This is a genomic window from Micromonospora yasonensis (genome assembly GCF_026013475.1).
Taxonomy (GTDB): domain Bacteria; phylum Actinomycetota; class Actinomycetes; order Mycobacteriales; family Micromonosporaceae; genus Micromonospora; species Micromonospora yasonensis.
The window spans coordinates 1-49141 of the sequence record NZ_JAPDPH010000028.1 but is presented as its reverse complement, the minus strand read 5'-3'; the positions used below and the strand labels follow the sequence as shown (position 1 = coordinate 49141).

Below are 49141 nucleotides of genomic sequence, written 5' to 3'. Positions count from 1 at the left end.
TGACCATCACCCACCACCCGGACGTGCGCCGTTCGCTGCTCATGCAGAAGTCGTACGCCGAGGGCCTGCGGGCGCTGGTCTGCTACACCGCCAGTTGGCAGGACAAGGTCGCCGTCGCCGAGGCGGCCGGCGACGAGAAGGCCACCAAGCTGGCCAAGCGGGTGAACGATCTGCTCCTTCCGCTGGTCAAGGGCGTCGGCTCGGAGCGGGCGTACGAGCTGCTCGGCCACGAGTCGCTGCAGACCTTCGGCGGCTCCGGATTCCTCCAGGACTATCCCGTCGAGCAGTACGTCCGGGACGCCAAGATCGACACCCTGTACGAGGGCACCACGGCGATCCAGAGCTTGGACCTGATCTTCCGGAAGATCGTCCGGGACAACGGCAAGGCCCTGATGGCGGTCGCCGGCGAGATCCAGGAGTTCATCACCTCCGAGGCCGGCAACGGCCAGCTCAAGGAGGAGCGGCAGGCGCTCGGCAAGGCGCTGGCCGAGATCCAGAACATCCTCGGCGTGCTGACCGGCTGGCTGGGCGAGGCCCAGGCCGGCGACGCCCGCGCCCTCTACAAGGTAGGCCTGAGCAGCCGGCGGTTCCTGCTGGCGGTCGGTGACCTGGTGGTCGGCTGGCTGCTGCAGAAGCAGGCGGACGTGGCGCTGAAGGCCCTGGCAGGCGAGGTCTCCACCGCCGACAAGGCGTTCTACACCGGCAAGGTGGCCGCGGCCCGGTTCTTCGCCCGCGAGGTGCTGCCGCGGATCGGCGCCGACCGACGGATCATCGAGGGCGCCGACGTCGAGATCATGGACCTTCCGGAGGAGGCCTTCTGACCTCTTGTGGGGTGATCCGACCGGTTCGAGACTGACCGGGAGCGGCCGGCGAGCAACAACTCGCCGGCCGCTCCGTCGTTACCCCGGACCGCGTACCGTGCGTGGGTTGCGGCAGGTGGCGGTGCCCCGGCGGTCCGATAGCGCAATGTGCCGCAACTGGGGGTGGAGTCCGGGGAATTGGCGGGACGGGCCGGGTAGGTCGGCGGCGTGACGGGTAACCGTCGCGGACCACGACAGGGCACGCCCAACGGCCAACGCACGAGGGAGTGCAGCGCACATGGGCATTGGCAGCGCCATCTTTCTCATCGCGCTCGGCGCGATCATGACCTTTGCGATCCGGGCCAACGTCTGGTGGATCGACCTGCGCGCGGTCGGCTGGGTGTTCATCCTGGCCGGGCTGGCCGTCCTGCTCACCACGCTCTGGTTCTGGCAGGACCGGCGCAAGCGGGCACGTACGCTGATCGTGGAGGAGAACCGGCTCTCCCACCCGACCGCGATGATGCCCCCACCGCCCGACCCGCCGCCGCCCACCGCCCCGCCGTCCTGACGGCGGGGTGACCGAGACGGCGTGTCAAAAAGGGGCCCCTCCGCTACCGCAGGCGTTAACCGGGGGCCCCTCCTTGTACCTCAGCCCCGCGCGGTGTGCCGGGCGGTGATCGGAGCTCCGCCGGGGGCCAGCGCCGCCCACCGGGTGGTCGGGCGGTGCACCACCAGGTCGGTGGTCCGCAGTCCGTCCGGATCCGCCCGCTGCGGATCCAACAGCGCCGAGAGCAGCGAGATGCCCGGATTGTGGGCGACCAGCAGTACCGTGCCGGTGTCCGGCGCGACCGCCCGGACCAGCTTCAGCAACTCCTCCGGCTGCGCCTCGTACGCGGTCGGCTCGTAGCGCACCACCGGTGTCGGCCCCGTCGGTCCCCCCTCCGGCGGGGATCCCGTCATGCCCATCGCCAGCCCGTGCCAGGTCTGCCGCGCGCGGCGCGCGGTGGAGCAGAGCACCACGTCCGGAAGGAGGGCGTGCCGGGCCAGCCACGCGCCGGCCGCGGCGGCATCGGCGCGCCCCCGGGCGGTCAACGGGCGCTCGGCGTCCGGGCCCTCGCCCCGGAGCTGTTCGGTCTTGGCGTGCCGAAGCAGCACCAGCGTCCGCTCCTGGTTCCTGCCGTCCGTCATGCCGACAGCTTGCCTGATTGGCGATCCGAGCGCCTGGGTAAGTCGATGGATGCCGCTACCTCAGCCATGGCCGTGGCGGGTAGGAAACGCCAGCAGAACGCCAAGGAGGCGACGTCATGGGCATCGGTGCCAGTATTTTCCTGATCGCGCTGGGCGCGATCTTCGCGTTCGCCATCGACGCCAACCTGGGTTGGCTCGACCTCAACGTCGTGGGCTGGGTGCTCATGCTCGTCGGCGTCGTCGGACTGTTCCTCACCATGTACTTCTGGAACAGCCGTCGCCGTACGGTCGTCGCGACCCCGGTGCGCGAGCGGGTCGTCACCCAGCCGACGGTGCCGGTGCAGGACGACCGGGTCGTGCGCGAGGAGTACCGCGAGGTGCGCCGTCCGGGTTACCCGGCCTGATCCACCCCGAACCGACGTCGAGGGCCCCGCAACGGCGCGGGGCCCTCGAACGCGTTCCCGCCGGTCAGGCGAAGAGTGCGAAGTAGATCGCGATGTGGTGACAGATCGCCGCGAGCAGGGTGCAGGCGTGGAAGAACTCGTGGTGCCCGAAGACGTTCGGCCACGGGTTCGGCTTGCGCAGCGCGTAGAAGACCGCGCCGACGCTGTAGATGGCACCGCCGACGATCAGCAGCACCAGGGCGGTGACCCCGCCGGCGTGCAGGATCTGGGGCAGCATCGCCACCGCCACCCAGCCGAGCGCCAGGTACAGCGGTGCGGAGACCCAGCGCGGCGCATGCGGCCAGATCAGCTTCAGCGCCACCCCGGCCAGCGCCCCGCCCCAGACCAGGCCGAGCATCAGTTCGGCCGGCCGGGCCTCGAGCAGCAGCGCGCAGAACGGTGTGTACGTGCCGGCGATGAACACGAAGATCATCGAATGGTCCATCCGGCGCATGATCTGGTAGCCCCGCTCGGACCAGACCCGCCGGTGGTAGAGGGCGCTGGTGCCGAAGAGACCGCACACGGTCAGGCTGTAGATCAGGCAGCTGACCAGGGGCGCCCAGCCGGGGCGGGCGGCCGCGATCGAGCAGAGCACGATGCCGCAGACGAGCGCGACGAAGAAGGCGTAGGCGTGCAGCCAGCCGCGCATCCGGGGTTTACCGATGTCGACCGGCTTCAGCCGAAGCGGAGCGGAGGTGGTCACGCCAATAGGTTACGGCACCGTAGGTTACTTACAGGTAGTGCGCAGTGTCACGCCCACCGACCGGTCGAACGACCCTGGCCGGCGCCTCGATCCGCCACTATGGCGGGATGCGGATCCGACCCGTCGGCGCGCACGCCCTGCTGCTCGACTGCGACGACCCCGATCAGGTCCAGGCCTGGCGTGCCGAACTCTGGCGCCGCCGGGACGCCGGCGAGCTGAGCGCCGTCGAGATCGTCCCGGCCGCGGCCACCGTGCTGCTCGACGGCGTACCGGACCCGCAGGCGGCCGCGGCCCGGATCGTCGGCTGGACCCCGCGAAGCGGCACCGACCCGGCCGCCACCGCCGAGGTCGAGGTGCCCACCGTGTACGACGGGGACGACCTGCCCGCCGTCGCCGGGCACTGGGGTGTCGACGTGCCGGCGGTGGTCGACCGGCTGCGGCGCACCGAGTTCCGGGTGGCGTTCTGCGGGTTCGCGCCCGGGTTCGCGTACCTGACCGGGCTGCCCGCCGAGCTGGCGGTCCCCCGGCTCGCCACCCCGCGTACCCGGGTGCCGGCCGGGTCGGTCGCCCTGGCCGGCCCGTACGCCGGGATCTACCCGAGCGCCTCGCCCGGCGGCTGGCTGTTGGTCGGGCGCACCGACCTGGTCCTCTTCGACGTGCACGCCGACCCGCCGGCCCGGCTGGCCCCCGGCACCCGGGTCCGGCTGGTGACCCCATGATCGAGGTGGTCCGGGCCGGTGCCCTCACCACCGTGCAGGACCAGGGCCGACCCGGGTACGCCCACCTCGGCGTCCCCCGCTCCGGCGCGCTCGATCCGGCCGCGCTGCGCCTGGCCAACCGGCTCGTCGGCAACCCGGAGACCGCCGCCGGCCTGGAGATCACCCTGACCGGCTGCGACCTGCGCTTCCCCCGGTCCGTCACGGTGGCGCTCACCGGCGCCGAGGTGGACGTCCGGATCGAGCGGCCGCCGGTCGCCCACGCCAACACCATCGACCCGCCGATCGACCCGCCGATCGACCCGGCACCGCCCAGCGGCGGCCGGCCGGTCGAGCACCGGCCGGGGGACGTGGGGCGACCGCTCTCCCTGCCGGCTGGGGCGGTGCTGCGGATCGGGCCGGCCAGCGCCGGGCTGCGGAACTGGCTGGCGGTGTCCGGCGGGATCGCGGTCGAGCCGGTGCTCGGCAGCCGTGCCACCGACACCCTCGCCGGCCTCGGGCCGCCCCCGCTCCGCGACGGCGACCGGCTGCCGCTCGGCGTACCCGTCGGCCACCCCGCCCCGGTGGACCTCACCGTCACCCCGCCCGTCCCCGCCGAGCTGCGGCTGGCCCTCCGGCTCGGCCCCCGGCACGACTGGTTCGGCGACACCGCCCTCGACCTGATGCTCCACACCCCGTACGCGATCAGCCCGCTGAGCAACCGGGTAGGCGCGCGACTGGTCGGCGCGGCCCTGCCCCGCGCGGTGGCCAGTGAGCTGCCCAGCGAGGGCCTCGTCCTCGGTGCGGTGCAGGTGCCGCCGGACGGCCAACCGTTGATCTTCCTGGCCGACCATCCGACCACCGGCGGATACCCCGTCATCGGCGTGGTGGACGACGTGACCCCGCTCGCGCAGGCCCGGCCAGGGACTACGGTGACGTTCCATGGACCTCAACGCTGACCTCGGCGAGGGATTCGGCATCTGGCGGCTCGGCGACGACGAGGCGCTGCTGGAGCTGGTCACCTCCGCCAACGTCGCCTGCGGTTTCCACGGCGGCGACCCGTCCACCATGCACCGGGTATGCGCGGCGGCCGCCGGGCGGGGGGTCGCCGTCGGCGCCCAGGTCGGCTACCGGGACCTCGCCGGCTTCGGCCGGCGGCACATCGCGTACGACTTCGCCGAGCTCCGCGACGAGACGATCTACCAGATCGGTGCGCTCGACGCGTTCTGCCGGCTGTTCCGCACCCGGGTCCGCTACGTCAAGCCGCACGGCGCGCTCTACCACGCCGCCGCCTGCGACGAGGCCCAGGCCGCCGCGCTGGTCGCCGCCGTCAGCGGCTACGACCACGAGCTGCCGCTGCTCTGCCCGCCCGGTTCGGTGCTCGCCCAGCTGGCCGTCGGCGCCGGACTGCGGGTGGTGGCCGAGGGCTTCGCCGACCGGAACTACCTGCCCAACGGGCAGCTGGTGCCGCGTACCGCCGGCAACGCGCTGGTCCCCGACCCGGACGAGGTGGCCAACCGGGCCGTGCGGATGGCCACCGAGCGGACCGTCGTTGCGGTCGACGGCAGCGTCGTCCCGTGCCAGGTCGAGTCGATCTGCCTGCACGGCGACAGCCCCGGCGCGGTACGCGCCGCCGAGCTGGTCCGGGCCGCCCTCATCGACGCCGGCGTGAGCCTGACTCCGTTCGGCTGAAAGGAGGGGCCCCTTCTTAACGCCTGCGGTAGAGGAAGGGCCCCCTTTTAACACCTGGGTGCGCTCAGCCCTCGTCCATGCCGCGGAGGATCAGGGGGAGGCGGGTGGCGCCGCCGGAGACCACGCGGATCGGGACGCCCCAGTCCTGCCTGGTCAGGTGGCAGGCGGCGTGTTCGACGTCGGCGTCGCAGGTGGCCGCCTGGGCGGTCACCTGAAGCACGCCCTGCGGCACCGTGCCGTCGATCACCAGGCGGCGGGACAGGTCGGTGGTCGTCCCCGCCCCCTCGACCAGCAGCTCCGGCGGGGAGGCCGAGACCACCAGCCGGGTCGACGGCCCGTACGTCTCGTCCAGCTTCTGGCCCGGCGCGGGCGTGAAGATCACGTCCAGGGTCAGCTCGCCCGCCGCCACGTCGGTCGGCTTCCGTTCCAGCTTGTGCCGGGGGCCGTCCACGGTGCGCGCGCCGGCCGCGGTGAGCGCGCCCGGGGCCAGCCGGGTGAGCCGGTGCGCGGCCGATTCGACCACCAGCACCTCGCCCTCGGCGGTGAGCACCAGGTCGCTCGGCTCGGCCAACCCGTCCGCCACCGTGCCGACCTGGTCGCTCGCCGGGTCGAAGCGGCGCACCGCGCCGTTGTACGTGTCGGCGATCAGCACCGAACCGTCGGGCAGCGCGCACACCCCCAGCGGATGCTGCAACAGCGCCCGCTCGGCGGGCCCGTCCACGTGCCCGAAGTCGAAGAGGCCCTGGCCCACCGCCGTGTGCATCGCCCCGTCCTCGACGTACCGCAGGGCGCTGGTCTCGCTGTCAGCGATCCAGAGCCGGCTGCCGTCGGCCGAGACGGAGAGGCCGGAGGGCTGGGCCATCCAGACGTCCGGCAGCGGCCCGTCGCGCAGCGCCTCGACCGTGGTCCCGGCGTACACGCCGGCGGTCCGCTTGATCGGGTCGAACCACCAGAGCTGGTGGATGCCCGCCATGGCGACCACGACTCTGTCGTCGTACCAGGCGACGTCCCAGGGGGAGGAGAGGTCGGCGGAGGTCGCGTCGTGCGCGTGGTCGTCGACCGTCGACCGCCACTGCCGGCCGGTGCCGGCGACCGTGACCACCTCGCCGGTGTCGAGCCGCACGCCGCGCAGCAGGTGGTTGACCGTGTCCGCGACCACCACGTCGTACCCGGCGACCTCGGCCACGTGCGCGGGGAGCAGGCAGAGCCCCTGGGGTTCGGAGAAGGCGGCGCTTTCGGCCGGGCCGTCGGCGTGGCCCCGGGTGCCCGACCCGATCCGCCGGACCACCTTCTCGCCGTCCGGAGCCAGCTCGACCAGGGAGTGCCGGGCCGAGTCGGAGACCAGCAGGTGCCCACCGTCGAGCACCACGGCCTTGCCGGGGAAACGCAGCGCGGTCTCCGGCTCGGCGGGCGGGACGTACGGGCCCTCGCCCCGGTGCAGGGTGCCCTTCGCCTCGTGCGTGGCGATCAGCTCGTCGATCAGCTTGGCCAGCCCTTCGGCGTGCCCCTCGCCGGCCATGGTGGCGACCACGTAGCCCTCGGGGTCGACCACCGCCAGGGTCGGCCAGGCCTTCGCCGCGTACTGCTGCCACATGTCCAGCTCGGGGTCGTCGAGCACCGGGTGGTGCACCCCGTACCGCTCGACGGCCGCCGCCAGGGCGTCCGCGTCCTTCTCGTGCTCGAACTTGGGCGAGTGCACGCCGATCACGACCAGCACGTCCCCGTAGCGCTCTTCCAGGGGGCGTAGCTCGTCGAGCACGTGCAGGCAGTTGATGCAGCAGAAGGTCCAGAAGTCCAGCAGGACGATCTTGCCGCGCAGATCGGCCAGGGTGACCGCCCTGCCGCCGGTGTTCAGCCAGGCCCGACCCCGCAGTTCAGGGGCGCGTACGCGTGCGCTCATGACCCCATCGTGCCGCACCCCGGCGGCCGACTACCCGGGACGGGGCGATGGAGAGGCGTACGCGACACAAGCAGATACACGGAAAGAGTGGCTGTCCAGCGCTGGACAGCCACTCTTTCGTGGCAGAAGCCCCTCGGCCGGGGCGGTTACTTGCCGGCCGGCTTGAGGCAGAGCACCGGGTTCGACTCGTTCTTGAGCGTCACGGTGGGCTGCGTCGGGTCGGCGCACTTGTCCTTGTTGTCCACCCTCGACACGACCGTGAACGCGCCCGGCTCGCCGCAGTCGGCGGGCGCCGCGGTCTCGCCGGACTGCTTGATGCAGGAGCCGACGGCCGGGTTGAACGGCTGCGGCTTGCCGTCGTCGCCGCCGAGCTTGCCGAGCAGGGCGAGCAGGCCGAGCGGGATGGCGAGGATCGCCACCGCCGCGACCAGCACCGCGGCCAGCACCCGGCCGTTGCGCACCTTGGGGGTGGGCGCCTCGGTCTTCGGCTCCGCCTCCGGCTTGAACGCGTCGAAGCGGCCCTGGTCCGGGTCGCCGCCCGGACCCTGCTGCCACGGCGGCGGGGCCTGCTGGGGCGGCGGCGGGAACGCGGGCGGGAAGCCACCCGGTCCCGGCTCACCCGGCCCCTGACGAGGTCCGGCGACGGCGGCGCGACCGCCGGGCGGTCCGCCGAACGGGTCGTGCTGCGCGCCCGGTCCGCCGAACGGGTCGTGCTGCGCGCCCGGTCCGCCGAACGGGTCGGGGTGCCCGCCGGGTCCGCCGAACGGGTCGGGGTGCCCGCCGGGTCCGCCGAACGGGTCGTGCTGCCCGCCGGGTCCGCCGAACGGGTCGTGCTGCCCGCCGGGTCCGCCGAACTGGTCGTGCTGCGTACCCGCTCCGGCGAATGGTCCGGGGCCGCCGAACGGGTCGCGCTGGCCGCCGGGGCCGCCGAAGGGGTCACCGGGGGCGCCGAACGGGTCGCCGGCAGGCTCGTCACTGTGCGGGTGCACCCCGTTGGCCGGGCGGTTGTTGCCGACCGGGTCCATGAAGGACGGCACGCCGGGCGGGAAGGGCGGCGGACCGGCGGGCGACGACGGCGGGGCCGACGGCACCGGGGGGACCTCAGCGAAGCCGTTCGGTCGCTCCGGCTCGTCCATCCGGGAGTACGGGCCGTGCTCGTCGAAGCGCGGCCCCTGCTCCGGGAAGCCGTTCGGGGCGTCCTGCCCCGGGCCCTCCTCGGCCTCGGGGCGGATCGGGCGGCCGTACACGCGGGGCTGCGGGGCCGGCGCGCCGGTCTCGTGCAGCGGCTGATCAAGCGGCGGCGCCGCCCGGCTGGCCATCGGCACCGACGCGCTGGCCGAGACGGCTCCGGACTCCGGGGAAATACGCGGCGCGGGCACCGCCGGCCCGGCCGGCGACTGCGGCTCCTCGTGGGACGGCCCGGGCGCTCCCCAGGCGGCCCGCTCCGGCTCGTACCCCTGCGGGTCGGCCGACTCGGCGGCCGGGCCGAACTGGCCCGACGGCGCGTAGTCGGCGGGCGGTGAGGCGGCCAGGGCGGCCCCCGGTACCCGGTGCTCCTGCGGCGGCAGCGGTACGGCGTTCGCCGGCGAGATGCCGGGGCCCGGAGCCGCCTGGTAGAGCGGTGCCTCCTCGGCGCGGTTCGGCTCCCAGCCGTTCGACGGCGACTCGGCCGGCTCGGTCTCGGCGGCCTGGCCCCACGCCGCGCCGGGCGCCCACGGCTCGGCATCGGGGATGGCCTGGCGCTGCGGCGTCCATTGGGCCGGGTTGTCCTGATTGCCGCCCCAGGCGGGCGGGGTGTCCGGGGCGGGCACGGCGGCGCTGGCCCGGGCCGATGCCGCCGGCCCGTCGCCAGAGGTCGGGGCGCCGGCCCAGCCGGGCTGCGCCGGCTCGTCCTGCGGGCCAGCCGCGGCCTCACCCCACGCGGGGCGCTGCTCGTCCGAGGTGCCCCAGGCGGGCTGCGAGGCGTCGGCGGCCCGGCCAGCGGCCCAGCCGCCGGAGCCATCCGGGTCCTCGTCCCGCGGGCCGGCCGGGTCGGCCTCCCAACCACCGGAGCGGGCGGAGCCGTCGTGCGCACCGGCGTCCCAGCCACCCGACCGGGCGGGGTCGTCCGGCGTGGTCCAGGCGTTGTCGCCCTGTCCCGGTACGGGCACCTTGGCGGCCGCGCGGTCGGTCGGCTCGGCCGGCGCGGCGCCCCAGGCCGGCTGCTCGTCCTGCTGCGAGGCACTCCAGCCGCCGGACCGGTTCGGGTCGTCGTGCTGCTGGGCGGCGGCCCCCATGGACCAACCGCCCGAGCGGTCGGGCGGCGGCGCGGCGGCCGGCCAGTCCCCGGCGTGGCCCGGGTTGTCGTCCTGCTGTGGATCTGGGGCGTTCCAGCCGCCGGAGCGGCTCGGGTCGTCCTGCTGATGCCCGGCGGGGGTGGCCCACGCCTCGTGCGGCGTGGTGGCGGGGGCGGGCACCTGGGCGGAACCACGGGCGGCCGACTCGCCGGCCTGGGCCCAGGCGGGCTGCTCGCCCTGCGGGGCCGGGGCGGCGGCCCAGGCTGGCGCGTCCTGCGCGGCCGGGGCGCCCCAGGCGGGGGGTGCCGACTCGCCGGACGGGGCTGCCGGGGTGGCCCAGGCCGGGGGGTTCTGCTCGGGTGCGGCCCAGGCGGGCTGGGCGGCACCGCCCCACGCGCCCGGCTCGGCGGACGCCGGTACCTGGGCGGAGCCCCGGTTGGTGGGCTGCCCGCCCTGGGGTGCCCAGGCGGGCGGCTGGTCGTCCTGAGCCGCCCAGGCGGGGGCCGGTTGGGCGGGCCGACCAGCCGGCGGGGGCGGGGCCCAGCCGAGGTCGGGAGCGCCGGAGTACCCGTTGTCCTGCTGGGTCGGGCGGTCGCCGTACGGCGCCGGTCCGCCGGCGCCCGGCGACACCTCGCCCGGCTCCTGGCCAGGGCGGTGCGGGGCCTCGGACGTCATGGGTGCGCCTCCTCCATCACATGTCGGCCACCGATGCCGATCGGGACCGTTCGGCATGTCGCCGGCGGTGCCGGCGGGTACCGGCCGTGCGGGCTCCCCGCACCGTATCGGGTGGCCGCCTGGAGGCGCCCGGGGGAGCACCAGCCGTCACTCGCGGTCACCGGACGCTGGCGACTGGTTTTCTCTCGTCGCGATCGGTCCGGGGGTCGGCGGGTGGCGACCGAGCCCAACCGTACCGGGCGGTGCGGCGAGGTGGAATCCCGGTGTCAATCGCCGTGAAACGCCGAAGACCCGCCCGGGTGACCGGGCGGGTCTTCGAACTGGAGGAGGTGAGAAAAGTAGAGGGCGTCAGCTCATGTGACGCTGGGCGATGGCGAGGAGCTCCTCGCGGACCGCGGGGGAGTTGGCGGAACGCAGGGCGTGCTCGATGGCGCGGGCACGGCGGTTGGCGTCGCGGCGGCTACGGATTCGCTCGATCATGCTCATCTTGGGTCTCTCCTCCTGGCTATTCGGTTGTCAGCCCCTTGATGTCTTCTATTGAACCGCAGAACGCCGCCAACTTCCATCGATTATTAGGTGAGTTGAACCACGCACCTAAGGATCGTAGGTTGGATGGCTTGTCGGGCCGAAGATTTCGTCGCCCATTGGAAACGGCCGGTGTGCCGGGCGTTCACCCGTGGCACACCGGCCGTCGCCGGAGCGGTGGAATCGTCAGGTCCAGGCGAGCAGCGCCGCCTCCGGATCGGCGAGGAAGTCCCCGACGTCGCGGAGGAACTTCGAGCCCAGCTCACCGTCGATGATCCGGTGGTCGAAGGAGAGCCCCAGGGTGGTGACCAGGCGTGGCTTCACCTTGCCCTTGTGCACCCACGGCATCTCCCGGACCGCGCCGAAGGCGAGGATCGCCGACTCGCCCGGGGGCAGGATCGGCGTACCGGTGTCGACGCCGAAGACGCCGACGTTGGTGATGGTCAGCGTGCCGCCGGACATGTCGGCCGGGGAGGTCTTCCCCGCCTTGGCCGTCTGGACCAGCGCGGTCATCGCGTCCGCCAGCTCGCGCAGCGAGAGCCGGCCGGCGTCCTTGATGTTCGGCACGATCAGGCCGCGCTCGGTGGCCGCCGCGATGCCCAGGTTGACGTACTCCTTGACCACGATCTCGTCGCCGGCCCAGGTCGAGTTGACCATCGGGTGCCGCTTGACCGCGAGGAGCACCGCCTTGGCGACCAGCAGCAGCGGCGAGACGCGAACCTCACGCCACTCGCGCCGCTCGCGGAGCCGGTCCAGGGCCTTCATCGCCCGGGTCACGTCCACGGTCAGGAACTCCGTGACGTGCGGGGCGGTGAACGCCGAGCGGGACATGTTCTCGGCGGTGAGCTTGCGTACCCCCTTGACCGGGATGCGCTGCTCGCGGTCCGCGCCGAAGCTCGCGGCCGCCGTGGCCGGCGCCGTGACCGTCAGCGGCTCGGCCGCCGCCGGCGTCCCGCTCGCCGCCCGCTGTACGTCCTCCCGGGTGATCGAGCCCAGCGGGCCCGAACCGGTCAGCCCGGCGAGGTCGACGCCGAGGTCCTTGGCGAGCTTGCGGACCGGCGGCTTGGCCAGCACCGGACCGTCGGCCCGGCCGTCGCCGTTCACCGCCGGTGCGGGCGACACCGGCGCGACGGGCGCGGGAGCTGGCGTGGCCTGGGCCGGCACGGCGGCGGCCTGGGTCGGCACCACGCCCTTGCGCGGCCGGCGCTTGGCCGCGGTGGTCCGCGGGCCGTAGCCGACCAGCACGGCGGTCCGCCCGCCGGGGGCGACCCCGCCGATCAGGCCCGGCTCGACCATGCCCTCCTCGGGCGCGATCTCCACGGCGGCCAGCGAGGCGGCCGACGGGGCGGGCAGGGCGTCCGTCGCCTGCTCGATCGGGCCGGCACCCGGATCGGTGTCGATCGCGATGATCGGCGTGCCCACCTCGACGGTGGCCCCCTCCGGGTGGAAGATCGCCTGCACCTGGCCGGCCCACTTCGCCGGGATCTCGACCGCCGCCTTGGCGGTCTCCACCTCGACGATCGGCTGGTTCAGCTCGATGACGTCGCCCACCTTGACCAGCCAGGCGAGGATCTCGCCCTCGGTCAGGCCCTCACCCAGGTCGGGGAGGTTGAACTCCTTGATCCGCGACATGCCGCTCACCAGCCGAAGGTGCGGTCGACGGCGTCGAGCACCCGGTCGAGGTCGGGCAGGTACTCCTCCTCCACCCGGGCGGCCGGGTAGGGGGTGTCGAAGCCGGTCACTCGCAGCACCGGGGACTCCAGGGAGTAGAAGCACTCCTCGGTGATCCGGGCCGCGATCTCCGAGCCGAGGCCCAGGTTGCCCGGGGCCTCGTGGACGACCACGCAACGGCCGGTGCGCCGCACCGACTCGTACGCGGCGGTCAGGTCCAGTGGGGAGAGCGAGCGCAGGTCGATGACCTCCAGCTCCCGGCCGTCCTCGGCGGCGGCGGTGGCGGCGTCCAGCGCGGTGCGCACCATCGGGCCGTACGCCAGCACGGTGGCGTCGGTGCCCGGCCGGGCGATCCGCGAGGAGTGCAGCGGGTACGCGTCGACGAGCGGGCCGTCCAGCTCGACCGGACCCTTCTCCCAGTAGCGCCGCTTCGGCTCCAGGAACACGATCGGGTCGTCCGAGGCGATCGCCTGCTGGATCATGGTGTACCCGTCCTGCGGGTTCGCGCAGGTCACCACCTTGAGGCCGGCGGTGTGCGCGAAGTACGCCTCGGGCGACTCGGAGTGGTGCTCCACCGCGCCGATGCCGCCGCCGTACGGGATTCGGATGACCATCGGGATCCGGACCTTGCCCTGCGAGCGGTAGTGCATCTTCGCCACCTGCGACACGATCTGGTCGTACGCGGGGTAGACGAAGCCGTCGAACTGGATCTCGCAGACCGGCCGGAAGCCGCGGATGGCCAGGCCGACCGCGGTGCCGATGATGCCGGACTCGGCGAGCGGGGTGTCGATCACCCGCTGGTCGCCGAAGTCCTTCTGCAGGCCGTCGGTGATCCGGAAGACGCCGCCGAGCTTGCCGACGTCCTCGCCCATGATGACGACCTTGGGGTCGTTCTCCAGGGCCTTGCGCAGACCGGTGTTGAGGGCCTTGCCGAGGGTGAGCGTCTCCGTGGCCATCAGTGCGCGCTCCCCTCGAACGACTCCAGGTACTTGCTGAACTGGGTCCGCTGCTCGTCGAGCTCGGGGGACCCGTTGGGGTAGACGTGGTCGAACATGGTCACCGGCTCCGGGTCGGGCATGGCGAGCACCCGCTCGCGCAGGTGCACCGACTCGGCCCGGGCCTGCTCGTCGACCTCGGCGAAGAACGACTCGTCGACGATCTGCTGCTTGGTCAGGAAGGCCTTCATCCGGGCGATCGGGTCCTTGGCCTGCCAGGCCTCGACCTCGCTGGCGATGCGGTAGCGGGTCGGGTCGTCGGAGGTGGTGTGCGCCCCCATCCGGTAGGTGTACGCCTCGATCAGGCTCGGGCCCTGGCCGTGCCGCGCGTTGTCCAGCGCGTGCCGGGTCACCGCGTACGAGGCGAGTACGTCGTTGCCGTCCACCCGGACGCCGGGGAAGCCGAAGCCGCCCGCCCGCCGGTACAGCGGGACGCGGGTCTGCCGCTCCAGCGGCTCCGAGATGGCGTACTGGTTGTTCTGGCAGAAGAAGACCAGGGGGGCGTTGAAGACACTGGCCCAGACGAAGGACTCGTTGACGTCACCCTGGCTGGTGGCGCCGTCACCGAAGTAGGCGATCACCGCCTCGCCGTCGTCGCCGCCGGTCTTGCCGTCCATCGCGACGCCCATAGCGTACCCGGTCGCGTGCAGGGTCTGCGCCCCGATCACGATCGTGTACATGTTGAACTTGAACTCGTTCGGGTCCCAGCCGCCCTGGTCGACGCCGCGGAACAGGCCGAGCGGCATGATCGGGTCGATGCCCCGGCAGTAGAGGACGCCGTGCTCCCGGTAGGTCGGGAAGGCCATGTCCTGCGGGCGCAGCGCCCGGCCGGAGCCGACCTGCGCCGCCTCCTGCCCCAGCAGGCTGGCCCAGAGGCCCAGCTCACCCTGGCGCTGCAGCGCCGTGGCCTCGGCGTCGAGCTTGCGCACCAGCACGAGGTCGCGGTAGAGCCCGCGGTACTCCTCGTCGGTGAAGTCCACGCGGTACTCGGTCCCGTCCGGGCCGAGCGCGCTCTCGATCCGCTCGCCCTCGGGTGTGAGCAACTGTACGAGTTCCGGCTCGCCGGCTGCGGCGGCACGCTTGGAACGGGGTGCGGCCCGCCTACTGCGGGCGGCGGCCCCGGGGTCGCCCTTTGCCATCGGTCTCTCCCTGTCTGGTCTGCGCCGGCGCCGGGGGGTGACCCGTGCCGCGCACATCATGCGCCCGATCCGGCTGGTGCCGGGTCGGTCCCTGGCGGCCGCGCCTAGCCCCGGTGAGGGTTGCCGCGCGGCGTGAGCCGGATCATTGGGGGGACCCGGCCCGGGAGCGCCGGCGCCGTTCCGCACCCAGCCGCGGGGTACGCGGAGGTAGCGGCTGCACTGCCGTCGTGCCTGAATGATTGCAGAGGAGGTGAGCGGTCCCACAGTATGGCCTCCCCTGCCGGTGACGTTCGGTCTGGTTCACGACGGATGGGGGTTTTGTCGGCTCAAGGCACGCACATCGACGGACAAAACGTGTGTCGACACGCTGTGGTGGCTGGTGAACTGAGGGTCACTGGTCCAAGCTGACTGATGTCCCGCTGGGTGTTAAACGGCCTTTGTCCGCTTCGCTGCTTGGTACCTTCCGTCGGGTTTGCCAGCGTGTCGACGTACGAGGAGTGTGCCGGTGTCCGAGCCAGCAGATGATCCGGGTACGCCGCTGCTCGGCCGCCACCGTACGGTCCCCGGCGCCGCCTACCGGCGAGTGGTCGGGGCGCACCGCGCGCCCGGCACCGGTGCGCCCAGCCGGGGCTATCTGTTCACCGTCGCGCTGCTCGCCGGCACCGCGTCCATGCCGATCCTCGCGGCGTTCAGCGCCGGCTCGGCCACGGTCGGCAACAGCGCCCTACCGGACAGCGGCACTCCGTTCATCCCGACCCCCTCGGTCGGGCCGGTGGTGGTCGCGCTGCCCAGCGCGAGTCAGCCCGCCGTCCTGTCCACCCGGACACCTACGCCCGGCTCGACCGCCACCAGCCTGCCCGTGGCGGCGCCGCCGCTGGTACCGGCCGCGCCAGCGCTGCCGGACGACTCCGATCTCGGGCCGGCGGGGCGGCCCCGGCCCGCCGTACCCCCATCGCGGCCCACTCCCGGGCCCACCCGGACCCCACCGGTCCCCTCGCCCTCGCCGTCGGCCACCCCGAGCCCGACGCCCACCGCCACGGCCGAACCGACCAGCACGTTCTCCGGCCCGGTCGGCGACCCGTCGGCCACCGCGAATCCGTCGCCCAGCGGGAGCCCGGAACCCACCGCCACCGGCTCGTCCGACGCCTCCCCGTCGCCGACCAGCGCGTCCCCGACGGAGTCGCCCACGCCGACCGCCGGCCCGACCGTCGACCCCGACCCCAGCCCCAGCGCGGCGGAACTGCGCCACCGGCCGGGTACGCCGTACCCGCTCCCCGGCCACCGCATCCCACGGCCCGTCCCGGCTCCCGCGCCGCGTCCTCGGCCGCCGGCCGCGCCGGTGGCCGTGCCCAGCCCGTCCCCGCAGATCGCGCCGGTCCCCGCCGCCCCGACGGAGTCCCCGGGTACGGACACCGACGCCCGGGCCTGAGTGGATCGCGGCCGGGGCGGGAGCCCGCCCGGTCAGGCCGGGTCGTCGGTGAGTCGGTGCCGGTTGGCCTCGATCCAGGCGTCCAGGGCGGCCGGATCGTCGGGGTCGACGCCGTCCGCCATGAGCTGGGCGACGGCCGCCGTGGCCGGGCTGCGCCGCTCGCCGGTGCTGTAGAGGCGGGCGAACTCCGGAACCATCTCCTCGATCGCCTCGTCCGTCCGGCGGGCCGCCGCAACCGGAAGCCCCCGCTGGCGGGACGCGTACGCCGTCCAGCCGCGCAGCACCCGAGGCAGCATCGCCGCGTCGTCCATGTCCAGCACGGCCCGTCGGTGCACCCAGTCCAGCAGCAACAGTTCGGCGACCGTCGGGCTCCACCGCATCGGGTCGGCGTCCGGAAAGCTGGCCGCGTGGTCGAGCAGCAGGCCCAGGCAGAAGTGCAGCGAGGGCAGCTCCGCGTCGGTCGCCGCGTCCAAGCCGAACCGGGCGGCCTCGGGGGAGCCGAGGAAGCCCCGGACCAGCCGGGTCCGTTCCGCCTCGGTGGCCGGCGTGGCCACCTCGGCGTCCGGCGCCCCGGCCGGGCCGGGCAGCACCGCCAGCCGCGCGCCGACCAGCGCCCGGTCGGTGGCCAGCGAGCCCTGGCCGGGCAGCTCGCCGAGCTGGTCGGTGATCGCCAGGTGGCGGCTCACCTCCGCGTGCATCCGGGCCGCGTCCTCGGTACGGAACCAGGTGAACTCGTCCTCGGTGCAGATCTCGCGGGCCTGCTCGACGATCCGGCCGGCGGGACCGCCGACGAAGACGTCCTTGGTGATGCCGATGTTGTGGTCGACCAGCGCGACCATGGCGTGCTCCGGCCCACCCTCGACGTCGTCGTACGCGAAGGTGGCCAGGTAGGAGGTCTGGTCGCCGTACACGTCCCCGTACGCCCAGGTGCCGGTGAGGTGCACCCGGCCGAGCTGGGCCGCCCAGTCCGGGGCGTACGCGCCGGGGCGGACCCGGGCGGCGCCCTCGGCGTCCGGGACCAGCGCGGCGAAGACGGCGCGGATGGTGGTCGCGGCCGCGCTGCGGCGGCGGGCGGTGGCGGCGAGGAATCCGGTGACGAACTCTCGGACGGCGGTCTCCCGGTCGGTCTCCGCGACGGCGTAGACGCTGCCCAGCAGGGCGGCGCCGAGCATCTCCGCGTCGAGGGCGGAGTCGAGCCTCGTCACGTCGCGGGCGGCGTGCAGTACCGCCTCGTAGGGGGTCTGTGGCGTGGCCATGCCCCGACCCTACGCCCCTGGGCCGGCCGGAACACCGGTCAGCGCCGGGCGGCCTCGCGCAGCGCCTCCCGGGCCTCGGCGTAGCGGGCCAGCACCGCCCAGACCGGGTTCAGCACGTACTGCTCGCCGACGCTGCCCACCGAGGTCAGCAGCCGCTGCTCGGCCCGCTGCCGGGCGCGGCGCGCCGCCCAGCGGATCAGCGGCCGGGTCAGCGCGGCCACCAGCAGCCCGGCCAGCAGGCCGCCGAGCAGCAGCACCGTCGGCCAGGGCACCTCGCCGAGCCGCGGGTGATTCAGCGCGGGCAGGCCGAGCGCGCGCAGCGCGTAGCCGAGCGCGAGCCAGGCCAGCCCGGCCGCCGCCGCGAGGGTGACCAGCCACTGGAGCCCGCCGACCACCCGCCACCAGGCCGGCCGGCTGGCCATGCCCAGGTCGGTGGCGGCGACCGCGTGGTCCAGCGCGTCCGGCAGGTCGGTCAGCCGGGACCGGGCCGCGGTGGTCACCGTGGTCGGCCAGGGTGCTGGCAGGTCGGCGGCGGAGCGGTCGGCCACCGCACGGATGGCCAGGTTGAGGGCCGAGCGCTGGGCGGCGGTCGGATCGGGTACGGAGGTCGCCGCGACCAGGCTCTCCGCCGGCGCGTCGGGATCCCCGCCGGGCAGGTGCAGCCGGCGCAGCGGGTCCGGCCGGAGCTTGCGCCAGCCCCGCACCAGCGGCCAGCCGGTCGAGCCCCCGGCCCGGTGCCGGTACGCCGCCTCGACCGCCTCGGCCACGGTCGGCACTCCGGCCGTCCTGGCCAGTGCCGAGGTCAGCTCCTGCGCCGACGCGTCGCCCGGCCCGGTGCGCGGCGGCTCCGGGCCGACCAGCGGCTCCAGCCCGTCCACCACGATGTCCACGTCCCCGGTCAGCCGGCGCAGGGCAGCCTGCCGCCCGGCGACCGTACGCTCCAGCTCGACGCGGAGGTCGTCCAGCCCGGCCGGGTCCACCGCCACGGTGGGCAGCAGCGGCACCCCCGCCAGCCCGTCGGCGTCCAGCAGCCGGCGCAGGTCGCCGAGGACCTTGGGCAGCTCGGTCGGGGGCAGCCGGTCGACCTGGTTGAGCACCACCACCGTCACGTCCTTGTGCCGGTGGAACTCGCGCAGGTAGCTGGTGTGGATCACGCGGTCGGCGTACTTCTGCGGGTCGACCACCCAGACCACCAGATCGACCAGGCCGAGCAGCCGGTCCACCTCCAGCCGGTGGGTCCGCTGCACCGAGTCGAAGTCGGGCAGGTCCAGCAGGACCAGTCCGTGCAGGCCGGACTCGTCGTCGCCGTCGAGGGCGCTCTCCCGGACGAACCGGTGCCGCGGCAGCACCCCGATCCAGTCGAGCAGCCGGGACGCGCCGTCCAGCGGCCCCCAGACGCAGGCGTGCGCCACCCCAGTGGTGGGCCGGCGGACGCCCACCGGCGACAGGTCCAGCCGGGCGAGGGCGTTGAACAGGCTCGACTTGCCGCTGCCGGTCGCCCCGGCCAGCGCGACGACGGTGTGGTGCCCGGAGAGGGCGAGCCGGGTCCCGGCCCGTTCGACCACGGTGTGCGCGGGCACCAGTTCGGCGTCCGGCACCAGGCCGTCGGTGGCGGTGAGGAAGCGCTGGACCGCCTGGAGGCGGGCGATCAGGGCGTCGGGGTCCGGCCGCTGCTCGCCCCGGAACGCCTCCCGCAGCCGGCCGACGACGTTGCTCATCGGTCACCGTCCTGGCCGGCGGCGGGCAGCGGCGGACCGTCCGGGTCGGTGAGGCCGCTGCGGTGCCGGGCCTTCTCCACGTCGGCGGCCGCCCGCCGCAGCGTCCCACCGGTCTCGGCGGCCGGGCGGGCGGCGCCGGTCCGGGCGAGGAATCGCTCGGCCTCCTCGGCCAGCAGCCGGTTCACCCGGTCGATCAGGTCCAGCCGGGCCTTGCCGGCCAGGTTCCGTACCGCCTGGTCGCCGAAGATCGCCTGGAGGACCGTCTGCCCGGCGACCGCGGTGCCGGCCCCGGTGGCCACCTCCAGCCCGGTCGGGATGAAGGCGGTGGAGGCGAACACCCCGATCATGACGGCCAAGCCGGTCGCGTTGACCGCGTACGCGGCGGTGCGGGCCACGAAGCGGCGGTCGCCGCCCTCGGCCCGGACCAGCTCCAGCACCCCGCGCTGCCAGTCGCGGACCAGCCGTTCGGCGCGTTCGGCGAGGTCGGCCGAGGCGTGGGCCAGCTCCGGCTCGAGCAGCGCCGCCCCGGCCGGGTGCGCCCTCCACCCGGTGTACGCGTTCTCCGCCGCCTCGGCGGCCACCCCGCGCAGCAGGGTGACGAGCTGGGACTCGATCGCGGTACGCAGTTCGGCGGCGGGGGCGGGACGGCCGGTGACCGCGGCGACCACCCGGTCCCGCAGCCGGCCGACCCGGGCCTCCAGCGACCGGAAGAACTCGCCGGTGCCGACGAACTCCTGCCAGCGGGCCAGCACCTCACCGCGGAGCAGCCGACCGTCCTTGAGCCCCTGGTCGACCGTCCGCTCCGCCCCCCGGTACGCCGCCCGGACCCGCTCGTCCAGCGTGTCGGCGGCGGCCACCTGCTCGTCGGCGGCGTCGGCCAGCGCGTCCATGGTGGGGTGCAGGGCGGCGATCGCGCCGGCCAGGGTCTGCCGCACCACAGCCGAGCGGGCCTCCGCGTCCGCCGCAAGCCGGGCGAACCAGGCGCTCAGCGGGGCGGTGACCTTGTCGGGGAGCAGCCCCTGCCCGTCGACCCAGGTCTCCGGCAGGACGAAGAGCGGAGCCGCGCCCAGACCCTGCTCGGCGAGCATCTCCGACAGGTGGGCGGCGATCTCGTCGGCCGCCTCCGGGGGCACCCGGTCGAGGACCATGGCGATCGCCGTGCCCCGAGCCCGGGCGCTGCGCAGCAGCTCCCACGGCACGGCGTCGGCGTACCGGGCGGCGGTGGTGACGAAGAGCCAGAGATCGGCCGCGGCCAGCAGCTGCCCGGCGAGCGCCCGGTTGGCGTCGACCACGGAGTCGATGTCCGGCGCGTCGAGGAAGGCCAGCCCGGCCGGGAGCGCCGGGGCGGTGACCAGCTGCAGGGTGCCGGGCTGTTCGCTCGGCTCGGTGGTACGGGTGAGGCCGGGCAGCAGCTCCCCCTGCCGGAACCAGGCCGAGTCGGCCGGGTTGCAGACCAGGACCGGGGAGCGGGTGGTGGGACGCAGCACCCCGGCGGCGCTCACCCGCGCCTGGACCAGGCTGTTGACGAGTGTCGACTTGCCGGCACCGGTGGAGCCGCCGACGACCACCAGCAGCGGGGCGTCGAGCCGGGCGAGCCGGGGCAGCAGGTAGTCGTCGAGCTGGTGGGTGAGCCCGGCGGCGGTCCGCCGGGCCGGCTCGGCCGAGGGCAGGACCAACGGGAATCGGGCCGCCTCGATCGCGGCCCGCAGGCCGGCGAGCGCGGCGGGCAGGTCCTCCCCGCCGGCAGCGGGCAGGTCGTCCCCGGTGGCGGGTCCGGTGCGGGCTGCGACGGCGGGCGCGCCGGAACGGGTGGCGGAATCGCCATGCGTCGTCACGGCTAAAGCCTGCCCGACCGACGCAAGGTAAGACAACCGGACGGTAATAACGGTCGGGTTGCGTCGGGTCGACTCAACCTCGACTTGCGGTTTGCCGGCGGCATGGCACTATTGAGTCAAGTTCACTCAACTTGTGGTGCGGTCGCTGCGGGCGACCCGCCGGGCAGGCCTGTTGACCTGCTCACCCGTTACGAAGCGAGGAAGCGAACATGGCACGTGCGGTCGGCATCGACCTCGGCACGACGAACTCCTGCGTCAGCGTTCTCGAGGGCGGTGAGCCCACCGTCATCGCCAACGCTGAGGGCTCGCGGACGACCCCCTCGATCGTCGCGTTCGCCCGCAACGGCGAGGTGCTCGTCGGTGAGGTCGCCAAGCGCCAGGCGGTGACCAACCCCGACCGGACCATCCGCTCGGTCAAGCGGGAGGTCGGCACCAACTGGACCGTCGACATCGACGGCAAGAAGTACACCCCGCAGGAGATCTCGGCCCGCACGCTGATGAAGCTCAAGCGGGACGCCGAGGCGTACCTGGGCGAGCAGATCACCGACGCGGTGATCACCGTCCCGGCCTACTTCAACGACGGCCAGCGCCAGGCCACCAAGGAAGCCGGTGAGATCGCCGGCTTCAACGTGCTGCGGATCGTCAACGAGCCGACCGCGGCCGCCCTGGCGTACGGCCTCGACAAGGGCTCCAAGGAGCAGACCGTCCTGGTCTTCGACCTGGGTGGCGGCACCTTCGACGTCTCCCTGCTGGAGCTTGCCGAGGGTGTCATCGAGGTCAAGTCCACCAGCGGTGACAACCACCTCGGTGGTGACGACTGGGACCAGCGGATCATCGACCACCTGGTGAAGACCTTCCGTGGCGAGCACGGCATCGACCTGGCCCAGGACAAGATGGCCATGCAGCGGCTCAAGGAGGCGGCCGAGAAGGCCAAGATCGAGCTGTCCGCCGCCACCACCAGCAACATCAACCTGCCGTACATCACCGCCGGCTCGGCCGGCCCGCTGCACCTCGACGTGACGCTGAGCCGCGCCGAGTTCCAGCGCATGACGCAGGACCTGCTGGACCGCTGCAAGGGCCCGTTCGAGCAGGCCGTGAAGGACGCCGGGATCAAGATCTCCGATGTCGACCACGTCATCCTGGTCGGCGGCTCGACCCGGATGCCGGCCGTGACCGACCTGGTCAAGCAGCTCACGGGTCGCGACCCGAACAAGGGCGTGAACCCGGACGAGGTCGTCGCCGTCGGCGCCGCCCTGCAGGCCGGTGTGCTCAAGGGTGAGGTCAAGGACGTCCTGCTGCTCGACGTGACCCCGCTGAGCCTGGGCATCGAGACCAAGGGCGGGATCTTCACCAAGCTCATCGAGCGGAACACCACCATCCCGACCAAGCGCTCCGAGGTCTTCACCACGGCGGACGACAACCAGCCGTCGGTGCTGATCCAGGTGTTCCAGGGCGAGCGGGAGATCGCGGCCTACAACAAGAAGCTCGGCACCTTCGAGCTGACCGGCCTCCCGCCGGCGCCGCGCGGCGTGCCGCAGATCGAGGTCACCTTCGACATCGACGCCAACGGCATCGTCAACGTGCACGCCAAGGACCTGGGCACCGGCAAGGAACAGAAGATGACGATCACCGGCGGCTCGTCGCTGCCGAAGGACGACATCGAGCGGATGCGCCGGGACGCCGAGGAGCACGCCGACGAGGACAAGCGGCGCCGCGACGAGGCGGAGACCCGCAACGTGGCCGAGGCGCTCCAGTGGCAGACCGAGAAGTTCCTCGCCGAGAGCGGCGACAAGCTGCCCAGCGAGAACCGCGACCAGCTGAACGAGGCCCTCGGTGAGCTGCGCAGCGCCCTCGGCGGCCAGGACATCGACAAGATCAAGGCCGCGCACGAGAAGCTGGCCCAGGTCTCCCAGCAGGCCGGCTCGCTGCTCTACTCGCAGCAGCAGGGCGAGCCCGGTGCGCCGGGCGCGGCCGGGCCGGGCGCGGGTGCGACCGGCGGCGCCGGTGGCGCGCAGGCCGGCGGCGCCGACGACGTGGTCGACGCGGAGATCGTGGACGAGGACAAGAAGTGACGTTCGGTCCCCGACACGTTCTCGACGGCAGAGGGATGAGGTAGCCGCATGACGGAGAAGCCACGAGCCGCCGACCCGGGTTCCACCGGGCCGGCGCCGGGTGGCTCCGCGACCGCCGGGCAGGGCGCCGGCGACGAGCCGCGGGTCGTCATCCGTGACAAACGCAAGATCGGCAAGACCACCGAGAAGTCCACGGCCGACGCCGCGGCGGCGGACGCCGCCGCGGATGCGCCGGCCGAGGGACTGGTCGAGGAGGCCGAGGTAGTGGTCGACGAGATCGAGGCCGAGGCCCCGGTGTCCGGCCCGCCCGTGGTCGACGCGCCGGCCGAGCCGACCGAGGAGGCCGAAGAGGTCGAGGAGGTCGTCAAGCCGGGCGGTCCGCTCGGTGCCGAGATGGAGGCGCTCCGGGCCGAGCTGGACGAGCGGACCCGGGACCTCCAGCGGGTGTCGGCGGAGTACGCCAACTACCGCAAGCGGGTCGACCGGGACCGCAACCTGGTCCAGGAGCAGGCCACCGGCTCGGTGCTGACCGCGCTGCTGCCGATCCTCGACGACCTGGACCGGGCCCGCGAGCACGGCGACCTGGTGGGGCCGTTCGGCTCGGTGGCCGACCAGCTCACCACCGCGCTCGGCAAGTTCGGCCTGACCGCGTTCGGCGAGCAGGGCGACCCGTTCGATCCGACCCGGCACGAGGCGGTCGCCCACCAGACCTCCGCCGAGGTGACCGAACCGACCTGCGTGCAGGTCATGCGCCGGGGTTACCAGCTCGGCGAACGGCTGCTGCGGCCCGCCCTGGTCGCGGTCGCCGACCCGGAGTAGTGCCGACCCGTGACGTCCCGCCCGCCCGCACCGGGCGGGCGGGACGACCGGGGTACGTCCCGTGGAAGGGGGTGGACCGGTGAGTTCCAAGGACTGGATCGAGAAGGACTACTACGCCGCGCTGGGCGTGGAGAAGTCCGCCTCCTCAGACGAGATCAAGAAGTCGTACCGGAAGCTGGCCCGGGAGTCGCACCCGGACCACAACCCCGGTGACCCGAAGGCCGAGGAGCGGTTCAAGGCCGTCTCCGAGGCGTACGCCGTGCTCGGCGACGAGAAGAAGCGCCGCGAGTACGACGAGATGCGGTCGCTCTTCGGCTCCGGCGCGTTCCGCCGTAGTGCCCGCACTGGTGGCCAGCCGGGTGGCATGCCGTTCGACGTCTCCGACCTGTTCGGCGGGGCGGCCGGCGGCGAGGCCCGGTTCGGTGGTGCCGGCGGTGGCCTGGGCGACCTGTTCAGCTCGCTGTTCACCGGCGGTGGCGCCGGGGGCGCGACCCGGCCGCGCGGCCCGGCGAAGGGCCGGGACGTGGAGGCCGAGGTGGCGCTCGACTTCGAGGACGCGGTACGCGGGGTGACTCTCCCGCTGACCCTGCGCGCACCCGGGATCTGCGACACCTGCCACGGCAACGGGGCGAAGCCCGGCACCTCGCCGGTGGCCTGCCCGGTCTGCCATGGCGCCGGGGTGACCACCCGCAACCAGGGGTCGTTCAGCTTCTCCGAGCCGTGCCGCAACTGCCAGGGCGTCGGCACGATCGTCGAGGAGAAGTGCCCGGAGTGCCACGGCACCGGCGGCGTGACCAAGACCCGGACGCTGAACGTCCGCTTCCCCGCCGGGGTGGCCGACGGCCAGCGCATCCGGCTGGCCGGCCGGGGTGAACCGGGTGAACGGGGCGGCCCGGCGGGTGACCTGTTCGTCCAGGTGAAGGTCCGCCCGGACGAGCTGTTCGGGCGCACCGGGGACGATCTGACCCTGATCGTGCCGATCACGTTCGCGGAGGCGGTGCTCGGTACCGACCTGCGCGTACCGACCCTGGACGGCACGGTGACCCTGCGGGTGCCACCGGGTACCCCGAGTGGTCGGGTCCTGCGGGCCCGGGGCAAGGGTGTCGTACGCAAGGACGGCCGCGCCGGTGACCTGCTGGTCACCCTCGACGTGGTGATCCCGGCGAAGGTGTCGGACGAGGCGCGGGCGGCGCTCGAGACGTTCGCGGAGCAGACCCCGCCGGCCGCGCGGGAACATCTCGACGCGCGGGTGCGTCGGTTCAGTTGACCGGTGGGAAGGCAGCGGAGGTGAGCGGGGATGTCGGAGGAGTTCGTCGGCTCGGGTGACCCTGCCTACGAGGCCAAGGTGCTGATGATCTCGGTGGCGGCGCGGATGGCGGGCATGCACCCGCAGACCCTGCGCCAGTACGACCGGCTTGGCCTGGTGCAGGCCGGCCGGGCCTCCGGTGGTGGTCGCCGGTACAGCGTCCGCGACGTGGTGCTGCTCCGCGAGGTGCAGCGACTCAGCCAGGACGACGGGATCAACCTGGCCGGGGTCAAGCGGATCATCGGACTGGAACGGCTGCTGGAGGAGGCTCAGCAGCGGGTGGCCCGGCTGGAGGCGGAGCTGGACGCCGCGTACCGCCGGATCGCCGAGCTGGAGTCGCTCGGCGGCTTCCCGCGCGGTGACCTCGTCCCCACGAACCGCACCTCCACGGCGCTCGTCGTGTGGCGCCCCCGCCGTACCCCCGACCGCTGACCCGCGCCCCGCAATTGCGACCTTGGACAGTTGCCGCTCGTCACGAACGGCAACTGTCCAAGATTCTTTTTGTGTCCGCGCGGGCTCGCGGTTCGGCAAAGCGGGGCGCGGGAGAGGCGGGGTCGGTTAGTCTATGAATCAGGTCCAACCAACTTAATCCGGACGCCGAGTTGGCAGGGGGAGCCATGGCGGAATCGGCGAAGAAGGTGGCACAACAGGCGGAGGACCGGCTGGAGAAGGCGGCCGAGAGCGTCCGCGAGCGGTTCGATCGGCTCACCAAGACCGCCTTCACCGACAAGATCAGAGACGGGCGCTTCGCCGATCAGGTGGACCACGGCGTCGACCGGGCCAGAGCCGATGAACGGCGCAAGAAGCAGGGCGGATCGACCTGACGATCCGCCGACGTACGGGCCGGGACCCACGGGGGGTCCCGGCCCGTTCGCCATCAAAGGCGGCGGTTCTCGCGTACCAGGCCGCCCTCGCACCAGTCGCGGTAGGCGAAGAGGTCCGGCCGGGCGAGCAGCACCCGGCTGTTGTGCGCCCAGTTGCGCATCAGTTCGTCACCGGCCCGTTCGGCCTGCTCCACGAGCTTGCGGAAGCGGCGCTTCGGGTGGGCCCGGAAGTTGGTCCGGATGCCGTCGGCGGCGTAGATGTAGAGGCAGTGCAGGGCGAACCGGCGGGCCGGGCAGGCCGGATCCATGGCCAGTTCGAAGAGCGTCTGCACCAGGTGGTCACCGGCGACCAGCAGGTCCCAGTCCGGCGGCATTGAGGTCAGCGGTACGGAGTCGGGGTGGTACGCCCACGCCCGTAGCTCCGCCGGCGACGGGTCGACGGGATTGGCGAAGCCGTGGAACGCCTCGTTCTGCACGCTCACCGGCCGACCTTCCGCTTCCGCTTGCGGGGGCACCAGCCACCCGCGGACCTGGCTGCTGGGGCGACACGGTAACGCGGTTACGCAGGTCAGCGGTAGACCTTCCCGGAATCAATTCGGCGACCGTTGGCCGGGCCGGGCCAACCGTACGGTCGACCCGGCCCGGAGACGGTCACTCGCCGACCCGCACCGGAACCGGCGGCCGGGCGGCGCTGCGCCGGCGCAGCCAGCGCTTGAACCAGGGCGTATCGGGCAGCCGGGCCAGCATCGGCCCGGTCACCACGGTGATCAGCACGTACGCCGTGGCGAGCGCGGCCAGCTTCGGTTCGACCGGGTACGCGGCGGCGACGGCGAGGCCAGCGATGACGATCGAGAACTCCCCGCGCGGGGTGAGCGCGAAGCCGGCCCGCCAGCGACCCGGCTCGGCGATGCCCGCCCGGCGGGCGGCCAACCAGCCGGTGAGCAGCTTCGTCCCCATGGTGACCACGGCCAGCACCAGCGCCGGCAGCAGCACCGGCGGCATGTCGAGCGGGTCGGTGACCAGCCCGAAGAAGACGAAGAACACCGCGGCGAAGAGGTCCCGCAGCGGGGAGAGCAGCTCGGTCGCGTGGTGTGCCACCGGCCCGGAGAGGGCGATGCCGACCAGGAACGCGCCGACCGCGGCGGAGACCTGGAGCTTGGCCGCGGCGCCGGCGACCAGCAGGGTCAGGCCGAGTACGCCGAGCAGCAGCGCCTCCGGGTCCTTCGCCGACAGGGCCGCGGAGATCAGATGCCCGTACCGGATGGCGACGGCCAGCACGGCGACCACGGTGAGCACCGCGACGGCGAGCGCGATGCCGCCCTTGACCAGGCCGACCCCGGCGAGCAGCGCGGTGACCAGCGGCAGGTAGAGGGCCATCGCCAGGTCCTCGATGACCAGCACCGAGAGGATCACCGGGGTCTCCCGGTTACCGACCCGACCGAGGTCGCCGAGCACCTTGGCGATCACGCCGGAGGAGGAGACCCAGGTGACCCCGGCGAGCACCACGGCGGCCACCCAGCCCCAGCCGAGCAGTAGGGCGAAGGCGAAGCCGGGCAGCGCGTTGAGCACCGCGTCGATCAGCCCGGCCGGGGCCGCCGAGCGGAGGTTGCCCACCAGTTCGTCGGCGCTGTATTCCAGGCCGAGCATGACCAGCAGCAGGATCACGCCGATCTCGGCGCCGACCGCGAAGAACTCCTCGCTGGCGTTCAGGCGTAGCAGGCCGCCGTGGCCGAAGGCCAGCCCGGCGAGCAGGTAGAGGGGGATGGGCGAGACACCGAAGCGACGGCTGAGCCGGCCGAGCAGACCGAGCAGGAGCAGAAGCGCACCGACCTCGACGAGCAGAGTTGTGGTTTCGTGCATCCGCGCCTCAGCCGTCCGGGGTTTCGGCGAGGATCGCGGTCACTCCGTCGAGGCCCTGCCGGGTGCCGACCACGACCACCACGTCACCGGCGGCGAAGCGGAAGGTGGGATCGGGCGAGACGATCACCTCGCCGTCCCGCAGCACGGCCACGATGGACGCGCTGGTGCGGGTCCGTGCCTTGGTGTCACCCAGCCGCTTGTTGACGTACTTCGAGCCGGCCGGGATCGCGATCTGCTCGGTGAGCAGCCCGGCGGCCTGCTCGCGCAGCCCGGCGAGCTGGCCGAGCATGAGCGAGGCGCCGAGGATGTCGGCCAGCGCCTCCGCCTCGTCGTCGGTCAGCGGTATGTCGTGCTGACAGGAGTCGGGATCGTCCGGGTCGTAGAGGACAAGGTCCCGGCGGCCATTGCGGTGGGAGACCACGCCGAGCCGGCGCCCGGATTCCGTCACCAGGTCGTGACGTACACCGATCCCCGGGAGGGCAGTCTGTTCGACACGTACTCGCATCCAGGTGAGGCTACCTGCGCTGGAGGCATGGTGGGCTGGCGAACCAGTCACAAGGTGATCATCGTGTTGCTCGTGCCCGCCCTGGCCGGCTGCTCGATCGGGGACGTCCGCCGGCCGCCGCCGGACCGGGCGTCCGCGTCGCCCCGGCCGGTCGCCAGCCTGCCGGCGCCGCGGCCGGTCGCCGACGTCGATGAGGTACGCCACGTCGGGGTCGCCGTCGCTGAGCGGTACGGTCCGCCGTACGTCGAGTTCGTCGACGCCGAGCGGGCGTACGCCCTCTTCGCCACCTGCGACGGCCGGCCGCCGGGGCGGGAGTGCCCGGCGCTGCTCTTCGCCTCCCGGGACGGTGGCCGCTCCTGGCGTTCCCTGCCGCATCCCCGTCCGGTGGCCGATAACCAGCAGCTCTACGCGCCGAACGGCCTGCTGGTCCTGGGCGCCGAGCCGTTCGGCTGGTACGCCTCGACGGACGCCGGCGCCACCTTCACCCACCACCCGGGAGTCGCCCCGCCACCCGGGCTGACCGGGCCGGACGGCCGATTCCAGGTGACCGACCAGGACGGCGGGCGGGTGGTCCGGTGGGACGGCCGACGGCTGCGCCCGCTGCCCGCCCAGCCCGGCCTGTCCCGGGTGCAGGACGTGGCCGAGGCCGGTGACCTGCTGGTGGCGGCCGGTGCGGACGACGCCGGCCGACCGTACGCGGCGGTCTCGGCCGATCAGGGACGCAGCTGGCAGCGGACGGCGGTGCCGGCGCCGGACGGCGCGGTGGGCGTGCTCCGCCCGGTGCGCGCGCCGGACGGCGAGCCGTGGCTGGTCGGGGAGCGGCCCGACCGGACCGGCTTTCCGGCCCTCTGGCGGTGGCGGGGCCGATGGGAGCCGGTCCGCGCCGACGGCCACCCGGACCGGGTCGCGTCGGCGGTGCCGGTCGGCGACGGCCGGGTAGCGGTCACCGGCCCCGACGGGGCGGGCATCGTGGTCGACGGCCGGTACGAGCGGGTGGACTGGCCGGTCGGCCCCGAGCACCACCTGCGCCTGCTCGGCGACGGGACCCTGCTGGCCCGCGCGCCGGACGAGATCGTGCTGAACGTCGGGCCGGTCGGGAACCGGCGCTGGATCAGGCTGGTGCTGACCGGGGACTGACGGCCGGCGCGCCGGGTGGCTCCGCCGGCCCGGCAGGCTGGACCACCGCGTGTGGTGGTGGCGCTCTTTCGAGCTGAACCGCTTGCGCTATCAACCCCGGAACATCGAGATCAGGAGGCCGGGTCCCGGGGAGTGACGTAGATGCCCTTCCCTTGGTGGCCCTCGACCAAGCCTTCCGCTTGGAGGATCAACAGCGCCGAGCGGACCGGCTCCGCGGAGACTCCGTAGTGCGCGATCAGCTCACGCAGGGACGGGAGCTTGCCGCCGGGGGCGTATTCGCCCGAGGTGATCTTGTCTCTGATGTCCTGTGCGATTCGCTGGCGGTCGGAAATTCGGGGCATGGCGGCAACTCCTGGTAGGCCCCAAGATCTTCCCATGTCCGAGACCGGTCAGCCAACACTTCGCGTGCTTAGCATGGTCACTCCTTGTCATTGCATGCTTTGCATTGTATGTTTCCCGTGCGGATGCCTTCGGCGGAAAGCCTGGTAGGCAAACCGGCCTCCCGGTTGGCAACCGTCGCCGGCACGACTGGTCACGCGCGGGACCAGTCGTGCCGCCCGCGCAGGCCGTCGCAGAGACCCAGAAGAAGGGACCGAATAATCGTGCGCAACTCGCTGCGTTCGTTGTTGAGGCGGCGTAACGCCGGCCCAGCGACAAGACCGGGGCCGCCGGCCGGCGCATACCGCTCGACGTCGTACCTTCCGCTGCGGCCTTCGCAGGTGCGGAGTCGGACCTTCGCCACCCGCCGTCGTGGCCTGGACCCGGTCGAGGTCGCCGCCTTCCTCGACCGGGTGGCCGCCGACCTCGCCGCCGCGCAGGCCGAGGTGGCCCGCAGCCGGGAGGAGACGGCTCGGATCAAGGACGCCCTCCGCACGTGGCAGTCCCGCCAAGCTCCCACCATGCGCGACCTGGCCCGGCGTCCGTGACCGGCCGGTACGTCATCCACCTGCCGGTGCGAGCGGCCGACCTGGCTCGGGCGAAGATGCTCGGCCGGACGGCCGGCCGGTCGCTGGCCTTCCTTGCCGTCGTCGACCTCGGCGGGATCACTGTCTCTACCGAGGACAATCAATGCGTACGCCACTGGGTGTTCTGCGACCGCAAGCTCGACGGCGGCCGGCGTTGCGTCCTGCGGGCCGATCATGAAACCCCGTGCGCCGCCCGCGTGCCTGGGCGGCCGGGTCGGTGATGTCGTAAACGACTCAGCTCGAAAGGGCGCGCAAGGTTGGTCCTCGCCGCTGCGGGTCCCGTGAGCGATAGTGACGCCCTGCCCCGCCGCGCACGGCTCCAGCATCGCCGAGCCGACCCTGGCCGGGTGGGTGGCGCGGTCTCCGTCGCGCTGAAGAACTGCAGACGGTTCAGCTCCAAAGAAGCTGTGTGCCTACCGCCCCGCCGCCCCGCCCCGCGCTGACGCCGACCGGTCGAACGCTCAGCGGAGCCCGGCGAAGAACTGCCGGATGTCGCCGACCAGAACGTCGGTCGCCTCGTGCGCGGCGTAGTGGCCGGCGACGTCCCCGCGCCTCTCGGGCCCGGCGTCGAAGGCGTGCCAGCTGACGATGTTGCCGTGGTCCCGGTCGGCGAACCGACGGATCGACTGGAAGTCGCCGGGGAACATCGCCAGCGCGGTTGGCACCGTGGTTGGCCCGGTCGGCTGCTCGGTGGCGTGCGCGTCCTCCCAGTAGAACCGCATCGCCGAGGCGGCCGTGCCGGTGAACCAGTAGATCGCGACGTTGGCCAGGACGAAGTCCGGATCGAGGCTCTCGTCCAGGAGCTGCCCGTTCCAGGCGAGCAGGCCGACCGGCGAGTCGGCCAGCGCGAACGCGAGGGTCTGCGGCTGCTGGCTCTGCACCTGGTTGAAGGAGAACTTGTTCTCGATGAACCACTGGAGGTGCCGCAACGCGGCCTGGTCGGCCGCGGAGAGCTCCTGGAACTCGGCCGGGTCGCCGGTCGGGAACGAGAAGAGCTGGGTGACGTGCACGCCGAGCACGTGGTCCGCGTCGAGGCGGCCCAGTTCGGGCGAGATCATCGAACCGGCGTCGTTGCCGACGGCGCCGTACCGGTCGTACCCGAGGCGGGCCATCAGCGCGGCCCAGGCGCGGGCGGTGCGGTAGCGGTTCCAGCCGGCGCTGCGGGTCGGACCGGAGAAACCGAAGCCGGGCAGCGACGGGATCACCAGGTGGAACGCCGGTGCGTCCGGATCGGTCGGCTCGGTGAGCGGGGTGATCACGTCCAGGTACTCGACCACCGAGCCGGGCCAGCCGTGGGTGAGCACCAGCGGGGTGGCGTCCGGCCGGGACGACCGGACGTGCAGGAAGTGGATCTCCTCGCCGTCGATCTCGGTGACGAACTGCGGGTGGGCGTTCAGTCGTGCCTCGACCGTCCGCCAGTCGAACTTCTCCAACCAGTACGTCGCCAGCTCACGGACCCGATCGGTCGCCATGCCGTAGGCGTCGCCGACGCCGGGCAGCTCGCCGGGCCAGTTGGTCCGGCGCAGCCGGTCGGCGAGGTCGTCCAGGGCGATCTGCGGGATCTCGACGCGGTACGGGCGGATGGCGGTGTCCGTCATGACTGCTCCTTCAGAGCGGAATGCTTCGTTCCGCTTCACAGTATCAGACCGGAACGATCCGTTCCAGTGCTAGGCTCGGGGCATGCCGAACCCGACCGACACCCCGCCGCTCGCCGGCCGGCGAGCCCAGGCGGCCCGCAACGACACGGTGATCCTGGAGGCCGCCCGCGCCGTCTTCCTCGACGACCCGAAGGCGCCCATCGCCGCCGTCGCCGAGCGGGCCGGCGTCGGCATCAGTGCCCTCTACCGGCGGTACGCCAGCAAGGAGGACCTGCTGCGCAAGCTCTGCCACGACGGGCTGCGCCGGTTCATCACGGCGGCCGAGGAGGCCACCGCTGAGCCGGACGACTGGGCCGCGTTCGCCGGTTTCCTGGAGCGCGTCGTCGACGCCGACGTGCACTCCCTCACCGTGCACCTCGCCGGCACCTTCGCCCCGACCGAGGAGATGGGCCGCGCCGCCATACGCGCGAACGAGCTGGTCGACGGGCTGGTCGAGCGGGCGCGGGATGCCGGGCGGCTCCGGCCGGACGTGGTGACGCAGGACGTCGGGTTGCTGCTGGAGGGGTGCGCCGCGATCCGCGTACCCGATCCGGAGCGGACCCGGCAGCTGCGCCGCCGCCACCTGGCGCTGCTGCTGGCCGGCCTCGCTCAGACCGAGCCGCCGCTGCCCGGGCCGCCGCCGGCCGCAGGCGAGTTCGACTGGCGCTGGAAACGCTCGGGGTGAGCCAGGTCACACCTCTGGAGTTGAGCGGAATAGACTCAACTCTGGTTGTGTCGTTCCCAGTGGACACGCCGATCCGGGGGAGCCCATGAACACGGAACGCCTCACCACCAAGAGCCGCGAGACCATCACCGGTGCCGTCGCGCTGGCGAACCAGCGCGGCCACGCCACCGTGGAGCCCTGGCACCTGCTGCTGTCGCTGCTGGACACCGAGGGTTCGACCGCCGCCGGCCTGCTGCGCGCCGTCGGGGCCGACCCCGCCGAGCTGCGCCGGGTCGCCCAGCGCTCGGTCGACGCCCTGCCCGCCGCGCGCGGCTCCAGCATCGCCGAGCCGACCCTGGCCCGCGAGTTCGTCAACGCCATCGGCGCCGCCGAGCAGATCGCCCGCCCGCTCGGCGACGAGTACACCTCCACCGAGCACCTGCTGGCCGGGCTGGCCCGGGTGGGTGGCGCGGTCTCCGTCGCGCTGAAGAACGCCGGGGCCACCGAGGAGAACCTGGTCGCCGCCTTCCCGACCGTACGGGGTGGGGACCGGCGGGTCACCACCGCCGACCCGGAGCAGACCTACCAGGCCCTCGCCAAGTACGGCGTGGACCTGACCGCCAGCGCCCGCGAGGGAAAGATCGACCCGGTCATCGGGCGCGACTCGGAGATCCGCCGGGTGATCCAGGTGCTGTCCCGGCGGACCAAGAACAACCCCGTGCTGATCGGTGAGCCCGGCGTCGGCAAGACCGCCATCGTCGAGGGCCTCGCCCAGCGCATCGTCGCCGGCGACGTGCCCGAGTCGCTGCGGGACAAGAAGCTGGTCTCGCTCGACCTCGGTGCGATGGTGGCCGGCGCGCAGTACCGCGGCCAGTTCGAGGAGCGGCTGAAGTCCGTGCTGGAGGAGATCAAGAACTCCAACGGGCAGGTCATCACCTTCCTCGACGAGCTGCACACCGTCGTCGGCGCCGGCAAGGGCGAGGGCTCGATGGACGCCGGCAACATGCTCAAGCCGATGCTGGCCCGCGGTGAGCTGCGGATGGTCGGCGCCACCACGCTGGACGAGTACCGCGAGCACATCGAGAAGGACCCGGCGCTGGAGCGCCGCTTCCAGCCGGTGCTGGTCGGCGAACCGACCATCGAGGACACCATCGGCATTCTGCGTGGCCTCAAGGAGCGCTACGAGGTGCACCACGGCGTACGGATCACCGACGCCGCGCTGGTCGCCGCCGCCGCCCTGTCGGACCGTTACATCACCGACCGCTTCCTGCCCGACAAGGCGATCGACCTGGTCGACGAGTCCGCGTCCCGGCTCCGGATGGAGATCGACTCCCGCCCGGTGGAGGTGGACGAGATCGAGCGGGCGGTGCGCCGGCTGGAGATCGAGGAGATGGCGCTGGCCAAGGAGCCGGACGCCGCCTCGGCCGAGCGGCTGGAGCGGCTGCGCAAGGAGCTGGCCGACAAGCGGGAGCAGCTCACCGTGCTCTCCGAGCGCTGGCAGCTGGAGAAGAGCCACATCACCAAGCTCTCCACCGCCAAGGAGGAGCTGGAGCGGCTCGGTGGTGAGGCCGAGCGGGCCGAGCGCGACGGCGAGCTGGAACGCGCCGCCGAGCTGCGGTACGGCCGGATTCCGGCGCTCAAGGCCGAGCTGACGCGGGCCGAGGAGGAACTGGCCCGGCTCCAGGCCGACGGCGCGATGCTCAAGGAGGAGGTCGGCGCGGACGACATCGCCGCCGTGGTCGCCTCCTGGACCGGCATCCCGGCCGGCCGGCTGCTCGAGGGCGAGACCGCCAAGCTGCTCCGGATGGAGGAGTCGCTGTGGGCCCGGGTGGTCGGCCAGTCCGAGGCGGTCGCCGCGGTCTCCGACGCGGTCCGCCGGGCCCGGGCCGGCGTCGCCGATCCGGACCGCCCGACCGGCAGCTTCCTCTTCCTCGGCCCGACCGGCGTCGGCAAGACCGAGCTGGCCAAGGCGCTCGCCGAGTTCCTCTTCGACGACGAGCGGGCCATGGTCCGCATCGACATGAGCGAGTACGGCGAGAAGCACTCCGTGGCCCGCCTGGTCGGCGCCCCGCCCGGCTACGTCGGCTACGAGGAGGGCGGCCAGCTCACCGAGGCGGTGCGCCGCCGGCCGTACTCGGTGGTGCTGCTGGACGAGGTGGAGAAGGCCCACCCGGACGTCTTCGACGTGCTGCTCCAGGTGCTCGACGACGGCCGGCTCACCGACGGCCAGGGTCGTACCGTGGACTTCCGCAACGCGATCCTGATCCTCACCTCGAACCTGGGGTCTTCGGTGATCAGCGACCTGACGCTCACCGAGGAGGAGCGCCGGGAGGGCGTCCTCGCGATGGTCCGGTCGCACTTCAAGCCGGAGTTCCTCAACCGCCTCGACGACATCGTGGTGTTCGCCGCCCTACAGGGCGAAGACCTGCGGGCCATCGTCGACATCCAGCTGGACCGGATGCGGAAGCGGCTCGCCGACCGCCGGCTGGCGCTGGACATCAGCGACTCCGCCCGGGTGTGGCTCGCCGAGCACGGGTACGACCCGATCTACGGCGCCCGCCCGCTGCGCCGGCTGGTCCAGTCGGCGATCGGCGACCAGCTCGCCAAGGCGCTGCTGGCCGGCCAGATCCGCGACGGCGACACGGTCCGGGTCGACCTCGCCGACACCAAGGACGCCCTGACCGTCACCGCGGCCTGACCGCCTCGGCCGGGGTCCCGCACCACCCGGGACCCCGGCCTTGATCAACAGAGTGGGCGGCGGCCGGAGCGGGCAGTAGGAGGGCATGTTGGGGCTCGGGAAGAAGGACCGGGAACTGGACGCGGCCGTCGAGGAGTTGGCGCGGGCGGACACGCTGGCCTTCGGCGGGGTGGGGATCGCCGCGCAGATCCTGCCGGCGACGGCGGCGTACCGTTACGTGGAGCGGGCGTTGGACGAGCATCCGGAGGCGGCCCGCAAGAAGGTCGACTGGCTGCTCAAGCACGGGTCGCCGGCCGGGAAGGCGTACGCGGCCGCGCTGCTGGACACCGTCGACCGGGCGGCCGGCCGGGCGGCGTGGGAGCGGCTGCGCGGCGACGCGGGCGAGTTCACCACTTTCAGCGGCTGCATCATGGGCCACGCCACCCTCCGCGAGTACGCCACGGAGCGCCTCGCCGGGGCCTGACCATTGCTGACCGCTCACTCAGTGAGCGGGACTTAGGTGCGCGTGCGTCGGGTTGTTACCGTCTCCGCCGACGTACGTGGGGAGGCGGGGTCGTGGACGGAACATTGGCGTACCTGGTGGCGGGACTGGGCTGCCTGCTCGGGGTGGCCGGGGTGGTGATCGCCGTGGTGGCGCTGACTCGGGCCCGGTCCCGGCCGCGCCCGCCGGCCACCGGCGACCCGTTCCGCGACCGGGACGCCGACGCGTTGCGCGGCGACCCCCGCGGGCTCAAGCCCGGCGACATCGTGGAGATCCGCCAGGTGCCGTACACCGTACGCGGCTCGGTGCACCTGGTCGAGGGCGGGTGGAGCTGGGCCGAGCACCTGCTCGACGACGCCGGCGGGGTGAAGCGCTGGCTCTCCGTGGAGGCGGACCCCGACCTGGAACTGGTGCTCTGGACCGGCGAGCCGTCCGCCACCGTGACTCCCGGCGCGCCGACCCTGGAGATCGCCGGCCGCCGCTACCAGTGGGACGAGTCCGGCCAGGCGAAGTACACCGCCACCGAGGGCACCGGGCTCGACCCGCGTGGCACCATGCGCTACCACGACTACCAGGCCCCCGGCGGGGCCCGGCTCTCCTTCGAGGCGTACGGGGAGGCCGGCTGGGAGGTGAACCTCGGCGAGCAGTTGCACCGCGCCGAGGTGATGATCTACCCGCAGGGCGGCCCGGAGCAGGTGTCCTGAGCGTGCTGGTCGACCTGGACGCCCCGTACGTCGACACCCGCGCCGCCGACCTGAGCCTCAGCCTGGGCGGCCCGGAACGCCCGGCCCTGCACGTCCGCGAGCTGACCCTCCCCGGTGGCTGGCGGCTGCGGCTGCGCCTGCTCGGCGCCTCGCACCAGGTGGTCTGCGGTGACCTGACCGAGACCGTCGCCTGCCTGCCCGGACGCCCGCCGCACCTGCCCGACACCCTGCACGACGAGAGCGCCGGCTACCGGTTCACCGCCACGGTGCTCCGGCCGGCCGGAGACGGCCTGCGCACCCGGGTCGCCGCGCTCCGCGCCGAACTGGCCGACGACCCGTACGCGCTGGTCGGGGTCTTCCCCGGCGACGTCGACGCGGTCACCGCGCTCGCCGTCCGCCCTGCTCCGCCGGCCGGCTCGGTGGCCTGGCGCACCTGGCACGCGTATCCCCAGACCAACGAACTGGTCCTGACCGAGACGGTGGTGGCACTGTGACGTACCGACGCTGGTTCGTGGTGGGCGTGGCGTTCGCCGTGATCGGCGCCCTGGTCGCCGGCTTCACCATCTTCTACGGCAACTTCTCGCCCCGAGGCTACGTCGAGGACCACTACCGCAGGGCGACGAGCCGGGACATCGGCGGCGACGCGATCGCGTACACCTCGAACCGGGCCCCCAGCCAGGTGTCCGAGGACATCACGGACGCCTGGCAGCCAGCCGACCAGTACGTCGACGGGAGCGGCGTCTACCTGCGCTACGACGACGACTCGGTGGTGATCCTGCCGCTCGCCGTCGGTTCGGTGATCCTGCTGGAGCGGATGAGCACCGCGTACCCGCGCTACCACTCCCGGGTGGGCAACCACTGGGGCTGGGGCCGGGGCAGCACGGTCCGCGGGGGCGGACCCGGCGCCGGCAAGTGACCTGACCCCTCCCACCTGACGAATCCTGGAGTCCCCTGTGCAGACGCTGGTCACCGATCTGCTGGTCACGCTCGCCTACGGCGTGGTCGGTGTCGCCCTGATGGCGATCGGCTACGTCCTGGTCGACGTCGCCACCCCCGGCAAGCTCCACGAGCTGATCTGGGTCGAGCGCAACCGCAACGGCGCGCTGCTGCTCGCCTCGAACCTGGCCGGGGTGGGCATCATCGTGGTCGCCGCGATCGCCGCCAGCTCGGACGACTTCGTCCTCGGCCTGGTCGGCGCCGCCGCGTACGGGATCCTCGGCCTGGTCATCATGGCGGCGGCGTTCCTGCTGCTCGACATGGCCACCCCGGGCAAGCTCGGGGAGATCCTGGTCGACCCGGAGCCGCACCCCGCGGTCTGGGTGTCCGCCGTGATCCACGTCGCCACCGGCGCGATCATCGCCGCCGCGATCAGCTGATGGCCGGCGGCAGCCGGCCCGCCCCGGCGAAGCGCGGCCAGCAGAAGCGGCGGCAGGTGCTGCTCTGGTCGGTGATCGCGGTGGTGACCGTAGGGCTCTGCGCCGTCGGAGCGATGACCGGCGACTCGGACATCAGCGTCCCGGCGCCGGCGGCCGACGAGCGGGCCGACACCGTGCCGCTCCTGCAGTCGGCGGCCACCAGCCAGGGCATCTGCTACGGGTGGCGGCTGATGGACGGGTACGAGGTGGTCAGCGTCGGCTCGAACGCGGGCGACGGCACGGCGGTCGAGGAGGCACCCGGTTGCCCCCGGTGGATCGAGGTGTACGCCGACGTCACCTACACCTCGGAGAGCAGCGAGGCGAACGACTTCGCCACCGTCCAGGTGAAGGGTTCCGGCGACCTCGAACTAGCCGACCTCTACCGGATCGAGGCCGGGCTGGCGCGGTTCGGGCTGGACGAGGGCACCTTCGTCGACGATCCGGGCTGGGCCGTGACCCGGGCCGCCACCACGCTGCCGCTGCTCGCCGTCGAGGCCGGGCTGGCCGAGCCCGCCGCTCCCACCGCCGGCCCGACGGCCGCCGTCGCCCCGCTGCCCGACGCCGGCAGCGACTTCTGGCGGGACCGCTGGCTCTGGCTGCTCGCCACCCTGGGCATCCTGGTGCTCGCCGCGCTCTTCGTCACCGTGGGGGTCCGGCAACGCCGCCGGACGACTGCTCCGGGTCGCGGCGTGGCGGCAGACGCGCCGAGCCGGAGTGGTCGCAAGCTCCGGGTACGCGTGCCCGCGCAGCGTGCCGGGGCGGAAGCCGCCGGGCGTACCCGGGAGACGGCGTGACCACCGAGGCGCCGGCGCGGCCGGGGTGGCGGCCGGCCCGCGCGGCGGTCCTGCTCGCGGTCTTCGTCTGCGCGGCCTGCGGCCTGGTGTACGAGCTGGCGCTGGTCGCCCTCGGCAGCTACCTGATCGGCGACGCGGTCGGTCAGGCGTCGATCGTGCTCGGCGTGATGGTCTTCGCGATGGGCGTCGGCGCGCTGGTGGCGAAGCCGCTGCAGCCCCGGGCGGCGGCCGCCTTCGCGGTGATCGAGCTGACCCTCGCCCTGCTCGGCGGCCTCTCCGTGCTCGCCCTCTACGCCGCCTTCGCCTGGCTCGACCTGTACGGGCCGGCCCTGGTCGGCACCGCGTTCGTGCTCGGCCTGCTGATCGGTGCCGAGATCCCGCTGCTCATGGTGCTGCTGCAACGCATCCGCGAGCAGTCCGCGGGCAGCGCGGTGGCCGACCTGTTCGCCGCCGACTACGTGGGTGCGCTGCTCGGCGGGCTGGCCTTCCCGTTCCTGCTGATGCCGGTCTTCGGGCAGCTCAAGGGCGCGCTGGTGGTGGGTGCGGTGAACGCGGTCGCCGGTCTCGCGCTGGTCGGCACGGTCTTCCGCGCCGACCTGGGCCGGCGCGCCCGGCTCGGGCTCGGCGCCGGCTCCGTCGTGGTCGCCCTCTGCCTCGGGTACGCCTGGGTCACCGCGCACGACTTCGAGGTGACCGCGCGGCAGCAGCTCTACCGGGACCCGGTGGTGCACGCCGAGCGGAGCCGGTACCAGGAGATCGTGCTGACCCGGTCGGTGCGGGAGATCGGCCACGCCGACACCGACCTGCGGCTGTTCCTCAACGGCGACCTCCAGTTCAGCTCGATCGACGAGTACCGCTACCACGAGTCGCTGGTCCATCCGGCCATGAACGGCCCGCACGGCGAGGTGCTGGTGCTCGGCGCCGGGGACGGGCTCGCGCTGCGGGAGATCCTGAAATACCCGGACGTGGGCCGGGTGACACTGGTCGACCTGGACCCGGCCGTGGTGCGGTTGGCGAGGACCGAGACGCAGCTGCGCGAGCTCAACCGGAACTCGTTCGCCGATCCCCGGGTCCGGGTGCTCAACCTGGACGCGTTCGGCTGGCTGCGGACCGCCACGGACCGCTTCGACGTGGTGGTCGCCGACCTGCCCGACCCGGACGAGACCGCCACCGCCAAGCTCTACACCGTCGAGTTCTACGCGCTGATCCGCTCGGTGCTCGCCCCCGGTGGGCGGCTGGTGGTGCAGGCCGGTTCGCCGTACTTCGCGCCCCGGTCGTACTGGTCGATCGAGCATTCGGTCCGCGCGGCCGGCTTCGCCACCGTGCCGTACCACGTGGACGTGCCGAGCTTCGGCGACTGGGGGTACGTGCTCGCCGCGCCGGGCCCCACCCCGCCGGCGCTGGCCCTGCCCGCCGACGCGCCGCCGCTGCGTTTCCTCACCCCGTCGGTGCTCGCCGCAGCCACCACCTTTCCCGCCGACCGGGCCCGGCTGGACGTACCGGCTTCCACGTTGTTGCAGCCCAGGGTGCTGGAGTACGCCCGCACGGAGTGGCGCGGCTACTAGTTTCGGGACATGCTGCCCGGGTCACCCCGCCGCGAGGTCCGGGAGCCGGGGTGGCTGCGCCGACGGCTCCCGGCCCGGGCGATCGACGCCGCCGCGTACCTGCAGGCGTTCGTGCTCTCCGGGGTGGTCACCGTGCTCCTCCTGCGGGCGTACCTCAAGGCCACCGGGTATCCGCAGCTGGGCGGCGGCGGGTTGCACATCGCCCACGTGCTCTGGGGTGGACTGCTGCTGGCCGTCGGGCTCGGCGTCGCGCTGGTCTTCCTCGGCGGCGGGGCGCGGACCGCCGGGGCGATCATCGGCGGGATCGGCTTCGGGCTCTTCATCGACGAGGTGGGCAAGTTCGTCACCACCCGGACCGACTACTTCTACGCGCCGGCGGCCGGCATCATCTACGGCGCGTTCGCCCTGCTCGTCCTGCTCACCCAGGCGGTACGCGGCCGGATGCGGCTGACCTCGGACGAGCGGATCGCCAACGCCCTCGACATGGTGCTCAGCGGGGTACCGGGCGGGCTCACCGACCGGCGCCGGATCGCCGTGCTCCGCCTGGTCCAGGGCGCCGGCCCGACCGTCGAGGCGGCGATGGTGCAACTGCTCGACGCGGTGCCCCGGCGGGAGCCGCCCCCAGTCCGGTTCTGGCGGCGGGCAGCGGACCGGGCCCGCCGCCTCGCCGCCTGGGTGGCCGCCCGGCGCTGGCTCGTCTGGCCGGTGGTCGTCTACCTGGTGGTGGAGCCGGTGGTCACCGTGGTCTCCGTGGCACTCGCCGGGGTGACCGGTGAGCTGAACCAGCAGCGGGAGTGGGGCGCCGTGCTCGGCACCTCGGTCGCCGCGCTGATCACCGCCGTGCTGAGCGTACGGGCCGCCCTGCGGCTGCGCGGTAACCGGCTGGGCGCGTTCCGGTTGTTCAAGCTGGCCCTCCTGGTCGACCTGCTGTTCGGGCAGATCTTCAACTTCACGGTCAACCAGTTCGGGGCGGTCTTCGCGCTCGTACTCGATCTTTTCCTGCTCGGCGTGGTGACCGCCGAGCACCGCCGGCTGCGCCGGGAGGCGATGCCCTACCACCACTGAGCGGTGCGGCGGGTCCCGGCCCGCGTCCCCTGCCGATCCGGCCCGATCTGGTTACGGTGGGCGTGCTGCCCAGGGAAGGAGAATCATGGTCGATGCCTCCGGAACGCCGGCCCGCGCCCGTCCGAGCGTGGTGACGACATCCAGTTGGCTGCTCATTCTCGTCGCCGCCATCCAGGTGGTGCACCTGATCCTGACGATCGCCACGATCGGCACGGTGCGGACCGTCCTGCGGGATGCCTACCGCGGCACCTCGGCCGAGCAGGCGGCCGACTTCGTCTGGGTGTTCGGGCTGGTCGGGGCCGTCGTCACCCTGCTGCTCGCGATCGCGCTCGTGGTCCTCGCCCTGTTGAACAACCGGGGGAGGAACGGCACCCGGATCACCACCTGGGTGCTGGGCGGGATCCTGATCTGCTGCTCCGGCGGCGGCCTGCTCAACAACGCGGCCGGCGGCCTGATGAACGGCGGCCCCAGCAACGGCAGCATGCCGAGCGGACAGGAGATCCAGCGCCGGCTCGCGGACGCGCTGCCCGGCTGGTACGGCCCGGTCACCACGCTGCTCGGGGTGGTCGCCCTGCTCGCCCTGCTGGCCGCCCTGATCCTGCTGGCGCTGCCGGCGGCCAACGAGTTCTTCCGCAAGCCGAAGCAGCCGGTCTGGGAGCCGCCGGTGCCGGGGGCCACCTGGCCGGCGTACCCGCAGGCGCCGGGGCAGCCGCCCGCGCCGGGCTACCCGCCGGCGCCGGGCTACCCGCAGACTCCGGGCCAACCGGGCCAGCCGCCGGCTCCGTCGTCCGGGCCGGGCGAGCGGCGGGAACCCGAGCCGCCACCCGGAAGTTGACGCCCGGATAAGAGCGACGCCGACGATCCCTCCGAGTAGGTTGCAAGCCGACGCCTACCGGAGGGATTCGTCGTGTCGTACCCCGTTCAGGCCGCGCCCCGCCGTCCGGGGGTGGTCGTCGCGGCGGCGGCGGTGCTGCTGCTGATGGCGGTCGGCGCCGTCGCGTACGCGGTCGCCAACCTGGCCGTGGTCGGCGGCACGGTGAGCCGGTTCCGCGACGCGGCCGACGCCACCGGCGCCGGCCAGCGCGAGATCGACGAGGTGGTGTCGGTGCTGCGCGCGACCGCGGCGGCGTCGGGCGTGATCGGCGTGGTGGTGGGCCTGGTGCTGGTCGGCCTCGCCCTCGGTCTGCTCTCCGGTCGTCCGGGTGCCCGGGTGGCTACCTGGGTGGTGGCCGGCCTCGGCCTGTTCTGCGGCTGCTGCGGGCTGGCGGTGCTGGTCGGCCAGCGGGCCGCCCCGTTGCAGGTCAGCGCCGACGGCCGGGCGACCGCCGAGCTGTTCGGCCTGCTCGGCGACGCGTACCCGGGCTGGTGGATCCCGCTGAACGCTGCCGTGGCGGTGGCCCAGGTGCTCGGCTACCTGGTCGTCGCGGCGCTACTGGTCGCGCCCACGGCCGGTGCCTTCTTCCACCGCCGCCCCGCCCCGGCCGGCCCGGCGTCTCCGGCCGGCGCGGCGCCCCCGGCCGGCCCGTTCCCGCCGGCCGGCCCCGTGCCCCCTCCCGGGCCCGGCTACGGCCCGGCATCCGCGCCGCCCGCCGCCGGCTACGGTCCGCCGTCCGCCACCGGTCCGGCTGCTCCCGTGCCCGGTCCCTCGTCGCCCTGGGCACCGCCGCCGGGTCCGGTGCAGGCCGCGCCGGCGGCCCCGCCCGTTCCGCCCGGCGGCCCGCAGCCGCCCACGCCGCCACCGTCCGGCTCGACGCCGCCGGCCGAGGACCGAACGTGACCGACGTCCCGCACCCCTCCCCGCGTCGAGCCCTGGTCACCGGGGCCAGCCTGGGCATCGGCGAGGCGTTCGCCCGCCGGCTGGCCGCCGACGGCTGGGACCTGGTCCTGGTGGCCCGGGACGCCGGCCGGCTGGACGCCGTCGCCGCCGAGTTGACCGGCCGGTACGGCCACCAGGTCGAGGTCATTGCCGCCGATCTGTCCACCGACGACGGCTGTGCCACGGTGGAGCGCCGGCTGGTCGCCGAACCGCCGATCGAGTTGCTCGTGAACAACGCCGGGATCAGCCTCAGCACCTCGTTTGTCCGGTCGGCCGTGACGGACGAGGCCCGGCTGCTCCGGCTGAACGTGCTGGCGGTGCTGCGGCTGACCCATGCGGCGCTCGGACCGATGATCGAGCGCGGCAGCGGGATAGTGATAAATGTCTCTTCGGTCGCCGGTTTCGGCGTGCCCATGCCGGGCTCGACGTACTCGGCCAGCAAGGCCTGGGTGACGAATTTCAGTGAGTCGATCGGCCTTTCGGTGGCACCGCTCGGCGTCCGGGTGATGGCGCTCTGCCCCGGCTACACGCGTACCGGCTACCACGAGCGGGCCGGCATCGACATGACCCGTACCCCGCGCTGGCTCTGGCTGCGGGCCGCCGATGTGGTCGACGAAGGGCTGCGTGACCTGGCAAAAGGCAAGCTGGTCAGCGTGCCGAGCTGGAAGTACAAGCTCGCCGCGGCGGGTCTTCGGCACGCGCCGCGCCGGCTGCTGTGGAGCGTCTCCCGGGACACCCGGGGCCGGGTCACCCGGGGCGGCGGCTGACCGACGGCCGGCCGGTCGGGCGTCCCGTCGCTGGGATCGGCGTCTGCCGGTACGAAACGGCGGTTGCACAGCGTAGTCGGACATAGCCACTCGTCGGTCGCCCGCAGGGTTGACCCGGGAGGACCCGACGGACGGCTCCCAGACTTGCGCAGTACCCTCTATCGCCATGGGGGACCACGACGACCTGCGTAAATTCATCACCGATCTGGCTGTGGTCCATGGTCGAGTGGTGCTCTCGTCGGGCCGCGAGGCGGACTGGTACGTCGATCTGCGTCGCGTCACGCTCCATCACCGGGCGGCACCGTTGGTCGGCCGGGTGATGCGTGAGCTGACCGCCGATTGGGCGTACGACGCCGTCGGCGGCCTGACCCTCGGGGCCGATCCGATCGCCGCCGCGATGCTGCACGCGTCGGCCGAGGCCGACCGGCCGCTGGACGCGTTCGTGGTCCGCAAGGCGGGCAAGGCGCACGGTCTGCAGCGGCGGATCGAGGGGCCGGACGTCGCCGGCCGTCGGGTGCTCGCGGTTGAGGACACCTCGACGACCGGCGGCAGCGTGTTGACCGCCGTCGAGGCTTTGCGTGAGGCCGGGGCCGAGGTGGTCGGTGTGGCGGTTATTGTTGATCGAGGCGCCGGCGACGCCGTACGAGCCGCCGGATTGCCGTATCGGGCGGCCTATACGTTGGCTGACCTCGGCCTTGTGGCGTAAAAGTTTGCCGATTCGGATCTGCTGATATGCAGGCGGATCGATGCTGCTGGTGGAAGGATGGAATACGTGGGAACTGCGTTGGCTGAAATGACCATGCCTCAGATCTCGCCGCTTGCCGGCGAGCCGATCGAACGTGCCGATGCCGAGCGTCTCGCCGGGGTCCTCAAGGCCCTCGCCGATCCCGCCCGGCTGCGGCTGCTCAGCCTGATCCAGTCGGCGCCCGAGGGCGAGGCGTGCGTGTGTGACCTCACCGCGCCGCTCGGCCTCTCGCAGCCGACGGTCAGCCACCACCTGCGCATCCTCACCGAGGCCGGCTTGCTGGAGCGGGAGAAGCGTGGGGTCTGGGCGTACTACCGGCTGGTGCCGACCGCGATCGCCACGATCGCGGATCTGCTCACTCCGCCGCGTAAGCGGGCCACCAAGAAGGCTCGCTGAAACCGGACGTGTCCGAGTTTCGGGTTGACCGTCCGGGGTCGTGGCGCGGCGTTAGACGCGCCGAACCCGGATGGCCATAGGAGTGCGGTGCCGGGTGGCGTGCCAGGGGTGGCGCCACCAGGGGACGATGACGGCTGCCCGTCATCCGTACCACCCGCAGCCCGACAGGTCGCCGATGGCCGGCCCCCTCCACAGGGGACCGGCCATCGGCGTATCCGGGATCAGCGGCGGTGCTGCGGGCCGTGCCCGTGCCGCCGGTCGTCGTCGCCCTCGATCGCGTCCCGCACGGCGTCGACCGCGCCCGCGGCGCTGGATGCCGCGACCATGGTGGCCGCCTCGCCGCGCTTGCGCGCCCGCCGGTCGCGGAGGAACTCGAAGAAGATCGGCAGCACCGAGATCACGATGATCAGCGCGACCACCGGCAGGATGTAGCGGTCGATCTTGTCACCGATCGCGTTGTAGATCTGGTCGGCCAGCAGGTAGCCGATCAGCAGGATGCCGTCCACCCAGAGGACCGCCCCGACCACGTTCCAGAGGAAGAACTGCCGGGCGGGCATGCCGAGCACGCCGGCCACCGGGTTGAGGAAGGTCCGCACGATCGGGATGAACCGGGCCAGTACCACGGCCTTGGCCGGGCCGAACTTCTGGAAGTAGTACTCGGCCTTCTCCACGTACTCCCGCTTGAACAGGCGGGAGTTGGGCTTGTCGAACATCCGCCGGCCGTACCGGGCGCCGAGCCAGTGACCGAGCTGCGCCCCGGCGATCGCGCAGAGCGGGCCGCCGATCAGCAGCCCGGCCAGCGACAGCCGGGTGCCGGCCCCGAAGATCGCGTCGGCCACCGGCGAGGCGGCCACCCCGGCCAGGAAGAGCAGTGAGTCGCCCGGGAAGAAGAAGCCGACCAGCAGGCCGGTCTCGGCGAAGAGGATCACCCAGACACCGATCATCCCGAAGGTGTGGATCAGGTCCTTCGGGTCGAGCGGGTTCAGAGCGACGCTCTCGGAGATCATCCGGGTCTTCTCAGCTGTGTCCACGGCCACAAAGGGTACCCGGGTCCGGTCAAGCGTCGAGCCGGACCGGGCGTACCGCCGCCGTCGTGGCCTACAGACGGGGGTCGACCGGTTCGGACTCGCAGGCGAGGATCGCGAAGACCAGCTCGTGGCGGCGCCAGAGCGGGGCGTCCTCGGCGAGCGCGTCCAGGGCGGCCAGGCCGAGGCCGTGCTCGCGCAGCGCCAGGCCGCGCTTGCGGCCCAGTGACCGCTTCCGCAGCGCGGCGAGCTGGCCCGGCTCGGTGTACCCGGGGCCGTAGATGATCCGCAGGTACTCCCGGCCCCGGCACTTGATCCCCGGCTGGAGCAGCGACCCCTTCGGCGACCGGGCGGCCAGGCCGGCGTACGGCTTGACCACCATGCCCTCGCCACCGGCCGAGGTCAGCGCCAGCCACCAGTCGGTCGCCGCCGCCACCGCCGCCTCGTCGGTCAGGTCGACCACCTGGCGGCGGGTCGGGGTGAAGAACTCGGGGTCGGCCGCGCAGAGCCGGTCGGCCAGGGCCAGGTGCCAGCCGTGGTCGCGGTCCGCGTAGCTCGCCCCGGCCCCGGCCAGCACCGCGAACGGCGCCAGGGCCACCCCGCGCAGCCCGTCGGTCGGCCCGACGTACGCCCGGTACGCCGCCGCGTACGCCTGCACCTCGGCGTCCCGGTCGGCCATCCGGCCGCGGAGCTCAGCCACCGGCAGCCCTCGGCCGGCGGCGGCGTCCAGCGTGGCGAGCACCGCCGGCAGGGCGGCCCGGCCGGCCGCACCCACCCCGGCGTACTGCTCGCGGATCAGGCTGCCCGCCTTCGCCGACCAGGGCAGCAGCTCGCAGTCGAGCAGCAGCCAGTCGGTGTCCAGCTCGGCCCAGAGCCCGGCCGTGGTGATCGCGGCACGGACCCGGGCCAGCAGGTCGTCGTCGAGTGGCGGCCCGAAGAACGGCCGGCCGGTACGGGTGTGCACGGCCCCGCCGGCGAACCGGCCCGGTTCCCGTTCCACCAGCACCACGGCTCGCGAGCCCATGTGCTTCCCCTCGCAGACCACCCGCTCGACGCCGGCCGCCCGGTAGTCGGCGAACGCCTGCTCCGGGTGCTCCAGGAACCCGTCGACGGCCGACGTCGAGCAGGGCGCCATGGTCGGCGGCAGCCAGACCAGCCGACCCGGGTCGAGGGCGTACCGGCTCATCACCTCCAGCGCGGCGGCGGCGTTCTCGGCCGGCACGGTCAGCGTCCCGTACGCGTGCGTGAGGTGCCGCCGCCCGGTGACGTCGGCCAGGTCCAGCACGGTGTCCGGGCGGGCCGGTACCGGCGCGACCAGCGGACGGGCCGGGGCGTACCACTCCTTGCCGGCCGGGACCGAGACCAGCTCCTTCTCCGGGTAGCGCAGCGCGGTCAGCTTCCCGCCGAAGACACAGCCGGTGTCGACGCAGATGGTGTTGTTCACCCACTCCGGCTCCGGCGTCGGGGTGTGCCCGTACACGACCGTCGCCGAGCCCCGGTAGTCGCGCGCCCATGGGTAGCGGACCGGCAGGCCGTACTCGTCGGTCTCGCCGGTGGTCTCCCCGTACAGCGCGAACGACCGCACCCGCCCGGACGTCCGGCCGTGGTACGCCTCCTTGAGCCCGGCGTGCGCCACCACCAGTCGCCCGCCGTCCAGCACGTAGTGGCTGACCAGGCCCTCGATGAAGGCCGCCGCGTCGGCCACGAAGCTCGCCGGCTCCGACTCCAGCTGGGCCATCGTCTCGGCCAGGCCGTGGGTGAGGCGCACATCCCGGCCGCGCAGCTTGCGCAGCAGCTTCTGCTCGTGGTTGCCCGGCACGCAGATCGCGTGGCCGGCCGCCACCATGCCCATCACCAGGCGGAGCACGCCGGGCGAGTCCGGGCCGCGGTCCACCAGGTCACCCACGAAGACCGCGGTACGCCCGGCCGGCGGCACCGCGTCCACCGGGCGGCCCGCGTCGTCGCGGTGCAGCGCGTAGCCCAGCCGGACCAGCAGCGCCTCCAGCTCCTCGCGGCAGCCGTGCACGTCACCGACGATGTCGAACGGTCCGGTCAGCTCGCGCCGGTCGTTGAACAGCTTCTCGTAGCGGATCTCCGCGCCGTCGATCTCCTCGACCCCGCGCAGCACGTGCACCTTGCGGAAGCCCTCCCGGGCCAGCCGCCCGTACGACTGCCGTAGGTCGCGCTGCATCCGGGCGAGCACCTGCCGGCCGTGGGTCCGGTCGACCCGGGTCTGCGTACGCTCCCAGGCCAGCGCCTCCGGCACGTCCAGCACGATCGCCACCGGCAGCACGTCGTGCTCGCGGGCCACCTTGACCAGGGCGGCCCGGGCGTGCGGCTGGAGGTTGGTCGCGTCCACCACGGTGAGCCGGCCCCGGCGCAGCCGGATCCCGGCGACGTGGTGCAGCGCGTCGAACGCGTCGCCGGAGGCCGACTGGTCGTTCTCGTCGTCGGCCACCATGCCCCGGAAGGTGTCCGAGGAGAGCACCTGGCTGGGTCGGAAGTGCCGCCGGGCGAAGGTGGACTTGCCGGAACCGGAGACGCCGACCAGCGCCACCAGGGCGAGCTCGGGGATGTCCAGGGTGGTCATCGGGTCGTCTCCTCCGTCCGGGTCGCTGCTTCCGTTGTGGTGAAAACCGCGAGCTGCGTGGGGCTGCCCACCTCGGGGTCGTCGTCGCCGATCCCGGCGATCGTGGCGGTGTAGCCGTGGGCCACCGTCACCCGCTCGACCCAGGCGGCGAACTCGGTCCGGGTCCACTCGAACCGGTGGTCGGCGTGCCGGAACCGGCCCGCGCCCAGCCCCTCGTAGCGGACGTTGTACTCGACGTTCGGCGTGGTCACCACGACCGTGCCGGGGCGGGCGTGGCCGAACACCGCGTCCTCCAGCGCCGGCAGGCGCGGCGGGTCGAGATGCTCGATCACCTCCATCAGCACCGCCGCG

General features: G+C 73.3%; 47 protein-coding genes and 2 pseudogenes. 30 read left to right on the top strand and 19 right to left on the bottom strand.

Going from position 1 to position 49141, the window contains the following annotated elements:
- Both ONA70_RS09090 and ONA70_RS09085 read left to right on the top strand, forming a co-directional pair.
- The coding region (locus ONA70_RS09090) for an acyl-CoA dehydrogenase (RefSeq protein WP_265005903.1) at positions 1-821 on the top strand (821 nt) is incomplete at its 5' end.
- Between the two features lie 277 nt (positions 822-1098).
- Entirely contained in the window at positions 1099-1368 is a 270-nt protein-coding gene (locus ONA70_RS09085; RefSeq protein WP_088969138.1) for a DUF6458 family protein, read from the top strand.
- A gap of 80 nt (positions 1369-1448) precedes the next feature.
- Here the strand turns inward: ONA70_RS09085 and ONA70_RS09080 are convergent, their stop codons facing one another.
- A complete protein-coding gene (locus ONA70_RS09080; RefSeq protein WP_265005902.1) occupies positions 1449-1988 on the bottom strand; it encodes a SixA phosphatase family protein in 540 nt (179 codons plus the stop codon).
- A gap of 116 nt (positions 1989-2104) precedes the next feature.
- On the opposite strand from ONA70_RS09080, the gene ONA70_RS09075 reads away from it, so the two are divergent.
- Positions 2105-2392 carry a DUF6458 family protein gene (locus tag ONA70_RS09075; RefSeq protein ID WP_265005901.1) on the top strand — a complete coding sequence of 96 codons (288 nt, stop codon included), beginning with the start codon at positions 2105-2107 and terminating at the stop codon, positions 2390-2392.
- Between the two features lie 64 nt (positions 2393-2456).
- Here the strand turns inward: ONA70_RS09075 and trhA are convergent, their stop codons facing one another.
- Positions 2457-3134 (bottom strand): PAQR family membrane homeostasis protein TrhA, encoded by a 678-nt coding sequence (trhA, locus tag ONA70_RS09070; RefSeq protein ID WP_265005900.1) that lies wholly within the window; start codon positions 3132-3134, stop codon positions 2457-2459.
- Between the two features lie 107 nt (positions 3135-3241).
- Here trhA and ONA70_RS09065 point away from each other — a divergent pair, with 107 nt between their 5' ends.
- Genes ONA70_RS09065 through ONA70_RS09055 form a run of 3 tightly spaced genes read left to right on the top strand, consistent with a single transcriptional unit; the run spans position 3242 to position 5521 of the window.
- Positions 3242-3853 (top strand): 5-oxoprolinase subunit B family protein, encoded by a 612-nt coding sequence (locus tag ONA70_RS09065; protein WP_265005899.1) that lies wholly within the window; start codon positions 3242-3244, stop codon positions 3851-3853.
- Positions 3850-4788 carry a 5-oxoprolinase subunit C family protein gene (locus ONA70_RS09060; RefSeq protein WP_265005898.1) on the top strand — a complete coding sequence of 313 codons (939 nt, stop codon included), beginning with the start codon at positions 3850-3852 and terminating at the stop codon, positions 4786-4788. Before ONA70_RS09065 ends, ONA70_RS09060 begins: the two co-directional genes overlap by 4 nt.
- Complete coding sequence (locus ONA70_RS09055) at positions 4772-5521, top strand: LamB/YcsF family protein (RefSeq protein ID WP_265005897.1); 750 nt, start codon at positions 4772-4774, stop codon at positions 5519-5521. The genes ONA70_RS09060 and ONA70_RS09055 overlap by 17 nt, the downstream gene beginning before the upstream one ends.
- A gap of 64 nt (positions 5522-5585) precedes the next feature.
- Here ONA70_RS09055 and ONA70_RS09050 read toward each other — a convergent pair whose 3' ends face one another.
- From ONA70_RS09050 to pdhA, 6 genes are all read right to left on the bottom strand, one after another.
- Complete coding sequence (locus tag ONA70_RS09050) at positions 5586-7421, bottom strand: NHL domain-containing thioredoxin family protein (protein ID WP_265005896.1); 1836 nt, start codon at positions 7419-7421, stop codon at positions 5586-5588.
- 146 nt (positions 7422-7567) lie between these two features.
- Positions 7568-10372: an LppU/SCO3897 family protein gene (locus ONA70_RS09045; RefSeq protein WP_265005895.1), complete on the bottom strand. Its 2805-nt coding sequence runs from the start codon at positions 10370-10372 to the stop codon at positions 7568-7570.
- Between the two features lie 348 nt (positions 10373-10720).
- Positions 10721-10858 carry a hypothetical protein gene (locus tag ONA70_RS09040; RefSeq protein WP_199737156.1) on the bottom strand — a complete coding sequence of 46 codons (138 nt, stop codon included), beginning with the start codon at positions 10856-10858 and terminating at the stop codon, positions 10721-10723.
- A gap of 225 nt (positions 10859-11083) precedes the next feature.
- Positions 11084-12529 (bottom strand): dihydrolipoamide acetyltransferase family protein, encoded by a 1446-nt coding sequence (locus ONA70_RS09035; protein WP_265005906.1) that lies wholly within the window; start codon positions 12527-12529, stop codon positions 11084-11086.
- Positions 12530-12534: 5 nt separating this feature from the next.
- Positions 12535-13524, bottom strand: a complete 990-nt coding sequence (locus ONA70_RS09030) for an alpha-ketoacid dehydrogenase subunit beta (protein WP_265005894.1) — start codon at positions 13522-13524, stop codon at positions 12535-12537.
- Positions 13524-14702, bottom strand: a complete 1179-nt coding sequence (gene pdhA / locus ONA70_RS09025; RefSeq protein WP_265005893.1) for a pyruvate dehydrogenase (acetyl-transferring) E1 component subunit alpha — start codon at positions 14700-14702, stop codon at positions 13524-13526. The genes ONA70_RS09030 and pdhA overlap by 1 nt, the downstream gene beginning before the upstream one ends.
- A 505-nt stretch (positions 14703-15207) precedes the next feature.
- On the opposite strand from pdhA, the gene ONA70_RS09020 reads away from it, so the two are divergent.
- Positions 15208-16131 carry a hypothetical protein gene (locus tag ONA70_RS09020; RefSeq protein WP_265005892.1) on the top strand — a complete coding sequence of 308 codons (924 nt, stop codon included), beginning with the start codon at positions 15208-15210 and terminating at the stop codon, positions 16129-16131.
- A gap of 32 nt (positions 16132-16163) precedes the next feature.
- Here ONA70_RS09020 and ONA70_RS09015 read toward each other — a convergent pair whose 3' ends face one another.
- The 3 genes from ONA70_RS09015 to ONA70_RS09005 are packed head-to-tail and all read right to left on the bottom strand — an operon-like array spanning position 16164 to position 20940.
- Positions 16164-17387 carry a hypothetical protein gene (locus tag ONA70_RS09015; RefSeq protein WP_265005891.1) on the bottom strand — a complete coding sequence of 408 codons (1224 nt, stop codon included), beginning with the start codon at positions 17385-17387 and terminating at the stop codon, positions 16164-16166.
- Between the two features lie 38 nt (positions 17388-17425).
- Positions 17426-19105: a GTPase gene (locus ONA70_RS09010; protein WP_265005890.1), complete on the bottom strand. Its 1680-nt coding sequence runs from the start codon at positions 19103-19105 to the stop codon at positions 17426-17428.
- Entirely contained in the window at positions 19102-20940 is a 1839-nt protein-coding gene (locus ONA70_RS09005) for an ABC transporter (protein WP_265005889.1), read from the bottom strand. The genes ONA70_RS09010 and ONA70_RS09005 overlap by 4 nt, the downstream gene beginning before the upstream one ends.
- A 209-nt stretch (positions 20941-21149) precedes the next feature.
- On the opposite strand from ONA70_RS09005, the gene dnaK reads away from it, so the two are divergent.
- The 5 genes from dnaK to ONA70_RS08980 all read left to right on the top strand — a co-directional run bounded on the left by dnaK (position 21150) and on the right by ONA70_RS08980 (position 25961).
- Positions 21150-23012, top strand: coding sequence for a molecular chaperone DnaK (dnaK, locus tag ONA70_RS09000; protein ID WP_265005888.1), 1863 nt, complete (start codon positions 21150-21152; stop codon positions 23010-23012).
- A gap of 48 nt (positions 23013-23060) precedes the next feature.
- A complete protein-coding gene (gene grpE / locus ONA70_RS08995; RefSeq protein ID WP_265005887.1) occupies positions 23061-23831 on the top strand; it encodes a nucleotide exchange factor GrpE in 771 nt (256 codons plus the stop codon).
- A 79-nt stretch (positions 23832-23910) separates the two neighbouring features.
- Complete coding sequence (dnaJ, locus tag ONA70_RS08990; protein ID WP_265005886.1) at positions 23911-25098, top strand: molecular chaperone DnaJ; 1188 nt, start codon at positions 23911-23913, stop codon at positions 25096-25098.
- Between the two features lie 30 nt (positions 25099-25128).
- Positions 25129-25569, top strand: coding sequence for a heat shock protein transcriptional repressor HspR (locus tag ONA70_RS08985; RefSeq protein WP_265005885.1), 441 nt, complete (start codon positions 25129-25131; stop codon positions 25567-25569).
- A 185-nt stretch (positions 25570-25754) separates the two neighbouring features.
- Positions 25755-25961, top strand: coding sequence for a hypothetical protein (locus ONA70_RS08980; protein ID WP_265005884.1), 207 nt, complete (start codon positions 25755-25757; stop codon positions 25959-25961).
- 53 nt (positions 25962-26014) lie between these two features.
- On the opposite strand, the gene ONA70_RS08975 is transcribed toward ONA70_RS08980, so the two are convergent.
- From ONA70_RS08975 to ONA70_RS08965, 3 genes are all read right to left on the bottom strand, one after another.
- Entirely contained in the window at positions 26015-26443 is a 429-nt protein-coding gene (locus ONA70_RS08975) for a hypothetical protein (protein ID WP_265005883.1), read from the bottom strand.
- 169 nt (positions 26444-26612) lie between these two features.
- A complete protein-coding gene (locus ONA70_RS08970; RefSeq protein ID WP_265005882.1) occupies positions 26613-27821 on the bottom strand; it encodes a cation:proton antiporter in 1209 nt (402 codons plus the stop codon).
- Positions 27822-27828: 7 nt separating this feature from the next.
- Positions 27829-28326 carry a cation:proton antiporter regulatory subunit gene (locus tag ONA70_RS08965; RefSeq protein ID WP_265005881.1) on the bottom strand — a complete coding sequence of 166 codons (498 nt, stop codon included), beginning with the start codon at positions 28324-28326 and terminating at the stop codon, positions 27829-27831.
- 63 nt (positions 28327-28389) lie between these two features.
- Here ONA70_RS08965 and ONA70_RS08960 point away from each other — a divergent pair, with 63 nt between their 5' ends.
- The gene (locus ONA70_RS08960; protein ID WP_265005880.1) at positions 28390-29463 is read left to right on the top strand and encodes an exo-alpha-sialidase; all 1074 of its coding nucleotides are present in this window, start codon (positions 28390-28392) and stop codon (positions 29461-29463) included.
- A 110-nt stretch (positions 29464-29573) separates the two neighbouring features.
- On the opposite strand, the gene ONA70_RS08955 is transcribed toward ONA70_RS08960, so the two are convergent.
- The gene (locus ONA70_RS08955; RefSeq protein WP_265005879.1) at positions 29574-29804 is read right to left on the bottom strand and encodes a winged helix-turn-helix domain-containing protein; all 231 of its coding nucleotides are present in this window, start codon (positions 29802-29804) and stop codon (positions 29574-29576) included.
- Positions 29805-30077: 273 nt separating this feature from the next.
- Between ONA70_RS08955 and ONA70_RS08950 the strand changes: the two genes are divergently transcribed.
- Together ONA70_RS08950 and ONA70_RS08945 are read left to right on the top strand one after the other, a co-directional pair.
- The gene (locus tag ONA70_RS08950; protein WP_406601173.1) at positions 30078-30389 is read left to right on the top strand and encodes a DivIVA domain-containing protein; all 312 of its coding nucleotides are present in this window, start codon (positions 30078-30080) and stop codon (positions 30387-30389) included.
- The gene (locus tag ONA70_RS08945) at positions 30386-30649 is read left to right on the top strand and encodes a hypothetical protein (protein WP_265005878.1); all 264 of its coding nucleotides are present in this window, start codon (positions 30386-30388) and stop codon (positions 30647-30649) included. The genes ONA70_RS08950 and ONA70_RS08945 overlap by 4 nt, the downstream gene beginning before the upstream one ends.
- Positions 30650-30889: 240 nt before the next feature.
- Here the strand turns inward: ONA70_RS08945 and ONA70_RS08940 are convergent, their stop codons facing one another.
- Complete coding sequence (locus ONA70_RS08940) at positions 30890-32026, bottom strand: epoxide hydrolase family protein (protein ID WP_265005877.1); 1137 nt, start codon at positions 32024-32026, stop codon at positions 30890-30892.
- A gap of 82 nt (positions 32027-32108) precedes the next feature.
- Between ONA70_RS08940 and ONA70_RS08935 the strand changes: the two genes are divergently transcribed.
- The 15 genes and pseudogenes from ONA70_RS08935 (at position 32109) to ONA70_RS08865 (ending at position 45175) form a co-directional block, all read left to right on the top strand.
- Positions 32109-32750, top strand: a complete 642-nt coding sequence (locus tag ONA70_RS08935; RefSeq protein ID WP_265005876.1) for a TetR/AcrR family transcriptional regulator — start codon at positions 32109-32111, stop codon at positions 32748-32750.
- Positions 32751-32835: 85 nt separating this feature from the next.
- Positions 32836-35427: an ATP-dependent chaperone ClpB gene (clpB, locus tag ONA70_RS08930; protein WP_265005875.1), complete on the top strand. Its 2592-nt coding sequence runs from the start codon at positions 32836-32838 to the stop codon at positions 35425-35427.
- Positions 35428-35512: 85 nt separating this feature from the next.
- The gene (locus ONA70_RS08925) at positions 35513-35890 is read left to right on the top strand and encodes a hypothetical protein (protein WP_265005874.1); all 378 of its coding nucleotides are present in this window, start codon (positions 35513-35515) and stop codon (positions 35888-35890) included.
- 92 nt (positions 35891-35982) lie between these two features.
- Positions 35983-36612, top strand: a complete 630-nt coding sequence (locus tag ONA70_RS08920; protein ID WP_265005873.1) for a DUF4178 domain-containing protein — start codon at positions 35983-35985, stop codon at positions 36610-36612.
- 2 nt (positions 36613-36614) lie between these two features.
- Complete coding sequence (locus ONA70_RS08915) at positions 36615-37106, top strand: DUF2617 family protein (protein WP_265005872.1); 492 nt, start codon at positions 36615-36617, stop codon at positions 37104-37106.
- Positions 37103-37528, top strand: a complete 426-nt coding sequence (locus ONA70_RS08910) for a DUF4247 domain-containing protein (RefSeq protein WP_265005871.1) — start codon at positions 37103-37105, stop codon at positions 37526-37528. The genes ONA70_RS08915 and ONA70_RS08910 overlap by 4 nt, the downstream gene beginning before the upstream one ends.
- Before the next feature lie 37 nt (positions 37529-37565).
- Positions 37566-37988: a DUF350 domain-containing protein gene (locus tag ONA70_RS08905; RefSeq protein WP_265005870.1), complete on the top strand. Its 423-nt coding sequence runs from the start codon at positions 37566-37568 to the stop codon at positions 37986-37988.
- A gap of 113 nt (positions 37989-38101) precedes the next feature.
- Positions 38102-38821 (top strand): hypothetical protein, encoded by a 720-nt coding sequence (locus tag ONA70_RS08900; RefSeq protein ID WP_406601172.1) that lies wholly within the window; start codon positions 38102-38104, stop codon positions 38819-38821.
- The gene (locus tag ONA70_RS08895; RefSeq protein WP_265005868.1) at positions 38818-40386 is read left to right on the top strand and encodes a polyamine aminopropyltransferase; all 1569 of its coding nucleotides are present in this window, start codon (positions 38818-38820) and stop codon (positions 40384-40386) included. The genes ONA70_RS08900 and ONA70_RS08895 overlap by 4 nt, the downstream gene beginning before the upstream one ends.
- 9 nt (positions 40387-40395) lie before the next feature.
- Positions 40396-41451 (top strand): hypothetical protein, encoded by a 1056-nt coding sequence (locus ONA70_RS08890; RefSeq protein WP_265005867.1) that lies wholly within the window; start codon positions 40396-40398, stop codon positions 41449-41451.
- An 85-nt stretch (positions 41452-41536) separates the two neighbouring features.
- Entirely contained in the window at positions 41537-42286 is a 750-nt protein-coding gene (locus ONA70_RS08885; protein ID WP_265005866.1) for a hypothetical protein, read from the top strand.
- Between the two features lie 72 nt (positions 42287-42358).
- Positions 42359-42976, top strand: a pseudogene (locus tag ONA70_RS08880) (hypothetical protein); the annotation flags it as partial.
- 248 nt (positions 42977-43224) lie between these two features.
- Entirely contained in the window at positions 43225-44034 is an 810-nt protein-coding gene (locus ONA70_RS08875) for an SDR family NAD(P)-dependent oxidoreductase (RefSeq protein WP_265005865.1), read from the top strand.
- A 166-nt stretch (positions 44035-44200) separates the two neighbouring features.
- Entirely contained in the window at positions 44201-44740 is a 540-nt protein-coding gene (pyrE, locus tag ONA70_RS08870; protein WP_265005864.1) for an orotate phosphoribosyltransferase, read from the top strand.
- Positions 44741-44797: 57 nt separating this feature from the next.
- Positions 44798-45175: an ArsR/SmtB family transcription factor gene (locus tag ONA70_RS08865; protein ID WP_007073957.1), complete on the top strand. Its 378-nt coding sequence runs from the start codon at positions 44798-44800 to the stop codon at positions 45173-45175.
- 221 nt (positions 45176-45396) lie between these two features.
- On the opposite strand, the gene ONA70_RS08860 is transcribed toward ONA70_RS08865, so the two are convergent.
- The 3 genes and pseudogenes from ONA70_RS08860 to ONA70_RS08850 form a co-directional block, all read right to left on the bottom strand.
- Positions 45397-46182, bottom strand: a complete 786-nt coding sequence (locus tag ONA70_RS08860) for a DedA family protein (RefSeq protein ID WP_265005904.1) — start codon at positions 46180-46182, stop codon at positions 45397-45399.
- Positions 46183-46273: 91 nt separating this feature from the next.
- Positions 46274-48790: a polynucleotide kinase-phosphatase gene (locus ONA70_RS08855; RefSeq protein ID WP_265005863.1), complete on the bottom strand. Its 2517-nt coding sequence runs from the start codon at positions 48788-48790 to the stop codon at positions 46274-46276.
- Positions 48787-49141 (bottom strand): annotated as a pseudogene (locus tag ONA70_RS08850) (3' terminal RNA ribose 2'-O-methyltransferase Hen1); the annotation flags it as partial. The pseudogene ONA70_RS08850 and the gene ONA70_RS08855, both read right to left, overlap by 4 nt.

Excerpts from the sequence above, each read along its gene's own strand:
- ONA70_RS08860 (WP_265005904.1), bottom strand. The coding sequence starts at position 46,182 with ATGATCTCCGAGAGCGTCGCTCTGAACCCGCTCGACCCGAAGGACCTG.
- ONA70_RS09055 (WP_265005897.1), top strand. The coding sequence starts at position 4,772 with ATGGACCTCAACGCTGACCTCGGCGAGGGATTCGGCATCTGGCGGCTC.
- ONA70_RS09035 (WP_265005906.1), bottom strand. The coding sequence starts at position 12,529 with ATGTCGCGGATCAAGGAGTTCAACCTCCCCGACCTGGGTGAGGGCCTG.
- ONA70_RS09015 (WP_265005891.1), bottom strand. The coding sequence starts at position 17,387 with ATGGCCACGCCACAGACCCCCTACGAGGCGGTACTGCACGCCGCCCGC.
- ONA70_RS08865 (WP_007073957.1), top strand. The coding sequence starts at position 44,798 with ATGGAATACGTGGGAACTGCGTTGGCTGAAATGACCATGCCTCAGATC.
- dnaK (WP_265005888.1), top strand. The coding sequence starts at position 21,150 with ATGGCACGTGCGGTCGGCATCGACCTCGGCACGACGAACTCCTGCGTC.
- ONA70_RS09085 (WP_088969138.1), top strand. The coding sequence starts at position 1,099 with ATGGGCATTGGCAGCGCCATCTTTCTCATCGCGCTCGGCGCGATCATG.
- ONA70_RS09075 (WP_265005901.1), top strand. The coding sequence starts at position 2,105 with ATGGGCATCGGTGCCAGTATTTTCCTGATCGCGCTGGGCGCGATCTTC.
- ONA70_RS08955 (WP_265005879.1), bottom strand. The coding sequence starts at position 29,804 with ATGCCCCGAATTTCCGACCGCCAGCGAATCGCACAGGACATCAGAGAC.
- ONA70_RS08935 (WP_265005876.1), top strand. The coding sequence starts at position 32,109 with ATGCCGAACCCGACCGACACCCCGCCGCTCGCCGGCCGGCGAGCCCAG.
- ONA70_RS09045 (WP_265005895.1), bottom strand. The coding sequence starts at position 10,372 with ATGACGTCCGAGGCCCCGCACCGCCCTGGCCAGGAGCCGGGCGAGGTG.
- ONA70_RS09040 (WP_199737156.1), bottom strand. The coding sequence starts at position 10,858 with ATGAGCATGATCGAGCGAATCCGTAGCCGCCGCGACGCCAACCGCCGT.
- ONA70_RS08970 (WP_265005882.1), bottom strand. The coding sequence starts at position 27,821 with ATGCACGAAACCACAACTCTGCTCGTCGAGGTCGGTGCGCTTCTGCTC.
- ONA70_RS09010 (WP_265005890.1), bottom strand. The coding sequence starts at position 19,105 with ATGAGCAACGTCGTCGGCCGGCTGCGGGAGGCGTTCCGGGGCGAGCAG.
- clpB (WP_265005875.1), top strand. The coding sequence starts at position 32,836 with ATGAACACGGAACGCCTCACCACCAAGAGCCGCGAGACCATCACCGGT.
- ONA70_RS08925 (WP_265005874.1), top strand. The coding sequence starts at position 35,513 with ATGTTGGGGCTCGGGAAGAAGGACCGGGAACTGGACGCGGCCGTCGAG.
- ONA70_RS08890 (WP_265005867.1), top strand. The coding sequence starts at position 40,396 with ATGCTGCCCGGGTCACCCCGCCGCGAGGTCCGGGAGCCGGGGTGGCTG.
- ONA70_RS08965 (WP_265005881.1), bottom strand. The coding sequence starts at position 28,326 with ATGCGAGTACGTGTCGAACAGACTGCCCTCCCGGGGATCGGTGTACGT.
- ONA70_RS09050 (WP_265005896.1), bottom strand. The coding sequence starts at position 7,421 with ATGAGCGCACGCGTACGCGCCCCTGAACTGCGGGGTCGGGCCTGGCTG.
- pdhA (WP_265005893.1), bottom strand. The coding sequence starts at position 14,702 with ATGGCAAAGGGCGACCCCGGGGCCGCCGCCCGCAGTAGGCGGGCCGCA.
- ONA70_RS09030 (WP_265005894.1), bottom strand. The coding sequence starts at position 13,524 with ATGGCCACGGAGACGCTCACCCTCGGCAAGGCCCTCAACACCGGTCTG.
- ONA70_RS08855 (WP_265005863.1), bottom strand. The coding sequence starts at position 48,790 with ATGACCACCCTGGACATCCCCGAGCTCGCCCTGGTGGCGCTGGTCGGC.
- ONA70_RS09060 (WP_265005898.1), top strand. The coding sequence starts at position 3,850 with ATGATCGAGGTGGTCCGGGCCGGTGCCCTCACCACCGTGCAGGACCAG.
- ONA70_RS08885 (WP_265005866.1), top strand. The coding sequence starts at position 41,537 with ATGGTCGATGCCTCCGGAACGCCGGCCCGCGCCCGTCCGAGCGTGGTG.
- ONA70_RS08980 (WP_265005884.1), top strand. The coding sequence starts at position 25,755 with ATGGCGGAATCGGCGAAGAAGGTGGCACAACAGGCGGAGGACCGGCTG.
- ONA70_RS09065 (WP_265005899.1), top strand. The coding sequence starts at position 3,242 with ATGCGGATCCGACCCGTCGGCGCGCACGCCCTGCTGCTCGACTGCGAC.
- ONA70_RS08985 (WP_265005885.1), top strand. The coding sequence starts at position 25,129 with ATGTCGGAGGAGTTCGTCGGCTCGGGTGACCCTGCCTACGAGGCCAAG.
- ONA70_RS08900 (WP_406601172.1), top strand. The coding sequence starts at position 38,102 with ATGACCGGCGACTCGGACATCAGCGTCCCGGCGCCGGCGGCCGACGAG.
- ONA70_RS09080 (WP_265005902.1), bottom strand. The coding sequence starts at position 1,988 with ATGACGGACGGCAGGAACCAGGAGCGGACGCTGGTGCTGCTTCGGCAC.
- grpE (WP_265005887.1), top strand. The coding sequence starts at position 23,061 with ATGACGGAGAAGCCACGAGCCGCCGACCCGGGTTCCACCGGGCCGGCG.
- pyrE (WP_265005864.1), top strand. The coding sequence starts at position 44,201 with ATGGGGGACCACGACGACCTGCGTAAATTCATCACCGATCTGGCTGTG.
- ONA70_RS08940 (WP_265005877.1), bottom strand. The coding sequence starts at position 32,026 with ATGACGGACACCGCCATCCGCCCGTACCGCGTCGAGATCCCGCAGATC.